The organism is Citrobacter sp. wls615 (genome assembly GCF_005281355.1).
GTDB classification, from domain to species: Bacteria; Pseudomonadota; Gammaproteobacteria; order Enterobacterales; family Enterobacteriaceae; genus Citrobacter; species Citrobacter werkmanii.
Genome location: NZ_SZXM01000060.1, coordinates 172,083 through 227,567, shown reverse-complemented (window position 1 = coordinate 227,567; position 55,485 = coordinate 172,083). Strand labels below are relative to the sequence as shown.

General features: G+C 52.8%; 64 protein-coding genes, 2 tRNA genes, 1 pseudogene and 1 riboswitch (1 of these 68 cut by a window edge). Of the genes and pseudogenes, 33 read left to right on the top strand and 34 right to left on the bottom strand.

Going from position 1 to position 55,485, the window contains the following annotated elements; all coding sequences use genetic code 11:
* Positions 1-233: 233 nt before the first annotated feature.
* The 4 genes from fliD (at position 234) to amyA (ending at position 3,996) form a co-directional block, all read left to right on the top strand.
* Entirely contained in the window at positions 234-1,646 is a 1,413-nt protein-coding gene (fliD, locus tag FDX04_RS16805) for a flagellar filament capping protein FliD (RefSeq protein WP_061382621.1), read from the top strand.
* A 15-nt stretch (positions 1,647-1,661) separates the two neighbouring features.
* A complete protein-coding gene (fliS, locus tag FDX04_RS16800) occupies positions 1,662-2,069 on the top strand; it encodes a flagellar export chaperone FliS (RefSeq protein WP_137371260.1) in 408 nt (135 codons plus the stop codon).
* Positions 2,069-2,440 carry a flagella biosynthesis regulatory protein FliT gene (fliT, locus tag FDX04_RS16795; RefSeq protein ID WP_003030458.1) on the top strand — a complete coding sequence of 124 codons (372 nt, stop codon included), beginning with the start codon at positions 2,069-2,071 and terminating at the stop codon, positions 2,438-2,440. The genes fliS and fliT overlap by 1 nt, the downstream gene beginning before the upstream one ends.
* Before the next feature lie 68 nt (positions 2,441-2,508).
* Positions 2,509-3,996, top strand: coding sequence for an alpha-amylase (amyA, locus tag FDX04_RS16790; RefSeq protein ID WP_137360891.1), 1,488 nt, complete (start codon positions 2,509-2,511; stop codon positions 3,994-3,996).
* A 40-nt stretch (positions 3,997-4,036) separates the two neighbouring features.
* Here amyA and yedD read toward each other — a convergent pair whose 3' ends face one another.
* A complete protein-coding gene (yedD, locus tag FDX04_RS16785) occupies positions 4,037-4,450 on the bottom strand; it encodes a lipoprotein YedD (protein ID WP_042307689.1) in 414 nt (137 codons plus the stop codon).
* A 164-nt stretch (positions 4,451-4,614) separates the two neighbouring features.
* Between yedD and yedE the strand changes: the two genes are divergently transcribed.
* Entirely contained in the window at positions 4,615-5,841 is a 1,227-nt protein-coding gene (gene yedE / locus FDX04_RS16780) for a selenium metabolism membrane protein YedE/FdhT (protein WP_371415444.1), read from the top strand.
* Positions 5,838-6,071 carry a sulfurtransferase-like selenium metabolism protein YedF gene (yedF, locus tag FDX04_RS16775; RefSeq protein ID WP_000790504.1) on the top strand — a complete coding sequence of 78 codons (234 nt, stop codon included), beginning with the start codon at positions 5,838-5,840 and terminating at the stop codon, positions 6,069-6,071. The genes yedE and yedF overlap by 4 nt, the downstream gene beginning before the upstream one ends.
* Positions 6,072-6,125: 54 nt before the next feature.
* Here the strand turns inward: yedF and fliE are convergent, their stop codons facing one another.
* Entirely contained in the window at positions 6,126-6,440 is a 315-nt protein-coding gene (gene fliE, locus FDX04_RS16770; protein WP_016153486.1) for a flagellar hook-basal body complex protein FliE, read from the bottom strand.
* A 216-nt stretch (positions 6,441-6,656) separates the two neighbouring features.
* On the opposite strand from fliE, the gene fliF reads away from it, so the two are divergent.
* The 14 genes from fliF (at position 6,657) to rcsA (ending at position 18,156) form a co-directional block, all read left to right on the top strand.
* A complete protein-coding gene (gene fliF / locus FDX04_RS16765) occupies positions 6,657-8,330 on the top strand; it encodes a flagellar basal-body MS-ring/collar protein FliF (protein WP_137371259.1) in 1,674 nt (557 codons plus the stop codon).
* Positions 8,323-9,321, top strand: coding sequence for a flagellar motor switch protein FliG (gene fliG / locus FDX04_RS16760; RefSeq protein ID WP_003030443.1), 999 nt, complete (start codon positions 8,323-8,325; stop codon positions 9,319-9,321). The genes fliF and fliG overlap by 8 nt, the downstream gene beginning before the upstream one ends.
* Positions 9,314-10,021 (top strand): flagellar assembly protein FliH, encoded by a 708-nt coding sequence (gene fliH, locus FDX04_RS16755; protein ID WP_061382616.1) that lies wholly within the window; start codon positions 9,314-9,316, stop codon positions 10,019-10,021. Before fliG ends, fliH begins: the two co-directional genes overlap by 8 nt.
* Complete coding sequence (fliI, locus tag FDX04_RS16750) at positions 10,021-11,391, top strand: flagellar protein export ATPase FliI (protein ID WP_042307679.1); 1,371 nt, start codon at positions 10,021-10,023, stop codon at positions 11,389-11,391. Before fliH ends, fliI begins: the two co-directional genes overlap by 1 nt.
* Before the next feature lie 21 nt (positions 11,392-11,412).
* Complete coding sequence (gene fliJ / locus FDX04_RS16745) at positions 11,413-11,856, top strand: flagellar export protein FliJ (RefSeq protein ID WP_038641574.1); 444 nt, start codon at positions 11,413-11,415, stop codon at positions 11,854-11,856.
* On the top strand, positions 11,853-13,067 hold the full coding sequence (gene fliK / locus FDX04_RS16740) for a flagellar hook length control protein FliK (RefSeq protein WP_042307674.1): 1,215 nt from the start codon (positions 11,853-11,855) through the stop codon (positions 13,065-13,067). The genes fliJ and fliK overlap by 4 nt, the downstream gene beginning before the upstream one ends.
* 104 nt (positions 13,068-13,171) lie before the next feature.
* Positions 13,172-13,639: a flagellar basal body-associated protein FliL gene (gene fliL, locus FDX04_RS16735; RefSeq protein ID WP_038641578.1), complete on the top strand. Its 468-nt coding sequence runs from the start codon at positions 13,172-13,174 to the stop codon at positions 13,637-13,639.
* Between the two features lie 4 nt (positions 13,640-13,643).
* Entirely contained in the window at positions 13,644-14,648 is a 1,005-nt protein-coding gene (gene fliM / locus FDX04_RS16730) for a flagellar motor switch protein FliM (protein WP_038641580.1), read from the top strand.
* Positions 14,645-15,058, top strand: a complete 414-nt coding sequence (fliN, locus tag FDX04_RS16725; protein WP_005127761.1) for a flagellar motor switch protein FliN — start codon at positions 14,645-14,647, stop codon at positions 15,056-15,058. The genes fliM and fliN overlap by 4 nt, the downstream gene beginning before the upstream one ends.
* Positions 15,058-15,435, top strand: coding sequence for a flagellar biosynthetic protein FliO (gene fliO, locus FDX04_RS16720; protein WP_094301050.1), 378 nt, complete (start codon positions 15,058-15,060; stop codon positions 15,433-15,435). The genes fliN and fliO overlap by 1 nt, the downstream gene beginning before the upstream one ends.
* The gene (fliP, locus tag FDX04_RS16715; RefSeq protein WP_038641584.1) at positions 15,435-16,172 is read left to right on the top strand and encodes a flagellar type III secretion system pore protein FliP; all 738 of its coding nucleotides are present in this window, start codon (positions 15,435-15,437) and stop codon (positions 16,170-16,172) included. Before fliO ends, fliP begins: the two co-directional genes overlap by 1 nt.
* 9 nt (positions 16,173-16,181) lie before the next feature.
* Positions 16,182-16,451, top strand: a complete 270-nt coding sequence (fliQ, locus tag FDX04_RS16710; RefSeq protein ID WP_032939600.1) for a flagellar biosynthesis protein FliQ — start codon at positions 16,182-16,184, stop codon at positions 16,449-16,451.
* Positions 16,452-16,459: 8 nt separating this feature from the next.
* Positions 16,460-17,245 carry a flagellar biosynthetic protein FliR gene (fliR, locus tag FDX04_RS16705; RefSeq protein ID WP_137371258.1) on the top strand — a complete coding sequence of 262 codons (786 nt, stop codon included), beginning with the start codon at positions 16,460-16,462 and terminating at the stop codon, positions 17,243-17,245.
* Between the two features lie 287 nt (positions 17,246-17,532).
* A complete protein-coding gene (rcsA, locus tag FDX04_RS16700; protein WP_137349992.1) occupies positions 17,533-18,156 on the top strand; it encodes a transcriptional regulator RcsA in 624 nt (207 codons plus the stop codon).
* A gap of 54 nt (positions 18,157-18,210) precedes the next feature.
* Here rcsA and dsrB read toward each other — a convergent pair whose 3' ends face one another.
* On the bottom strand, positions 18,211-18,399 hold the full coding sequence (gene dsrB / locus FDX04_RS16695) for a protein DsrB (protein WP_038641589.1): 189 nt from the start codon (positions 18,397-18,399) through the stop codon (positions 18,211-18,213).
* A 163-nt stretch (positions 18,400-18,562) separates the two neighbouring features.
* Here dsrB and yodD point away from each other — a divergent pair, with 163 nt between their 5' ends.
* Complete coding sequence (gene yodD, locus FDX04_RS16690) at positions 18,563-18,790, top strand: YodD family peroxide/acid resistance protein (RefSeq protein ID WP_042307665.1); 228 nt, start codon at positions 18,563-18,565, stop codon at positions 18,788-18,790.
* Positions 18,791-18,995: 205 nt separating this feature from the next.
* Here the strand turns inward: yodD and FDX04_RS16680 are convergent, their stop codons facing one another.
* Positions 18,996-19,178: a YodC family protein gene (locus tag FDX04_RS16680; RefSeq protein ID WP_042307663.1), complete on the bottom strand. Its 183-nt coding sequence runs from the start codon at positions 19,176-19,178 to the stop codon at positions 18,996-18,998.
* Positions 19,179-19,255: 77 nt separating this feature from the next.
* The gene (locus tag FDX04_RS16675) at positions 19,256-20,170 is read right to left on the bottom strand and encodes a DUF808 domain-containing protein (protein WP_170975170.1); all 915 of its coding nucleotides are present in this window, start codon (positions 20,168-20,170) and stop codon (positions 19,256-19,258) included.
* A 175-nt stretch (positions 20,171-20,345) separates the two neighbouring features.
* Between FDX04_RS16675 and yedA the strand changes: the two genes are divergently transcribed.
* Positions 20,346-21,266 carry a drug/metabolite exporter YedA gene (yedA, locus tag FDX04_RS16670; RefSeq protein WP_137360886.1) on the top strand — a complete coding sequence of 307 codons (921 nt, stop codon included), beginning with the start codon at positions 20,346-20,348 and terminating at the stop codon, positions 21,264-21,266.
* Here the strand turns inward: yedA and FDX04_RS16665 are convergent.
* The 3 genes from FDX04_RS16665 to FDX04_RS16655 all read right to left on the bottom strand — a co-directional run bounded on the left by FDX04_RS16665 (position 21,258) and on the right by FDX04_RS16655 (position 23,905).
* On the bottom strand, positions 21,258-21,725 hold the full coding sequence (locus tag FDX04_RS16665) for a very short patch repair endonuclease (protein ID WP_061382611.1): 468 nt from the start codon (positions 21,723-21,725) through the stop codon (positions 21,258-21,260). The genes yedA and FDX04_RS16665 overlap by 9 nt on opposite strands.
* Positions 21,706-23,136 carry a DNA cytosine methyltransferase gene (locus tag FDX04_RS16660; protein WP_137360885.1) on the bottom strand — a complete coding sequence of 477 codons (1,431 nt, stop codon included), beginning with the start codon at positions 23,134-23,136 and terminating at the stop codon, positions 21,706-21,708. The genes FDX04_RS16665 and FDX04_RS16660 overlap by 20 nt, the downstream gene beginning before the upstream one ends.
* A gap of 76 nt (positions 23,137-23,212) precedes the next feature.
* Positions 23,213-23,905: a phosphohydrolase gene (locus tag FDX04_RS16655; protein WP_137360884.1), complete on the bottom strand. Its 693-nt coding sequence runs from the start codon at positions 23,903-23,905 to the stop codon at positions 23,213-23,215.
* 439 nt (positions 23,906-24,344) lie between these two features.
* Between FDX04_RS16655 and ompC the strand changes: the two genes are divergently transcribed.
* Complete coding sequence (gene ompC, locus FDX04_RS16650; protein WP_137360883.1) at positions 24,345-25,520, top strand: porin OmpC; 1,176 nt, start codon at positions 24,345-24,347, stop codon at positions 25,518-25,520.
* Positions 25,521-25,625: 105 nt separating this feature from the next.
* Here the strand turns inward: ompC and FDX04_RS16645 are convergent, their stop codons facing one another.
* Both FDX04_RS16645 and FDX04_RS16640 read right to left on the bottom strand, forming a co-directional pair.
* Positions 25,626-25,958 carry an EmrE family multidrug efflux SMR transporter gene (locus FDX04_RS16645; protein ID WP_064507035.1) on the bottom strand — a complete coding sequence of 111 codons (333 nt, stop codon included), beginning with the start codon at positions 25,956-25,958 and terminating at the stop codon, positions 25,626-25,628.
* A gap of 79 nt (positions 25,959-26,037) precedes the next feature.
* Positions 26,038-26,397: a hypothetical protein gene (locus tag FDX04_RS16640; protein WP_137360882.1), complete on the bottom strand. Its 360-nt coding sequence runs from the start codon at positions 26,395-26,397 to the stop codon at positions 26,038-26,040.
* A gap of 283 nt (positions 26,398-26,680) precedes the next feature.
* Between FDX04_RS16640 and FDX04_RS16635 the strand changes: the two genes are divergently transcribed.
* The gene (locus FDX04_RS16635) at positions 26,681-27,067 is read left to right on the top strand and encodes a VOC family protein (RefSeq protein ID WP_079223651.1); all 387 of its coding nucleotides are present in this window, start codon (positions 26,681-26,683) and stop codon (positions 27,065-27,067) included.
* 12 nt (positions 27,068-27,079) lie between these two features.
* A pseudogene (locus FDX04_RS16630) lies at positions 27,080-27,318 on the top strand (hypothetical protein); the annotation flags it as partial.
* Between the two features lie 27 nt (positions 27,319-27,345).
* On the opposite strand, the gene FDX04_RS16625 reads toward FDX04_RS16630, so the two are convergent.
* Positions 27,346-27,435: transfer RNA gene (locus FDX04_RS16625), tRNA-Ser, on the bottom strand.
* Between the two features lie 93 nt (positions 27,436-27,528).
* On the opposite strand from FDX04_RS16625, the gene mtfA reads away from it, so the two are divergent.
* From mtfA to FDX04_RS16600, 5 genes are all read left to right on the top strand, one after another.
* A complete protein-coding gene (gene mtfA, locus FDX04_RS16620; RefSeq protein WP_137349984.1) occupies positions 27,529-28,326 on the top strand; it encodes a DgsA anti-repressor MtfA in 798 nt (265 codons plus the stop codon).
* A gap of 99 nt (positions 28,327-28,425) precedes the next feature.
* Positions 28,426-28,501, top strand: a tRNA-Asn gene (locus FDX04_RS16615).
* Between the two features lie 249 nt (positions 28,502-28,750).
* On the top strand, positions 28,751-29,788 hold the full coding sequence (locus tag FDX04_RS16610) for an extracellular solute-binding protein (protein ID WP_137371256.1): 1,038 nt from the start codon (positions 28,751-28,753) through the stop codon (positions 29,786-29,788).
* A complete protein-coding gene (locus FDX04_RS16605) occupies positions 29,772-31,460 on the top strand; it encodes an iron ABC transporter permease (protein WP_079223641.1) in 1,689 nt (562 codons plus the stop codon). Before FDX04_RS16610 ends, FDX04_RS16605 begins: the two co-directional genes overlap by 17 nt.
* Positions 31,461-31,470: 10 nt before the next feature.
* Positions 31,471-32,154, top strand: coding sequence for an ABC transporter ATP-binding protein (locus FDX04_RS16600; protein WP_079223639.1), 684 nt, complete (start codon positions 31,471-31,473; stop codon positions 32,152-32,154).
* Positions 32,155-32,178: 24 nt separating this feature from the next.
* Here the strand turns inward: FDX04_RS16600 and ldtA are convergent, their stop codons facing one another.
* The 23 genes from ldtA to pduF form a co-directional block, all read right to left on the bottom strand.
* Positions 32,179-33,108, bottom strand: a complete 930-nt coding sequence (gene ldtA / locus FDX04_RS16595) for a L,D-transpeptidase (protein ID WP_137360879.1) — start codon at positions 33,106-33,108, stop codon at positions 32,179-32,181.
* A 125-nt stretch (positions 33,109-33,233) separates the two neighbouring features.
* Positions 33,234-34,298, bottom strand: a complete 1,065-nt coding sequence (gene cobT / locus FDX04_RS16590) for a nicotinate-nucleotide--dimethylbenzimidazole phosphoribosyltransferase (RefSeq protein ID WP_137360878.1) — start codon at positions 34,296-34,298, stop codon at positions 33,234-33,236.
* A 24-nt stretch (positions 34,299-34,322) separates the two neighbouring features.
* Entirely contained in the window at positions 34,323-35,066 is a 744-nt protein-coding gene (gene cobS, locus FDX04_RS16585) for an adenosylcobinamide-GDP ribazoletransferase (protein WP_137371255.1), read from the bottom strand.
* Positions 35,063-35,608 carry a bifunctional adenosylcobinamide kinase/adenosylcobinamide-phosphate guanylyltransferase gene (cobU, locus tag FDX04_RS16580; RefSeq protein WP_042307622.1) on the bottom strand — a complete coding sequence of 182 codons (546 nt, stop codon included), beginning with the start codon at positions 35,606-35,608 and terminating at the stop codon, positions 35,063-35,065. Before cobU ends, cobS begins: the two co-directional genes overlap by 4 nt.
* On the bottom strand, positions 35,605-37,125 hold the full coding sequence (locus FDX04_RS16575; RefSeq protein ID WP_137371254.1) for a cobyric acid synthase: 1,521 nt from the start codon (positions 37,123-37,125) through the stop codon (positions 35,605-35,607). Before FDX04_RS16575 ends, cobU begins: the two co-directional genes overlap by 4 nt.
* Positions 37,122-37,937, bottom strand: a complete 816-nt coding sequence (locus tag FDX04_RS16570) for an energy-coupling factor ABC transporter ATP-binding protein (protein WP_038641638.1) — start codon at positions 37,935-37,937, stop codon at positions 37,122-37,124. The genes FDX04_RS16575 and FDX04_RS16570 overlap by 4 nt, the downstream gene beginning before the upstream one ends.
* An 8-nt stretch (positions 37,938-37,945) precedes the next feature.
* Positions 37,946-38,623 carry an energy-coupling factor ABC transporter transmembrane protein gene (locus FDX04_RS16565; protein ID WP_137360896.1) on the bottom strand — a complete coding sequence of 226 codons (678 nt, stop codon included), beginning with the start codon at positions 38,621-38,623 and terminating at the stop codon, positions 37,946-37,948.
* A complete protein-coding gene (locus FDX04_RS16560) occupies positions 38,610-38,891 on the bottom strand; it encodes an energy-coupling factor ABC transporter substrate-binding protein (RefSeq protein ID WP_006683999.1) in 282 nt (93 codons plus the stop codon). The genes FDX04_RS16565 and FDX04_RS16560 overlap by 14 nt, the downstream gene beginning before the upstream one ends.
* Before the next feature lie 2 nt (positions 38,892-38,893).
* A complete protein-coding gene (gene cbiM / locus FDX04_RS16555) occupies positions 38,894-39,631 on the bottom strand; it encodes a cobalt ECF transporter S component CbiM (RefSeq protein WP_061381969.1) in 738 nt (245 codons plus the stop codon).
* The gene (locus FDX04_RS16550; protein ID WP_038641643.1) at positions 39,628-40,341 is read right to left on the bottom strand and encodes a cobalt-factor II C(20)-methyltransferase; all 714 of its coding nucleotides are present in this window, start codon (positions 40,339-40,341) and stop codon (positions 39,628-39,630) included. The genes cbiM and FDX04_RS16550 overlap by 4 nt, the downstream gene beginning before the upstream one ends.
* On the bottom strand, positions 40,338-41,132 hold the full coding sequence (locus FDX04_RS16545; protein WP_042307607.1) for a sirohydrochlorin cobaltochelatase: 795 nt from the start codon (positions 41,130-41,132) through the stop codon (positions 40,338-40,340). The genes FDX04_RS16550 and FDX04_RS16545 overlap by 4 nt, the downstream gene beginning before the upstream one ends.
* 10 nt (positions 41,133-41,142) lie before the next feature.
* Positions 41,143-41,928, bottom strand: a complete 786-nt coding sequence (locus tag FDX04_RS16540; protein WP_137360874.1) for a cobalt-precorrin-6A reductase — start codon at positions 41,926-41,928, stop codon at positions 41,143-41,145.
* A complete protein-coding gene (locus FDX04_RS16535; protein ID WP_003030278.1) occupies positions 41,925-42,650 on the bottom strand; it encodes a precorrin-3B C(17)-methyltransferase in 726 nt (241 codons plus the stop codon). Before FDX04_RS16535 ends, FDX04_RS16540 begins: the two co-directional genes overlap by 4 nt.
* The gene (gene cbiG / locus FDX04_RS16530; RefSeq protein WP_042307600.1) at positions 42,650-43,705 is read right to left on the bottom strand and encodes a cobalt-precorrin 5A hydrolase; all 1,056 of its coding nucleotides are present in this window, start codon (positions 43,703-43,705) and stop codon (positions 42,650-42,652) included. The genes FDX04_RS16535 and cbiG overlap by 1 nt, the downstream gene beginning before the upstream one ends.
* Positions 43,686-44,459, bottom strand: coding sequence for a cobalt-precorrin-4 methyltransferase (locus FDX04_RS16525; RefSeq protein ID WP_042307599.1), 774 nt, complete (start codon positions 44,457-44,459; stop codon positions 43,686-43,688). The genes cbiG and FDX04_RS16525 overlap by 20 nt, the downstream gene beginning before the upstream one ends.
* Entirely contained in the window at positions 44,452-45,021 is a 570-nt protein-coding gene (locus tag FDX04_RS16520; RefSeq protein WP_042307594.1) for a decarboxylating cobalt-precorrin-6B (C(15))-methyltransferase, read from the bottom strand. The genes FDX04_RS16525 and FDX04_RS16520 overlap by 8 nt, the downstream gene beginning before the upstream one ends.
* Positions 45,011-45,616, bottom strand: a complete 606-nt coding sequence (locus tag FDX04_RS16515) for a cobalt-precorrin-7 (C(5))-methyltransferase (protein ID WP_137360872.1) — start codon at positions 45,614-45,616, stop codon at positions 45,011-45,013. The genes FDX04_RS16520 and FDX04_RS16515 overlap by 11 nt, the downstream gene beginning before the upstream one ends.
* Entirely contained in the window at positions 45,610-46,746 is a 1,137-nt protein-coding gene (gene cbiD, locus FDX04_RS16510) for a cobalt-precorrin-5B (C(1))-methyltransferase CbiD (RefSeq protein ID WP_137360871.1), read from the bottom strand. Before cbiD ends, FDX04_RS16515 begins: the two co-directional genes overlap by 7 nt.
* Entirely contained in the window at positions 46,743-47,375 is a 633-nt protein-coding gene (locus FDX04_RS16505; protein ID WP_008785140.1) for a cobalt-precorrin-8 methylmutase, read from the bottom strand. The genes cbiD and FDX04_RS16505 overlap by 4 nt, the downstream gene beginning before the upstream one ends.
* Positions 47,376-47,385: 10 nt before the next feature.
* The gene (gene cbiB / locus FDX04_RS16500) at positions 47,386-48,345 is read right to left on the bottom strand and encodes an adenosylcobinamide-phosphate synthase CbiB (RefSeq protein WP_137360870.1); all 960 of its coding nucleotides are present in this window, start codon (positions 48,343-48,345) and stop codon (positions 47,386-47,388) included.
* A complete protein-coding gene (locus tag FDX04_RS16495; protein ID WP_085047977.1) occupies positions 48,342-49,721 on the bottom strand; it encodes a cobyrinate a,c-diamide synthase in 1,380 nt (459 codons plus the stop codon). Before FDX04_RS16495 ends, cbiB begins: the two co-directional genes overlap by 4 nt.
* An 87-nt stretch (positions 49,722-49,808) precedes the next feature.
* A riboswitch (cobalamin riboswitch) is annotated at positions 49,809-49,984 on the bottom strand.
* Between the two features lie 329 nt (positions 49,985-50,313).
* The gene (gene pocR, locus FDX04_RS16490; protein WP_006683984.1) at positions 50,314-51,225 is read right to left on the bottom strand and encodes a regulatory protein PocR; all 912 of its coding nucleotides are present in this window, start codon (positions 51,223-51,225) and stop codon (positions 50,314-50,316) included.
* 203 nt (positions 51,226-51,428) lie between these two features.
* Positions 51,429-52,238 (bottom strand): propanediol diffusion facilitator PduF, encoded by an 810-nt coding sequence (pduF, locus tag FDX04_RS16485; RefSeq protein ID WP_087855993.1) that lies wholly within the window; start codon positions 52,236-52,238, stop codon positions 51,429-51,431.
* Between the two features lie 524 nt (positions 52,239-52,762).
* Here pduF and pduA point away from each other — a divergent pair.
* The 3 genes in view from pduA to pduC are tightly spaced (at most 18 nt apart) and all read left to right on the top strand, a layout consistent with a single transcriptional unit that may run on beyond the window.
* On the top strand, positions 52,763-53,044 hold the full coding sequence (gene pduA, locus FDX04_RS16480) for a propanediol utilization microcompartment protein PduA (protein WP_003030255.1): 282 nt from the start codon (positions 52,763-52,765) through the stop codon (positions 53,042-53,044).
* Complete coding sequence (gene pduB, locus FDX04_RS16475) at positions 53,044-53,856, top strand: propanediol utilization microcompartment protein PduB (RefSeq protein WP_003030252.1); 813 nt, start codon at positions 53,044-53,046, stop codon at positions 53,854-53,856. The genes pduA and pduB overlap by 1 nt, the downstream gene beginning before the upstream one ends.
* An 18-nt stretch (positions 53,857-53,874) precedes the next feature.
* Positions 53,875-55,485: the 5' portion of a propanediol dehydratase large subunit PduC gene (gene pduC, locus FDX04_RS16470; protein ID WP_042307581.1), read on the top strand. Its footprint extends 54 nt past the window's final position; only the first 1,611 of its 1,665 coding nucleotides appear in the window; the start codon lies at positions 53,875-53,877; the stop codon falls past the right edge of the window.

The window sequence follows — 55,485 nt, the reverse complement described above, 5'->3', positions numbered from 1 at the left end:
ACTTGATGTTATTGGGCTGTTGCCCACGGTTTCTCACCGTAACCCATGTATCGGCACCTTAAATTCGAACTTTAGAAAATTTTTTCTTTCCACCCTCTTTTTTCTTAGCCCCAGAAATACCCGCAATATGCCCCACTATTCTGCGCATTATTTTTACAAAACTATCATTAAACTTTGCGCGCAGATTGCCGATAACCCGCTTAACTACTGTTTGCAATCAAAAGGAATTAGGCATGGCTTCATTTACTTCTCTTGGCGTCGGGTCAAATCTGCCGCTGGATACATTGCTGAACAACCTGACTATCGCGGAAAAAAAACGCTTAAACCCAATAACTCAACAACAAAGCGATAATACCGCGCGTCTGACCGCCTACGGCACATTAAAAAGTGCACTGGAAAAATTTCAGACTGCGAACACAGCGTTAAATAAAGCCGATCTGTTCAAAAGCACAACAGTTACCAGCAGCAGCGAAGATCTGAAAGTGACCACCGAAGCGGGGGCGGCACCGGGTATCTATACCATTAGCGTCACCCAACTGGCACAAGCGCAATCTTTAAGAACCAATTCAGCGACTAAGATTGCGTCAACAAAAGACGCGCTGGGTGACAGTTCAGCAGAAACACGCACCATAAAAATTACGCAGGAAGGCCGTAAAGAGCCACTGGAAATTAAGCTTAATAAAGATCAGACCTCACTGGATGAGATCAGCAAAGCAATAAACGATGCCGATAGCGGTATTTCAGCCAGCATCGTTAAGGTCAAAGATGGCGACTATCAATTGGTACTGACTGCCAGTGAAGGCGAAGCCAATAAAATGACTATCTCCGTTGAGGGAGACAGCAAGCTAAATGACCTGCTGGCGTATGACAGCGAAACCGGGACCGGGAATATGAAAGAACTGGTTAATGCGCAAAATGCGCAATTGACCATGAATGGTATTCCTATTGAGCGTTCCAGTAATAAAATTACCGATGCCCCTCAAGGTGTAGTGCTCGACCTGACCAAAAAAGTCACTGACGTTCGGGTCACGGTGACCAAGAATAACGACAAAGCAACCGAAGCCATTAAAGGCTGGGTCGATTCATATAATTCCCTTATCGACACCTTTAATACGCTGACCAAATATAAAGAAGTTGATCCGGGTGCTGAAGCGCAAGATAAAAACAACGGAGCGCTGCTTGGTGACAGTGTCGTTCGTACGATTCAAAGTGGAATTCGTGCACAATTTGCCAACGGTGCCAGTGATGGCGCTTTTAAAACATTAAATGAAATTGGTATTAAGCAGGACGGCGCAACCGGCAAGCTGAAAATTGACGATGATAAGCTGAAAAAAGTCCTGAACGAAAATACAGCCTCCGTACGTGAACTGCTGGTTGGCGACGGTAAAGAAACCGGTATCACCACCAAAATTGCTACCGAAGTAAAAAGCTACCTGGCTGATGACGGTATTATCGACAGCGCACAAGACAGTATTAATTCAACGCTGAAAAAACTGACCAAACAGTATCTATCGGTCAGCGCCAGCATTGATGACACAGTTGCACGTTACACGGCGCAGTTTACGCAGTTAGATACCATGATGAGCAAGCTCAACAACACCAGCAACTATCTGAGCCAACAATTTACGGCAATGAATAAATCCTGATAACACGAGGTAAGCATGTATACCGCGAGCGGTACCAAAGCCTATGCACAGGTCAGCATAGAGAGTGGCGTGATGAGCGCCAATCCGCATCAGTTGATCGAAATGTTGTTTGATGGTGCGAACAGCGCCCTGGTGCGCTCTCGCCTGTTTATGCAACAGGGCGATATCGTCGCCAAAGGCGAGGCGTTAAGTAAAGCCATTAATATTATCGACAATGGTCTGAAAGCAGGTCTGGATCAGGAAAATGGCGGTGAAATCGCCACCAACCTGTCTGCGCTCTATGACTATATGATTCGCCGTTTACTGCAAGCCAACTTGCGTAATGATTGTCAGGCTATTGAAGAAGTCGAAGGGTTGCTCGGCAACATTGCGGAAGCCTGGAAACAGATCTCACCGAAAGCGTCGTCCCAGGAGTCTCGTTAATGACCTCAGCCGTGGAGTTTATCAACCGTTGGCAGCGCATCGCGCTACTCAGTCACTCGCTGCTGGAACTGGCGCAGCGGGGTGAATGGGACCTTTTACTGGAACAGGAAGTTACCTATCTGCAAAGTATTGAAGTGGTCATGGAAGAGCAAACTCCACCAGGCATTACACGAAGTATTCAGGACTTAGTGGCCGGGTATATTAAACAGACGCTGGATAACGAACAGTTACTGAAAACACTGTTACAACAGCGGCTGGATGAACTCAGCAATCTTATCGGCCAGTCGACGCGCCAGAAGACGCTCAATAACGCCTATGGCCGTCTTTCCGGCATGCTGTTAGTACCCGACGCCCCCACCGCCCCGCAATAATTTTCTGTTAAATCTGAATAATCTTCCATACTCCAGAGGTCGGCCAAACGACTTCTGGAGCACGGAAGATGAAAAATCCCACGTTATTGCAGTATTTTCACTGGTATTACCCCGATGGGGGGCAACTCTGGCCCGAGCTTGCCGAACGCGCAGGCGGACTCAATGATATCGGCATCAATATGGTGTGGCTGCCCCCCGCCTATAAAGGCGCATCCGGCGGTTATTCCGTTGGCTACGACTCGTACGATCTGTTTGACCTGGGCGAGTTTGACCAGAGGGGAACCATCCCCACCAAATATGGCGATAAAAACCAGCTGCTGGCGGCAATTGACGCGCTGAAACACAACGACATCGCCGTACTGCTCGACGTGGTGGTTAACCACAAAATGGGCGCAGATGAGAAAGAAAAGATTCGCGTCCAGCGGGTTAACGCCGACGATCGCACGCAAATAGAGGATGAAATCATCGAATGTGAGGCCTGGACGCGCTATACCTTCCCCGCCCGCGCAGGCCAGTATTCACAATTCATTTGGGATTTTAAATGCTTCAGCGGCATTGACCATATCGAGAACCCCACCGAAGACGGCATTTTCAAAATCGTTAACGATTACACCGGTGAAGGCTGGAACGATCAGGTGGACGATGAACTGGGTAATTTTGATTATCTGATGGGCGAAAACATCGATTTTCGTAATCACGCCGTGACCGAGGAGATCAAATACTGGGCGCGCTGGGTGATGGAGCAAACCCAGTGCGACGGCTTTCGTTTAGATGCGGTGAAACATATTCCGGCATGGTTTTATAAAGAGTGGATTGAACACGTACAGGAAGTCGCCCCCAAGCCATTGTTTATTGTCGCGGAATACTGGTCCCACGAGGTCGACAAGCTGCAAACCTACATTAACCAGGTGGAGGGGAAAACCATGCTGTTCGACGCCCCTTTGCAGATGAAATTCCACGAGGCCTCCCGTCAGGGCCGCGATTACGACATGAGCCAGATTTTCACCGACACGTTAGTCGAGGCCGATCCGTTTCATGCCGTCACGCTGGTTGCCAATCATGACACCCAGCCATTGCAGGCGCTGGAAGCCCCTGTCGAGGCGTGGTTTAAGCCGCTGGCCTATGCGTTGATCCTGCTGCGGGAAAACGGCGTACCGTCGGTGTTTTATCCTGACCTCTACGGAGCGCATTACGAAGACACCGGCGGCGATGGCGAAACCTATCCTATCGACATGCCAATTATCGAACAGCTTGCCGAACTGATCCTCGCCCGCCAGCGCTTCGCCCACGGCGTACAGACGCTCTTTTTCGATCATCCTAACTGTATCGCTTTTAGCCGCAGCGGAACGGACGAAGATCCCGGCTGTGTGGTGGTGCTGTCTAACGGCGATGACGGGGAAAAAACCATCAATCTGGGGGCGAATTACGGTAATAAAACCTGGCGCGATTATTTGGGAAATCGCGAAGAAAGCGTGGTGACCGATGAAAACGGGGAAGCGACGTTTTTCTGCAACGGCGGTAGCGTCAGCGTGTGGGTGATTGAAGACGTGTTGTAATACTCAACCCCGGTGGCTACTGGCTACCGGGGCGTGCTGCTTATGGCAGCGGTGTGGCCAGCGGCGTTTTCGTTAACGCGTCAGCGCACTCCTGCGTCGGGCGATCCACTCGTTGCAGCGTCATGCCATCATACTCCAGCGTATTGCCTTCGCGCTCAATCTCATACAGCTCACGTTTCACCGTCACGTTGGTGAGATCGCCGGAAATCATCGTCAGTTTCCCCGGCAGGGCAATGACCCGCTGCCACTGGCGACAATCCAGCGTGTCACCCTCTTTCGTCACTACCAGGCTGGCAATGGCTTCCGGGCTGACCAGGCTACGTTGCGGTCCTTTTGACTGCCAGTAACCTTCCAGACCGGCTGGCGCGGGCGTTTTCACCACGTCGTTATAATTCTCTACTTCGGCGCATCCGCTCAACGCCAGAAATACCCCAACGATTGCTAATTTTTTCATCATTCATCCTGCATGCGAAGAAAATGGGATTGTGGCATTAAAGGCCTGATGCCGCCAGCCTTTCGGTGGCATTGAGAAAGATTGATCCAGACGGTGTTACCTCTTATTACTCATAGTCAAAAATTCTGATCGGTGTAGTATCCACACTTCTTGTTACATACCTTCTGAGTTCAGAGGCAAAACGCATGTCATGGCAACACTTCAAACAGGCCTGGTTAATTAAATTTTGGGCCCCTGCCCCTGCGGTCATCGCAGCGGGTATTCTCTCTACTTACTATTTCGGCATTACGGGAACCTTCTGGGCCGTGACCGGTGAATTCACCCGTTGGGGTGGTCAAATCCTGCAATTATTTGGCGTTCACGCCGAAGAGTGGGGTTACTACAAGCTGATCCATCTTGAAGGCTCCCCCCTGACCCGCATCGACGGTATGATGATCCTCGGTATGTTCGGCGGCTGTTTTGCTGCCGCACTCTGGGCCAACAACGTCAAACTTCGCATGCCGCGCAGTCGGATACGCATCATGCAGGCGATAGTCGGCGGGATTATTGCCGGATTCGGCGCCCGTCTGGCGATGGGGTGTAACCTGGCCGCGTTCTTCACCGGCATTCCACAGTTCTCGCTACACGCCTGGTTTTTTGCGCTGGCAACAGCCATTGGCTCGTGGTTTGGCGCACGTTTTACCCTGCTGCCGATATTCCGTATTCCGGTCAAAATGCAGAAAGTCTCCGCCGCTTCCCCGCTGACGCAAAAACCGGATCAGGCGCGTCGCCGTTTTCGCCTCGGCATGCTGGTGTTTATCGCCATGATCGGCTGGGCGCTACTCACCGCAATGGATAAACCCAAGCTCGGTCTGGCGATGCTGTTTGGCGTCGGGTTTGGTCTGCTGATTGAACGGGCGCAGATCTGCTTCACCTCTGCCTTCCGCGACCTGTGGATTTCCGGTCGCACCCATATGGCAAAAGCGATCATCTTCGGGATGGCGGTCAGCGCCATCGGTATTTTTAGTTATGTGCAGTTAGGCGTCGAGCCGAAGATTATGTGGGCGGGTCCGAATGCAGTGATCGGCGGCTTGTTGTTTGGCTTCGGTATTGTTTTAGCGGGCGGGTGTGAAACCGGCTGGATGTACCGCGCCGTTGAAGGTCAGGTACATTACTGGTGGGTTGGTCTGGGCAATGTAATTGGCTCGACCATTCTGGCCTACTACTGGGATGATTTTGCTCCCGCGCTTGCCACCAACTGGGACAAAGTGAATCTGCTCAACACCTTTGGTCCGCTCGGTGGCTTGCTGGTGACCTATCTGCTGTTATTTACCGCGCTGATGCTCATCATTGGCTGGGAAAAACGTTTCTTCCGCCGTGCAGGGCTGACGCCTGCCAAGGAGTCTGTATGAAAAATATCGTGCCTGATTATCGCCTGGATATGGTCGGCGAACCATGTCCGTACCCGGCAGTTGCCACGCTGGAAGCGATGCCGCAATTGAAGAAAGGGGAAATTCTGGAAGTGGTGAGCGACTGCCCGCAGTCAATCAATAATATTCCACTGGATGCGCGCAATCACGGCTATACGGTGCTGGATATTCAGCAGGATGGCCCAACGATTCGCTATTTGATTCAGAAGTAACTGTTTGCCGGATGGCGCTGCGCTCATCCGGCCGACATTATCTGCACGTTGTCCCTACACCTGCATGGACATCACTTCCTGATACGCCGATACCAGTTTATTACGTACCTGAATCCCCATCTGCATCGACACCGACGCTTTTTGCATATCGGTCATCACATCATTCAGCGCAATACCCGGTTCACCGAGGGTAAATTTCTCAGCCTGGACACGGGACGCGGTCTGCACATCGCTGATTCTGTCTAACGCCGCATGCAACTGACCGGCAAAACTCACGGTCGGTTGTGGCTGCATATCCTGCATTTTTGCTGACATCGCCGTGGTTTGTAACTGGCTGATGACCCCTTCAATCCCCTGTATTGCCGACATTCTGATCCCCTGGATGAATTTTCACATAGCTGAGATTACCAGTTAGTCAATAAGATAAAGGCGTTAAATAACGATAAAAAACCACGGTTTTTAACCCATAGAAAAATTCGAAACCGCAAATAATGAGACCGTCAATTTTTCGAGTTTGCTGACCCGGGAGTGAGTCTTGTTCCACTTTGCAAAAAACGCCGTCCACGATAAGCCACGAGGTGCGAGATGAGTGCGACAGCATCGACTGCAACCCAGCTTAAACCTCTCGAGTGGTTAAATCGCCTGCGCGCGAATCCCAGAATTCCTCTGATTGTTGCAGGAGCCGCTGCCGTCGCTATCGTCGTGGCGATGGTTCTATGGGCCAAAGCGCCCGACTACCGCACCTTGTTCAGCAATCTTTCCGATCAGGATGGTGGCGCGATTGTCACCCAACTGACGCAGATGAACGTTCCCTATCGTTTTACTGAGGGAAGCGGCGCTATTGAAGTTCCGGCCGATAAAGTCCACGAGCTGCGCTTGCGTCTGGCGCAGCAAGGCCTACCGAAAGGTGGAGCCGTTGGCTTTGAGCTGCTGGATCAGGAAAAGTTTGGTATCAGCCAGTTTAGTGAGCAGGTCAACTACCAGCGCGCGCTGGAAGGTGAATTAGCCCGCACTATTGAAACCCTGGGCCCGGTAAAACGTGCCCGCGTGCATCTGGCGATGCCTAAACCTTCGCTGTTTGTACGTGAGCAAAAAGCGCCTTCGGCCTCCGTCACCGTTAATCTGGAACCGGGTCGAGCGCTGGATGAAGGTCAAATCAGCGCGGTCACGCATTTGGTCTCCAGCGCTGTTGCAGGCTTACCGCCGGGCAACGTGACGCTGGTCGACCAGGCGGGTCATCTGTTAACCCAGTCGAACACCAGCAGCCGCGATCTCAACGATGCGCAGTTGAAATACGCCAGCGACGTCGAAAGCCGCGTGCAGCGCCGGATCGAATCGATCCTGTCGCCAATTGTCGGCAACGGTAATGTCCATGCACAAGTCACCGCGCAACTGGATTTTGCCAATAAAGAGCAAACCGAAGAGCAATACCGTCCAAACGGTGATGAGTCCCAGGCCGTGCTGCGCTCGCGCCAGTTAAACGTCAGTGAGCAAATTGGTAGCGGAGCGCCTGGCGGTGTACCGGGAGCATTGTCTAATCAGCCAGCGCCGGCTAATACCGCGCCAATCGCCAATCCCCCGGCGAATCAGCAAAATGCGCAAACCACGCAGACAACGAATAACAGTAACAATGCCGGTCCGCGCAGTACGCAGCGCAATGAAACCAGCAACTATGAAGTCGACCGTACCATTCGCCACACCAAAATGAACGTTGGCGATGTGCAGCGTCTCTCAGTTGCCGTCGTGGTCAACTATAAAACGCTGCCAGACGGCAAACCGCTGCCGTTAACTGCCGAACAGATGAAACAGATTGAAGATCTGACCCGCGAGGCGATGGGTTTCTCCGACAAACGTGGCGATACCCTGAACGTGGTGAACTCTCCGTTCACAGCGACCGACGATTCCATGGGTGAGCTTCCGTTCTGGAAACAGCCGTTCTTTATTGATCAGTTAATGTCCGCAGGTCGTTGGTTGCTGGTTCTGCTGGTCGCCTGGCTCCTGTGGCGCAAAGCCGTTCGCCCGCAATTGGTCCGTCGCAGCGAGGAAGCCAAAGCCGCACAAGAACAAACGCGAATCCGTCAGGAAACCGAAGAAGCGGTAGAAGTTCGCCTCAGCAAAGACGAACAGACCCAGCAACGTCGCACGAACCAGCGCCTGGGCGCAGAAGTCATGAGCCAGCGTATTCGTGAAATGTCAGATAACGATCCGCGCGTCGTGGCGCTGGTCATTCGTCAGTGGATGAGTAACGATCATGAGTAATGCCCTTACCGGTACCGATAAAAGCGTCATCCTGCTGATGACCATTGGCGAAGATCGCGCGGCGGAGGTGTTTAAGCACCTTTCCACGCGCGAAGTTCAGGCGCTCAGTACGGCGATGGCCAACGTACGCCAGATCTCCAACAAACAGTTGACGGAAGTGCTGGCGGAGTTTGAACAAGAAGCCGAACAATTTGCCGCGCTAAACATTAACGCTAACGAATATCTGCGCTCGGTGCTGGTGAAAGCGCTGGGTGAAGAACGCGCGTCCAGCCTGCTGGAAGATATTCTGGAAACCCGCGATACCACCAGCGGCATTGAAACGCTCAACTTTATGGAGCCGCAAAGCGCCGCCGATCTTATCCGCGACGAACATCCACAGATTATCGCCACCATTCTGGTGCACCTCAAACGGGGCCAGGCTGCCGATATTCTGGCGCTGTTCGACGAACGTTTACGTCACGACGTCATGCTGCGTATCGCCACTTTCGGCGGCGTACAGCCTGCCGCGCTGGCGGAATTAACCGAAGTATTGAATGGCCTGCTCGACGGCCAGAACCTCAAGCGCAGCAAAATGGGCGGCGTGAGAACGGCGGCGGAAATCATCAACCTGATGAAAACCCAGCAGGAAGAAGCCGTTATTACCGCCGTGCGCGAATTCGACGGCGAACTGGCGCAGAAAATTATCGACGAGATGTTCCTGTTCGAAAACCTGGTGGACGTCGACGATCGCAGTATCCAGCGTCTGCTGCAGGAAGTGGATTCCGAATCGCTGCTGATTGCCCTGAAAGGCGCCGAACAGCCGCTACGCGAGAAGTTCCTGCGCAACATGTCGCAACGTGCTGCCGATATTCTACGCGACGACCTCGCCAACCGTGGTCCGGTGCGTTTGTCGCAGGTAGAAAACGAACAGAAAGCGATTCTGCTTATTGTGCGTCGTCTGGCGGAAACCGGCGAGATGGTGATCGGCAGCGGCGAGGATACCTATGTCTAACGAACTGCCGTGGAAAGTCTGGACCCCGGACGATCTCGCCCCACCGATGGCGGAGTTCGTGCTGGCCGACCACAGTGAAACACCGCTGTCAGAAGAGACCGCCGAGCCGGAACTCTCTGCAGAGCAACAGCTTGAGCAGCAGCTCGCGCAGTTGCAAATGCAGGCCCATGAGCAAGGTTATAACGCCGGTCTGGCGGAAGGTCGACAAAAAGGCCACGAACAAGGCTATCAGGAAGGACTGAATCAGGGCCTGGAGCAAGGCCAGAACCAGGCGCGCGCACAGCATGCGCCAATCACTGCCCGTATGCAGCAACTGGTGAGCGAATTTCAGAATACGCTGGACGCACTGGACAGCGTTATCGCCTCGCGCCTGATGCAAATGGCGCTGGAGGCGGCGCGTCAGGTGATAGGTCAGACGCCTGTCGTGGATAACGCGGCGCTGATTAAACAAATTCAACAGCTGTTACAGCAGGAACCGCTGTTCAGCGGTAAACCGCAGCTGCGCGTACATCCGGACGATCTCCAGCGGGTGGAAGAGATGCTCGGTGCGACCCTCAGTCTGCACGGCTGGCGGCTGCGCGGCGATCCCACGTTGCATCACGGCGGCTGTAAAGTCTCTGCCGACGAAGGCGATCTGGATGCCAGCGTCGCTACACGCTGGCAAGAGCTCTGCCGTCTGGCCGCGCCAGGAGTCGTGTAATGACCACTCGTCTGACTCGCTGGCTCAATACGCTGGACAACTTCGAAGAGAAAATGTCGCTGCTGCCTGCGGTGCGTCGCTACGGGCGTCTGACCCGCGCCACCGGACTGGTGCTGGAAGCCACCGGATTACAGCTGCCGCTGGGCGCCACCTGCGTCATTGAACGCCAGGACGGCAACGAAACTCAGGAAGTTGAAAGTGAAGTCGTGGGCTTTAACGGTCAGCGACTGTTTCTGATGCCGCTCGAGGAGGTCGAAGGCGTTCTACCCGGCGCGCGCGTGTACGCGAAGAATATTGCCGGAGAAGGTCTGCAAAGCGGGAAACAATTACCGCTGGGTCCTGCTCTGCTGGGCCGGGTGCTCGACGGCAGCGGCAAACCGCTCGACGGTCTGCCCGCGCCGGACACCACCGAAACCGGGGCGCTGATGACGCCGCCGTTTAACCCGCTGCAGCGTACACCTATTGAACACGTACTGGATACCGGCGTGCGCCCCATTAACGCGTTGTTAACCGTCGGGCGCGGTCAGCGTATGGGACTTTTCGCGGGTTCGGGCGTCGGTAAAAGCGTCCTGCTTGGCATGATGGCGCGTTATACCCAGGCAGATGTCATCGTCGTCGGGCTGATTGGCGAACGTGGCCGCGAAGTTAAAGATTTTATTGAAAATATTCTCGGCGCTGACGGTCGCGCACGCTCGGTGGTGATTGCCGCTCCGGCAGACGTTTCACCGCTGTTACGTATGCAAGGCGCGGCCTACGCCACGCGCATCGCCGAAGATTTCCGCGATCGTGGACAGCACGTATTGCTGATTATGGATTCCCTCACCCGCTATGCGATGGCGCAACGTGAGATCGCGCTGGCGATCGGCGAGCCGCCAGCAACCAAAGGCTATCCACCGTCAGTATTCGCCAAATTACCGGCGCTGGTGGAACGTGCCGGAAACGGTATTCACGGCGGCGGTTCAGTTACCGCGTTTTACACCGTCCTGACCGAGGGTGACGATCAGCAGGACCCGATTGCCGATTCGGCACGCGCAATTCTGGACGGCCACATTGTGCTGTCCCGCCATCTGGCCGAGGCTGGTCATTACCCGGCCATCGATATAGAAGCCTCGATCAGCCGCGCCATGACTGCGCTCATTAGTGAACAGCACTATGCGCGGGTGCGTAATTTTAAACAGTTGCTATCCAGCTTCCAGCGTAACCGCGACCTGGTCAGCGTGGGGGCGTATGCCAAAGGCAGCGATCCGATGTTGGATAAAGCCATCGCCTTATGGCCACAACTGGAAGCATTTTTACAGCAAGGCATTTTTGAACGGGCTGACTGGGAAGATTCCCTGCACGCTTTAGAACTGATTTTCCCTGGTGTGTGATTGAGCAGGAGAGCATAGGTCATGGCACAACATGGTGCATTAGCAACGCTGAAAGACCTGGCTGAGAAAGAGGTAGAAGACGCCGCTGTCTTATTGGGAGAGATGCGTCGTGGCTGTCAGCAGGCGGAAGAACAGTTGAAAATGCTGATCGATTATCAGCATGAGTACCGTAACAATCTGAATAACGATATGGGTCAGGGTATTACCAGTAATCGCTGGATTAACTATCAGCAGTTTATTCAGACCCTGGAAAAAGCGATTGAGCAACATCGCCAGCAGCTCAATCAATGGACACAGAAAGTGGACCAGGCGCTGAACAGTTGGCGCGATAAAAAACAACGGTTGCAGGCGTGGCAGACTCTGCAGGACAGACAAACCTCGGCGGCGTTACTCGCCGAAAACCGTCTGGATCAGAAAAAAATGGATGAATTTGCTCAGCGTGCAGCTATGAGGAAACCCGAATGATTACTTTACCCCAACTGATTACCACCGACACCGACGTAGCCGCAGGTCTTCAGTCAGGCAAAGCGGTAGATTCACCCGAGGATTTTTTAGCGCTGCTGGCTGGCGCATTAGGTGCGGACGACGCGCAGGGTAAAGGCGCGCCATTGACGCTTGCCGACTTGCAGGCGGCGGGCAGTAAACTGCAAAAAGGGTTGCTGCAAAAAAATGGTGATGTCACCCAGGCGGTCAAGTTAACCGATCTGCTGGCGCAAAAAGAGATGCAAACCGATGCTTCTCTTGCCGACATGACAGACGCGCAGCAACTGTTGTCAGCGCTGACGCCGTCGCTGAAAGTGAATGCCCTGACAACACTGGGCAAAGTTGCTCCGCAGGATGAAAAAAACACCACGCTCAGCGATGACGATCTCGCCAACCTGAGTGCGCTGTTCGCCATGCTGCCGGGACAACCACTGGCTACGCCTGCCGTCGACAGCCCCCCTGCCCCCGTTGATGCCACGCTTTCGGTGTTGTCTCGAGGCACGGCACACGGCGCTATCCCCGATAACGCGGCCGAGCTGCTGCCCGGTGACGCCAAAAAAGGTAAAGCGGATATTGCCTCTCCTGGCAGCAGCCTGGATCAGACAAACAATCCGCCGCTAACCCCCCTGACGGCAGCGGCGGCGACCAGAGCAGAAATTGACAGCGCCCCCTCGCCGACCAGCATTGGCGTGACGGCTGCTCCGTTAAGTGGCCCACAGACACATGCTCAGCCGTTACCCACCGCCGCGCCGGTGCTAAGCGCTCCGTTGGGTAGTCAGGAATGGCAGCAATCATTGAGTCAGCACGTCACACTATTCACGCGTCAGGGCCAGCAGAGCGCAGAGCTGCGCCTGCATCCACAGGATCTGGGTCAGGTGCACATTTCCATTAAGCTGGATGACAACCTCGCACAGCTGCAAATGGTATCACCACACAGTCACGTGCGCGCCGCGCTGGAAGCCGCGTTACCGATGCTGCGTACGCAGTTGGCTGACAGTGGGATCCAGTTGGGACAAAGCAACATCAGCAGTGAGAGCTTTGCCGGACAACAGCAGTCTTCCGGGCAGCAACAGCAGGCGGGTCGTGCTCAGGGACAAGATATTTTTGCCGCTGAAGATGACACCATCCTGGCAACGCCAGCCTCACTGCAAGCCGCTGCCCGCGGTGATGGCGCAGTAGACATCTTCGCCTAACGCCAGAGGTAGCATGATTATCCGCGTCTTTTCCACGCTTTGTCGTGGACAGGACACGGGATAATCAGCCCATAAGCTGTACCGAAACAGGAAGCCCGTATCTGATGACTGACTCCGCGATTAACAAAAAAAGTAAACGCGCTATTTGGATCCCTCTGCTGGTATTAATTACCCTCGCCGCCTGCGCAACTGCGGGATATAGCTACTGGCGCATGCAGCAGCAGCCGTCCGCCAGCGTCAAAGCGGAACCGGCTCCACCGCCTGCCCCGGTATTCTTTGCGCTGGATACCTTTACCGTCAATCTGGGCGATGCGGACCGCGTGCTGTATATCGGTATCACGTTGCGCATGAAAGACGAGGCGACACGTGCGCGTCTGAATGAATATTTGCCGGAAGTACGCAGCCGCTTGCTGCTGCTGTTTTCTCGTCAAAATGCGGCTACGCTCGCCACCGAGGAAGGTAAACAACAGCTGATTACCGCCATCAAAGAGACGCTCGCGACTCCGCTCGTTGTCGGGCAGCCAAAACAGGTTGTCACCGACGTTCTTTATACAGCTTTTATTCTGCGGTAAAGACATGGGCGACAGTATTCTTTCTCAGGCTGAAATCGACGCATTGCTGAATGGCGATAGCGAAACCAAAGACGAACCCATTACCGGTATCGCAAAAGAGAGCGATATTCGTCCTTATGATCCCAACACCCAACGCCGCGTGGTGCGTGAGCGTTTACAGGCGCTGGAGATCATTAACGAACGCTTCGCGCGCCAGTTCCGTATGGGATTATTTAACCTGTTGCGCCGTAGCCCGGATATTACCGTGGGGGCGATTCGTATCCAGCCGTATCACGAATTTGCGCGTAACTTACCGGTGCCGACCAACCTGAACTTAATCCACCTCAAGCCGCTGCGCGGTACGGGTCTGGTGGTGTTCTCACCAAGTCTGGTATTTATCGCTGTTGATAACCTGTTCGGCGGCGATGGACGCTTTCCGACGAAAGTGGAAGGTCGCGAATTTACGCATACTGAACAGCGCGTGATCAACCGCATGCTGAAGCTGGCGCTTGAAAGCTACAGCGACGCGTGGAAGGCCATCAATCCGCTGGAAGTGGAATACGTTCGTTCCGAGATGCAGGTGAAATTTACCAATATCACCACCTCGCCTAACGACATTGTGGTGAACACCCCGTTCCACGTTGAAATTGGCAACCTGACCGGTGAATTTAACATTTGTCTGCCATTCAGCATGATTGAACCATTGCGCGAGCTGCTGGTGAATCCACCGCTGGAAAACTCACGTAATGAAGATCAGAACTGGCGCAATAATCTGGTGCGTCAGGTTCAGCATTCTGAGCTGGAGCTGGTGGCAAACTTTGCCGACATTCCGCTGCGGCTTTCCCAGATTTTAAAGCTGAAACCCGGCGATGTACTGCCGATTGAAAAACCTGACCGCATTATTGCTCATGTGGACGGCGTGCCTGTACTGACCAGCCAGTATGGCACCGTGAACGGTCAGTATGCGTTACGCGTAGAACATCTGATAAACCCGATTTTGAATTCGCTGAATGAGGAACAGCCCAAATGAGTGATATGAATAATCCGTCCGATGAGAACACTGGCGCATTGGACGATCTGTGGGCTGACGCGTTAAACGAGCAAAAAACCACGACCACCAAAAGTGCGGCCGATGCGGTATTCCAGCAGTTAGGCGGCGGCGACGTCAGTGGTGCTTTGCAGGACATCGACCTGATCATGGACATTCCGGTCAAACTGACCGTTGAACTGGGCCGTACCCGCATGACCATCAAAGAGCTGCTGCGTCTGACGCAGGGTTCCGTTGTCGCGCTGGATGGTCTGGCGGGCGAACCGCTGGATATCCTGATCAACGGTTATCTGATCGCCCAGGGTGAAGTGGTGGTGGTCGCGGATAAATACGGCGTGCGTATCACCGACATTATCACTCCATCAGAACGTATGCGTCGTCTGAGCCGTTAATCATGAACACCCAGGCAACAGTTTCTCAGCCAGCCGCCGTCCCCGGCTCACCACTGGTGCAGGTAAGCGGTGCGCTGCTTGGGATCATCGTGTTGATCCTGGCGGCAGCCTGGGTCATTAAACGCCTGGGCTTTGCCCCCAAAAGCAACGGTACGCGAGGGCTGAAGGTTGCGGCAAGTACCTCACTGGGCCCACGTGAGCGCGTGGTGATTGTTGAGGTTGAAGATGCGCGCCTGGTGCTGGGCGTCACGGCCTCGCAAATTAACATATTGCACACCCTGCCCCCGGCACCTGCCGATGCAGAAGAAAAACCGGCCTCCCCTGCGGATTTCCAGGCCATGATGAAGAGTTTGCTCAAGCGTCCCGGGAGATCCTGATGCGCCGTTTGTTTTCCATCACGCTGGCAGGCTTATGGCTTTTCAGTCCAGTCGCCCTCGCCCAACTGCCGGGTCTGGTCAGTCAACCGCTGCCAGGCGGCGGACAAAGCTGGTCATTGCCTGTACAGACGCTGGTGTTTATCACCTCACTGACGTTCCTGCCTGCCATTTTATTGATGATGACCAGCTTCACCCGCATCATCATCGTTTTCGGTTTGTTGCGAAATGCGTTGGGAACGCCATCTGCGCCCCCCAACCAGGTGCTACTGGGCCTGGCGCTATTTTTGACTTTTTTCATCATGTCGCCAGTAATCGATAAAATCTACGTTGACGCGTACCAGCCGTTCAGCGAAGAGAAGATCTCCATGCAGGAAGCCATGGAGAAAGGCGCCCAACCGTTGCGCGAGTTTATGTTGCGCCAAACCCGTGAAGCCGATCTGGCGCTGTTCGCCCGTCTGGCAAACAGCGGTCCCTTACAGGGGCCCGAAGCCGTACCGATGCGAATTTTGCTTCCGGCTTATGTCACCAGTGAATTGAAAACCGCCTTCCAGATAGGCTTTACCATTTTTATCCCGTTTCTGATTATCGATCTGGTTATCGCCAGCGTGCTGATGGCGCTCGGGATGATGATGGTGCCGCCCGCCACGATCGCGTTACCGTTTAAGCTGATGCTGTTTGTGTTGGTGGACGGTTGGCAGTTGCTTGTCGGCTCGCTGGCACAAAGCTTTTACAGTTAGAGGCGCGAAATGACACCTGAATCGGTCATGATGATGGGGACAGAAGCGATGAAGGTCGCTCTGGCCCTTGCTGCACCTTTGCTGTTGGTGGCCCTCGTCACAGGTCTTATCATCAGCATTTTGCAGGCGGCGACCCAGATTAACGAAATGACGCTGTCCTTCATTCCCAAAATTGTTGCGGTGTTTATTGCCATCATTGTTGCCGGCCCGTGGATGCTTAACCTGCTGCTCGACTATGTGCGTACGCTGTTCAGCAATTTACCGTATATCATCGGGTAGACAACGTTATGTTGCAGGTGACCAGCGTTGAGTGGATGCAGTGGCTAAATCTTTACTTCTGGCCGTTGCTGCGCATTCTGGCGCTCATCTCCACGGCCCCCATTCTCAGCGAACGCGCCATCCCCAAGCGGGTAAAACTGGGGCTGGGATTGATGATAACCATCGTTATCGCCCCATCGATTCCCCCTGCAGACGTCCCCATCTTTTCCATCGGTGCGTTGTGGCAGGCCATGCAACAAATTTTGATCGGCATCGCCTTAGGCTTCACCATGCAGTTTGCATTTGCCGCCGTGCGTACCGCCGGGGAACTGATTGGCCTGCAAATGGGGCTTTCCTTTGCGACATTTTTTGACCCGGGCAGCCGCCTGAATATGCCGGTCCTGGCACGACTGATCGACATGCTCGCCATGCTGTTATTCCTTACCTTTAATGGCCATCTGTGGCTGATTTCGCTACTGGTGGATACGTTTCATACTTTGCCCATTGGCGGCAATCCGGTTAACAGCAATGCATTTCTCGCGCTGGCACGGGCGGGTAGCCTGATTTTCCTCAACGGACTCATGCTGGCCCTACCGGTTATGACGCTGCTGCTGACGCTGAACCTTGCGCTTGGTTTGTTAAACCGCATGGCGCCACAGCTGTCGATTTTTGTCATTGGCTTTCCTCTCACCCTGACCGTGGGTATTTCATTAATGGCGGCGCTGATGCCATTAATTGCGCCATTCTGCGAGCGCTTGTTCAGCGAAATTTTTAATTTGTTGGCGGATATCGTCACCGAAATGCCCGGAAAATAATAACCCTTAATTTTTATCCTGTTTTACTAAGGATTGTCCTAAATTTAAAAACCGACAACATCCACCAGGATATCGCTGTCGCGGTTTATTTGTTTTTGCCTCACTCACATAACGCAACATTTACTTTACTTTAAGATGTTTCCTGGCAAATTATACGCAACTTTACGGGATAGTAAATTCGCCTGAAAACAGCGAAAGCGTCATCTTGGGTCGTTATTATTCCGTTTAGTTGTGATGCAATAATCAGGTAAGGGGAATTATCGTTACGCATTGAGTGAGGGTATGCCATGTCAACGATTATTATGGATTTATGCAGTTACACCCGGCTAGGGTTGACCGGATATCTGGTCAGTCGGGGGGTGAAAAAAAGGGAAATCAACAATATTTCCAGCGTTGGTGAACTCAGTCTCGCCTGTGTTTCTCTGCAACCCGCTGTGGTATTTATTAATGAGGACTGTTTTATCCACGATCCAGCTAACAGTCAGCAAATCAAGCAAATCATTAATCAGCATCCCAGCACATTATTTATTGTATTTATGGCAATTGCCAATGTGCATTTTGATGAGTATCTTTTAGTCAGAAAAAATTTATTGATCAGTTCTAAATCAATTAAGCCTGATTCACTGGATGAACTTCTTGGCGATATTCTGAAAAAGGAAGTGAATATTGCTATCGATGTTAATCTGCCGACGTTGTCATTAAGCCGTACCGAATCCAGCATGCTACGCATGTGGATGGAGGGACAGGGAACAATACAGATCTCAGACCAAATGAATATCAAGGCCAAGACCGTCTCATCCCATAAGGGAAATATAAAACGAAAGATTAAGACGCATAATAAGCAAGTTATCTATCACGTGGTTCGACTCACGGATAACGTCACCAATGGTATCTTTGTAAATACGCGCTAAGACGTTCTGACTGGTGGCGGAACCACCAGTCAGCATCAAGCAGAAGAACTCACCTCACTCTATTTTTTCCACAAAGATACCATCCTGATGACCTGATTCATTAAAGAACCAGATACCGAGCGGGTAGTCTTCCAGCGAAACCAGGTACATGGTGCCTTCACTAAACTCTTCGATTGCCAGTACCACGCCCGGCCGACGTGGACCGCCGTCCGTTTTGACTGTAACCCGATCATTCACCTTCATCGTTTTCCTCCTGTGGCTTTGTGCCAGTGTAGAACAAATTCCTTTATGTGGCAGCGTCCGGCGCATGCGATTGCGGGTTTTCTCGACGGTCTATACTTAAGTGGTGCGCATCTGAGGTTTTGATGCGCTCCCCCGGTATCCTTAACGGTTGAGAGGTATGAGGATGAAAACCGCGAAAGAGTACAGCGATACGGCCAAACGTGAAGTGAGCGTCGATGTAGACGCTCTGCTGAAGGCAATCAACGAAATCTGCGAGAGTGAAATTCATCGCAGTCAGGACGATCCGGAACGCGTCAGCATCGACGGGCGTGATTTCCATACATGGCATGAACTGGCCGACGCGTTCGAGCTTGATATCCATGATTTTAGCGTGTCGGAAATCAATCGCTGACTGAGGGCGAAAAAAATCCCGGCCCTCATCGGGCCGGGATCAAGCTTGCTTATGCAAGAAGCACTTGAAAATTCGTTACACCAGGAAATCTGATGTGAAACAAACCTTATCTGCAATTTTTTTGCCTGACAAGTAAATAATTCTCACCAAAATGATAAATATAACTAATGGTTGAGAGCTCGCCGGGTTACGATCATGCTCAATGTCAGGCGTCCTGGCAGAGCGATCTTTGCTCGCCGGGCACCAGTTCATCTTCACGGAATGCTTCCCGTTTAACGCCAAACCCGTCGTACCAGCGACACTCCACCATTCCGCTGGCATACCCGGTAACGATCATGCGTGGGCCACCCTCTTTCGAGGTGACTTCCTCACTGACAGAAAAGACCATACCTGCCTCCTGTATCAAGAGAAACCTTTACACCTTAGACGACAAAGAGGCTTTTTGCGTAATTAATCCGACGACAATTAGTGCGAAACTCCACGCAGTCTGGCAACGGTTTTTACCAGCAGAACGACTATTCCACCAATAATAAAGCCGAGCACCAGATTAAGCAGGGTTGGAAGCATTAGCGCAATCAATGAGCTTTGCTGCTGGGCAAAATGTTCTATCGCATGATGCAGCGGTGATATTCCATGTACAACAATCCCGCCCCCCACTAAAAACATCGCCAGCGTGCCAACCATCGAAAGTGTTTTCATCAGCCAGGGAGCAACAACCAGCAGTCCTTTACCCAGAGATTGAGCAAGCATGCTGCGCTTTTCTGCCAGCCAGTAGCCGATATCATCAAGCTTAACGATAATCCCCACCAGGCCATACACGCCCACGGTCACCACTAACGCGATGCCTGATAACACCAGCACCTGATTCAACAACGGCGCATCCGCCACAATGCCGAGGGTGATCGCGACAATCTCAGCAGATAAAATGAAGTCGGTACGTATCGCTCCTTTGATTTTATCTTTCTCAAAGGTCAGTGGATCCTGCGCCGCCAGAGATGCCAGACGCTGCTGGCGTTCTTCCGGGGTCTCTTTGTGTTTACGCGCTTCCAGGGTGTGAAGAACTTTTTCCACCCCTTCAAAACAGAGAAACGCCCCGCCTACCATTAATAAGGGGGTGATCGCCCAGGGAATGAAGGCGCTAATCAATAGCGCCAACGGCACAAGAATAACTTTGTTAACAAACGACCCTTTAGCCACGCTCCAGACCGCCGGGAGTTCGCGGTTTGCCCGCACGCCCGACACCTGTTGCGCGTTAAGCGATAAGTCATCTCCCAAGACGCCCGCGGTTTTTTTCGCGGCCAGTTTTCCCATGACCGAGATATCGTCCAATAAGGTTGCGATATCATCGAGTAAGGTCAGTAAGCTACTTCCTGCCAAAATGTTAACCCTCAATATTATTTTTTTGCAGTATTAAGTATGAAGTAAAACACGCCATGCGGAAACTGGCCTTTCTGGTCAACAAATATTTAACAATGGCATGCAATTATAAATCTCGCCAGCACGATAGTTTTGACGTTTACTATGTTGCACCTTTTTATTTCTACCGTGAGGGATTATGCGTTTCAGGCAATTGCTACCGCTTTTCAGTGCGCTTTTCGCGCTGTACATCATTTGGGGTTCCACCTACTTCGTTATTCGCATTGGCGTTGAAAGCTGGCCGCCGTTGATGATGGCTGGCGTGCGTTTTCTCTCCGCGGGCATTTTGTTAACCGCATTCTTACTAATTCGCGGGCATAAACTGCCGCCTCTGCGCCAGCTCCTGAACGCAGCGTTAATTGGTATCCTGCTGCTGGCTGTGGGTAATGGGCTGGTCACCGTCGCAGAGCATCAAAATGTGCCTTCTGGTATCGCCGCCGTGGTGGTTGCTACCGTTCCGCTGTTTACGCTGTGCTTTAGCCACTTTTTTGGTATTAAAACGCGTAAGCTGGAGTGGATGGGAATAGCCATTGGGTTGGCAGGTATCATCATGCTGAACAGCGGCGGTAATTTAAGCGGTAATCCTTGGGGTGCTGTTTTAATCCTGATAGGTTCGATGAGTTGGGCGTTTGGCTCGGTGTACGGCTCACGCATAACGTTACCCGTTGGCATGATGGCCGGAGCCATTGAAATGTTAGCCGCCGGAGTCGTGCTGATGTGCGCTTCACTGATCTCCGGGGAAAAACTGACCACTATGCCGACATTTTCAGGATTTATGGCGGTGGCGTACCTGGCCCTGTTTGGCTCTATTATTGCCATTAACGCGTATATGTACCTGATCCGCAACGTCAGTCCGGCGCTCGCCACCAGCTATGCCTACGTTAATCCAGTTGTCGCCGTGCTGCTAGGTACCGGTCTGGGAGGAGAAAGTCTGGCGCTCATCGAATGGCTGGCGCTCGGCGTGATCGTATTTGCGGTAGTATTGGTCACCCTGGGTAAATACTTATTCCCCATGAAAGCGGATGCCGTTGCGACCCCGTCGGAAAAGACGTTACAGTAAATGAATACCGAGAGTGTCGATCTGCGCGCTGGCGCCACCGCCGCAGATCCACTCGATAACACGTTCAGATAACGCGTCATCGCCGAGTTTTTCGCGCCCACGCAGGGCGCATTCCCAGACAATCAGTATACGCCAGCCCAGCGCCTGCAACATTTCACAGTCCCGCACGTCACGCTGGACATTTTTGCCAATTTTTTCCAGCCAGAATTCCGTCCGTGTTGCGGGGACTTTAAACAAGTAGCAGTTGTGATGATGCCAGAAACAGCCATGGGTAAAGATCACACAACGGTAATCATCGACCACGAAATCGGGGCGACCAGGTAACGTCGCATCCTGCACGCGAAACGTTACGCCCTGCTCTGTCAGTACGCTGGCAAGGCGTTTTTCAATGGCGGTATCACGGGTGGCTATCGCCCGCATATTTTTACTACGCGTTGCTTTATCGTGAACGTCTGCCATGCAGGTTCTCTTTCTCGCGAATAGCAACCGCCTGTTTGATTTTCGGCTCCAGCAGTCTGGCAACCGCCGCGAATGCCGGAACGACCACCGAATTACCAAACTGGCGATAAGCCTGAGTATCTGACACCGGGATCCTGAACTGATAGCCCTGCGGTGATTCAAATCCCATCAGGCGCGCACACTCCCGTGGTGTAAGCCGGCGCGGACGGTGCTGCTGGTTCAACGGATCGTCAAAATTCTTTTCACCCAGCGCCATATCCCAGCCGCGGTCGATAAGGATCTCGGCGCCATCTTTATAATAGCGTGCCGATAATGTGCGGGTTACGCTATCGGGATTATCGGGGTATACCATGCCATAGCCAAACCCATTGCCCCGCGCCTGGTGCTTTTTCGCATAGCGATAGAGATATTTCCACAACACCGGCGTCAGCACATATTTCGCCTCGACGGTCGGCTCAAGCAACTCCGCCAGCGTCGTACGCCGCTGCGGATAGCGAGTGACAATATTGCGCAGCGTGAAGTCTGATTTCAATTGCAGATCGCGTCGAAATCCGACGAGCACAATACGTTCGCGATGCTGCGGCAAAAAATGTTGTCCATCGATAATTTTCGGATCGTCTGGTCCATTATCCGCCGCATCCGCGACGTCATAACCCAGTTCATCCAGCGTCTGCATAATGATACGAAACGTTTTACCCTGGTCGTGACTTTTCAGGTTTTTAACGTTTTCGAGCACAAATATGGCTGGTCGACGCGCGTCGATAATGCGCACCACGTCAAAAAAGAGTGTGCCTTGTGTATCACAGGCAAAGCCGTGGGCCCGCCCTAACGCATTTTTCTTTGATACCCCAGCCAGGGAGAAGGGCTGACAAGGAAATCCCGCCAGCAGCACATCATGTTCTGGAATGTGCTGACGAATATGTTCCGCCGCCTGCTGGTCGCTCACCCCATCATGATGACTCAGCGTGACATCGCGAATATCTTCATTAAAGTGATGCTGGAGTGGATCGCAATAATTGTTCGCTTTGTAGGTACGCACCGCATGCTTGTTCCATTCGCTGGTAAACACGCACTGCCCACCAATCGCCTCAAAGCCGCGACGAATCCCGCCAATGCCGGCAAACAGATCGATAAATCGAAAGGCATAATGCGGATGATGCGCAGGTGGCGTCGGCAGCAAGGAATTCAGATGAGTAAGCTCATTGTCGCTGAGGCGATGCCATGTTTCGTTCGCCATCACTCGCTTAAAGATGGCCGGACTCCAGCGGTTCTCGCCAACACCATTCAGATGAGCAACCAGGGTTTTCACGTCATATATTTCAAGCAACTTAGCCAAAATCACCTGCGCGGCGGCCTTGTTATCATCTGTCATCGGGTTCATGGAGCCTGCTACTGAAAAATTATCCTGCATACTTTTAACCGGCCGAAATGGATAACCGACAGATTAACATAAAATCGCGCGGTTGACGTTGCGGCTGTACTGGCGGCTAACCTGCTTTAAAGGGTTGAATCGCGTCAAGATCCAGCATTTCATACTCCCCTTTTAACTCCGCACTCAGCTTCGCCATGTACGTCAGTAAGAAGTCAGCATTATGCTGCGCTAAATGTCGACCTTGTTCAGTTTGCATTGTCATCGGCAGCGTCAATAATTTAGTCTGAAAGTGATCGAGCGCGTACTGTTTATCGTCAAGACCACGCTGACGGGCAAACGGATCTTCGGCATCAAATAGCGCCACGCCTAACGCACCAGACACGGCAAACACGCGCGCTAACCCAATGGCACCCAACGCCTCAAGCCTGTCAGCATCCTGCACGATTTTAGCTTCAATGGTTTCCGGTGCGATCTTCGCGCTGAAACTGTGCGCCTCAATGGCATGGCACACGGCCGGTATACTGTGTTGCGGAAAATCTGGGAAGTCGCGCCTCAACATGCGACGTGTTTCCTGCGCCGCCAATACTGACGAGCGATGACGATCCGGATGGTTTTTCGGTAAGCTAACAAGATCATGGAAGTAGCACGCCGTCAGCACCACCAACCAGTCTACGCTCGCATCTGGACTTAGCTTTTGCGAGGTCTTCCACACGCGACGAAAATGAGAGATATCATGGGCAGCATCCTGTCCGGAGTGGTTATCACGTAGCCAGGCTTCAAATTTTGACTGCCAGTCCTGTAGTTCCATACGGTCTCTCTTTGCAGAAAGAAAACCCCTTAACAACAATTTCCATTTCAGACTACTGCCAGCGCTGCGATTTATATCTATATATTATTATTTTTACACTTGTATAACCCCAAGAAATTTATAAGCTTGTGGCCAGAATATTTCCCGATGGTCACCCGCAATTGAGCAACAAATAATCAGCAGTAATAAAATAAACAATGCAAATAGAAAATTAAAAATCATAAGTTATTGATAAATACTAATTTATAAAATTAATAGCTTTATCTAAAACATACACACATAGTTATAAAAAGACAAAATTGAAACAATTTGAAATATTTTAAATATATTTGTTACATGTTATATTTTAAATTAAATGAACTTCATAGATAGTATTTCAATGTAGTCTTTCGGATAGTACTACATATTCATATTAATTATTATCATAAGGGAATACATAATGAAAAGAAAAGTACTGGCACTTCTCCTCCCTGCTTTATTAGCTGCAGGCGCAGCGAATGCCGCTGAAATTTATAATAAGAACGGCAATAAACTGGATCTGTACGGCAAAGTCGATGGTCTGCATTATTTCTCTGACGATGCGGGTAGCGACGGCGATCAGACCTATGTACGTGTGGGCTTTAAAGGCGAAACCCAGATCAACGACATGCTGACTGGCTATGGTCAGTGGGAATATAACGTCCAGGCCAACGGCACCGAAGGTGAGGGTGCAGATTCATGGACCCGCCTGGCTTTCGCTGGCTTAGGTTTTGGTCAGAACGGTACCTTTGACTACGGTCGTAACTATGGCGTTGTCTACGACGTAGAAGCCTGGACCGATATGCTGCCGGAATTCGGCGGCGATACCTACACCCAGACCGACGTGTATATGACCGGTCGTACCAACGGCGTTGCCACCTACCGTAATAAAGGTTTCTTCGGTGAGGTTGATGGTCTGAACTTCGCTCTGCAGTACCAGGGCAATAACGAAGATGGTGGTTCAGGCGAAGGTACTGGTAATGGTGATGGACGTAGACTGTCTCGTGAAAATGGCGACGGTTTCGGTATGTCTACCTCCTATGACTTCGACTTCGGTTTAAGCCTCGGTGCGGCATACTCCAGCTCTGACCGTACTAATAATCAGGTTGCTAAAGGTCGCAACGATCATAGCTACGCCAATAAATACGCAGGCGGTGAAACTGCGGATGCCTGGACCGTTGGTGCAAAATATGACGCTAACAACGTGTACCTGGCAGCCATGTATGCTGAAACACGCAATATGACCGCATATGGTAAAGGGGATGGAGTTGAAGGCGGTATTGCTAACAAAACGCAAAACTTCGAAGTTGTTGCACAATACCAGTTTGACTTTGGTTTGCGCCCGTCCGTTGCATTCCTGCAGTCTAAAGGCGTTGATTTAGGCGGCTGGGATCACCATAGCAATGGCACCCCACGCTACACCGACAAAGATCTGGTCAAATATGTTGATGTGGGCATGACCTACTACTTCAACAAAAACATGTCTACCTACGTTGATTACAAAATCAACCTGCTGGACGAAGACGACAGCTTCTATGAAAGCAATGGTATCGCGACTGACGACATCGTTGCCGTTGGTTTAGTCTACCAGTTCTAATTACCCACAAAATACGCAAGCCCGCTTCATTTGAAGCGGGCTTTTTTAGCGCACGGGGATAAGATCTGCTAACAGCGCCAGATATCCGACACTCTTTCAATAGAATTAATGTGGGGAAGACTTTGAAAAAATATTAATAACCAGAACCCCAGCGCAAATCAGGAACATGCCTGCGATCGCCGGGAAATCCAGCTTTTGCCCACTTACTAACCAGCCCAAAAGGCTGATTAATACGATTCCAGCACCTGACCAAATTGCATACGCAATGCCCGTTGGAATGGTCGACAGCGTCTGAGAGAGAAGATAAAAAGCAGTGCAGTAACACACAATGGTTGCTACAGATGGCCATAGGCGTGTAAATCCGTCAGAGAACTTCATCAGGGTTGTACCTATTACTTCAGCTATAATGGCCCCGGCAAGGAAAATGTATGAATTCAAAATCTGGCCCCATGTGACGATCTAAGACAATCATCGTATCACAAAGGGTTAGGTGAGTTTGAACACAGCCAAAACTACTTTAGCTCAGTACAAAAAGGCCGTCTGAAGCGCCGCGAGGCGTGCCATGCGCAGACGTTGTGGTTAATTTTAACGTCACCATAGAATGGACATCGGTCTGTGGTTTGCCAGCTTCGAATGCCCATCTTTCCATTTCCCTGGTAATTTTTTGCTTAGTATCAGCATCAACGACTCCATCAGGAAATCTGATATTTATAACTTTTCCTTTATCATCAATATCATATACAACTTTGAATTTATTGTTTTCATCCACCAACGTTCTTACCTCGGTTTTGCTGATTGTTTCACTTGCATGAGTACTAAAAGCTAAACCAGCAGACAAAGTAGTAATTAAAGCCACACCAAAAATCTTGTTATTCATAGTGTTATCCCCCTCTCAAAAAAATAATGATAAATAGAAATAATTATCATTTCCACGGTTTGTTTTACAGCTACACAGGGTGTGGCAATACTGAAGGAGCAGAACTGGCACTGTCAGGGCACAGAGCCAAACCGAATCTGACAGTCCACTCAGTGTCGGCGGCAGACCGTTAGCAAGGTGAAGCATGATATTTCGGAGGCTCTTATGGACAAATGGAAAAGATAATCACATGTAAACTCAGCGCGATTGCAATGTTAAACGGTATTTCCCCTGGAGACCCCGGATGTTTACTCATATGCGTATTGCCAAACCCGTCAACAATCTCGAAAGATCTTTTCTGATGTACAGCCAGGGATTGGGACTACATAAAATTGCTGAATTTAACGATCATGAGGGGTTCAATGGAATAATGTTAGGGCGGGAAGACTTAGACTGGCACATAGAATTCACCTTTTGCCAAAACCATCCCGTTCAACCTTTGCACACTGAAGAAGATTTACTCGTTCTTTATTACCCTGATGCAAATGAATGGTCGCATGTCTGCGAAAGAATGAACGATGCTGGTTTCAGAATGACAGCGTCATTCAATCCCTACTGGGACGTGAACGGAAGGACATTTGTTGACCTCGACGGATATAGGGTGGTTATCCAAAACAAGTCGTGGGCATAACCTCAATAAATATTGCCATGTATCTTTCATGAACTCAAAGCCAGGGGGATATCAGATTACCAAGGCTCGAGAAAGGACAAACAACTATTCTCAGGTCACAAAACTGAATGCAAGTTGTGGTTTATGACAGAAAAGTGAAAATTTTCCCCACACTGGATCTTCCGGTATTGAACAAATCAGAAGATGATGATGGCGAGCTTTATACTAAGCGAATATACCGACACTATACCAAGTGTGACATGAGTCGTTGAAAGGGATTGAGCTAAGTGTTTGAATAGTGGCGGAGAGAGGGGGATTTGAACCCCCGGTGGAGTTGCCCCCACTCCGGTTTTCGAGACCGGTCCATTCAGCCGCTCTGGCATCTCTCCGTTTTGGCGGTTGCCATGATGCCAGGTAATTTGGCATTTTAACAGACCCAGTTCCGTCAATTTCGTTCAAGTGACGAGTTTGCGAGCAAAACGATGATTAAGTGGCCCTGGAAAGAGCAAGAAACAGCCCGAAATGACGACTGGCCGTGGGATAACGCCCTGGCTATTCCGCTTCTGGTGAATCTCACCGAGCAAGAACAAGCCAGACTTATCGCCCTGGCCGAGCGCTTTTTACAGCAAAAAAGATTGGTAGCACTTCAGGGGTTTGAACTGGACCCGCTGAAAAGTGCGCGCATTGCTCTGCTCTTCTGTTTACCTGTTCTGGAATTAGGGATCGAGTGGCTGGATGGGTTTCATGAAGTTCTCATCTACCCTGCCCCATTTGTTGTAGACGACGAATGGGAAGACGAAATTGGTCTGGTGCACAATCAACGTGTCGTTCAGTCCGGGCAGAGCTGGCAGCAAGGTCCGATAATCCTCAACTGGCTTGATATTCAGGATTCCTTTGATGCCTCAGGCTTTAATCTGATCATTCATGAAGTCGCGCACAAGCTGGATATGCGTAATGGCGATCGCGCCAGCGGTATTCCGGCGATTCCTCTGCGAGATATTGCCGGCTGGGAGCACGACCTGCATGCCGCAATGAACAACATTCAGGATGAAATCGATCTGGTAGGGGAAACCGCATGCAGTATAGATGCTTACGCTGCAACCGATCCGGCCGAATGCTTTGCCGTATTATCCGAGTATTTTTTCAGTGCTCCTGAATTATTTGCTCCACGTTTCCCGGCTTTATGGCAGCGTTTCATCCTGTTTTATCGCCAAAATCCAATGCAACGGTTACGAGATAACCCCGAAGATGGCCATTATCGCTCATCAAACGTGCATTAACACTGAATTTGAAGATTAATTAACCAATTGAAATGACGTGCTAATTTTACTGTTGACACCTCAGGGTGAGGTCAGTAATATGCGCCTCGTTCACACGATTCCTCTGTAGTTCAGTCGGTAGAACGGCGGACTGTTAATCCGTATGTCACTGGTTCGAGTCCAGTCAGAGGAGCCAAATTTAAGAAGCCTGCTTAAGGAAACTTGAGCGGGCTTTTTGCTTTTCAGGCTTTCATAAAAGCATTCTGCTTGTTGTACCACCCCTATTCCATGTCTCTTCACACCATTGATTAAAGTTATGTAAATGTAAATCGTTTAAACTTTGCAATTATTGTAACTGCTAGTGATTATCATTTATTGTACGCGAGCCAAAAGAACGAGCCCTGCTCGGTTCACTGTACATTCCAATTACTCTGGGATATAAACGATGAATGCTCTGCCTCGCACCGGACTGCACCGTATCACGCTTGCCTCTGCCCTGGTCTTCGCTGTTAGCCTGCCGGCTTTCGCCCAGGAAACATTAACGCTTTACACTACCCGCGAACCCGGCCTAATCCAGCCTTTACTCGATAGCTGGACAAAAACCAGCGGTATCAATGTAAGTACGGTCTATATCAAGGATGGCATGCTTGAGCGTGTCAAAGCAGAAGGGAAAAATTCACCTGCCGACCTGCTGATGACCGTAGATGCAGGCAATCTCCTCGATTTAGTTGAAGCGGGTGTGACCCAACCGGTAGAGTCAGAAGCGCTGAAAGCCGCCATTCCTGCTAACCTTCGCGGTGCGGATAATCAGTGGTTTGCGCTTTCTATGCGCGCCCGCGTGCTGTATGCCGAGAAGTCACTGCCAATCGATAACTGGCATTACGAACAACTCGCCAGCCCGGAGTATAAAGGAAAAGTCTGTATCCGCTCTGGACAACATCCGTATAACACGGCGCTGATTGCCGCGATGATTGCCCATCACGGAGAAGCTAAAACCGAAGACTGGTTGCGCGGCGTGAAAGCTAACCTGGCCCGTAAAGCTACCGGCGGTGACCGCGATGTTGCCCGCGATATCCTCGGTGGAATTTGTGATATCGGTCTGGCTAACTCCTATTACGTCGGCCATATGAAAAATGCCAAAGAAGGCAGCGATGCTCGTCAATGGGGCGATGCCATCAAAGTCGTAAAACCAACCTTTGAGAATGGTGGTACACACGTCAATATCAGCGGCGCTGCCGTTGCCCGCTATGCGCCAAATAAAGCCGATGCCGTTAAGCTGATGGAGTATCTGGTTTCCGCGCCTGCCCAGCAGCAGTATGCGAAAGCGAACTTCGAATATCCGGTACTGAAAGGCGTAACGCTTGATCCGGTTATCAGCGCCACCATCGGTGAAATTGATGTCGATAAGACACCGTTAACCGAAATCGTGAAATATCGTAAACAAGCTAGCCTGCTGGTAGATAAAGTTGGATTCGATCAATAAACCTTTGCAGTTTCCAGCGTTACGCGGCCTGGTTTCCGGGCCGCAGTCATTATTAACGCCGTTGCATCTTGGCGCGCTGTGCGTGGCGCTTGGCGTCCTGACACCCATCATTGCGCTGATCTGGCAGGCTACCCAGGCCGATTTATCTCACTGGGATAATCTCCTGACGTGGGTGTTGCCTGCCGCGTTAAAAAACACCGTACTGTTGTTAGCGGGGGTCGCCGTGATGGTCGGCGTCATTGGTGTAGGTAGCGCATGGGCGGTGACGGCATGGGATTTTCCTGGCCGCAAAATTCTCAGTTGGGCGCTACTATTGCCGCTGGCGATGCCGACCTACATCGTCGCCTTTGCCTGGCTCGATCTGCTGCATCCGATTGGTCCCCTGCAAACCTTTATTCGTTTCTTACTGGGCTTTGACAGCCCACGACAGTTCCGCCTGCCAGATTTACGCTCTCTTTCTGGTGCAATAATTCTGCTCGGCTTAGTACTTTATCCTTATGTGTACCTGACCACACGCGCCATGTTTATCAGCCAGCCGGCTCATTTGCTGGAAGCCGCACGTACGCTGGGATGCAGCGCGACCGGAACTTTTTTTCGTGTTGCCCTCCCCATGGCACGTCCGGCCCTGGCCGTTGGCATCAGTCTGGCATTGCTGGAAACGCTTAACGACATCGGCGCGTCGGAATTCCTTGGGGTACAGACGTTAACTGTTACCGTGTACACCACGTGGATCTCGCGCTCCGATTTATCTTCAGCTGCGCAAATCGCCAGCATGATGCTGATGTTTATCTTCTTTATTCTGACGCTGGAATTTTATGGCCGCAGAAAACAGGGGTTCAGCAGCCGCAGTCTGCGGGAAATTCAACCCACGCGCGTGCAGGGTTGGCGCGGCTGGCTGCTTGGTGCCGTTATTTCGCTGCCGGTTGTGCTGGGTTTTCTGGCCCCGGTGCTGTTTTTAATGTGGGAAAGCGCCAAACGTATCGGCGATGACAACCTCCTTTCACCCTCGTTACTGTCAGCATTACAAAATACGCTCTTGCTCGCGGCGGGAACCACGCTGGTGGTGGTTTGTGTCAGTCTGTTGGTAGCCTGGAGCGCTCGCCATAGCGCTGCAGACAACGCGATGCCGGGGTTTCGCCGTGGCGTGATGCGTCTGGCCTCTTTAGGCTACGCGGTTCCCGGCACAATCCTGGCGATTGGTTTTTTAACGCCCGCCATGGCGGTTGACCGTTGGCTGGCTGACTTGCTGGATGTGCGTGGCCTACCGCTGATGTCAGCCGGGATCCTGCTGGTTATTTGCTGTGCTATGCGTTTCCAGGCGATTGCCATCGGCGCGCTGGATTCCGGTCTGGGACGCATTCCACCTTCGCTGGAGCAGGCTTCCCGGCTGTTGGGCGAGAATGGTGCGGGCACGTTTGCACGGGTTCATTTCCCTTTACTGCGCCCGGCCCTGGTGAGCAGCGCTCTGCTGGTTTTTGCCGACGCGATGAAAGAGCTACCCACAACATTACTTTTGCGTCCGGTTAACTTCGAAACGCTGGCAACATTGCTGTATGCGGAAGCCGCTCGTGGAACTTATGAAGAAGGTGCAATCGCCGCGCTAATGATTGTTTTAGCTGGCACGCTACCGGTTATTTTATTGGTGCGTCACCAAATGACTCGCCGGGGTTAAGAGAGTAACAATGTCAGAAATTGCATTACGCCTCCAGGATGTGCACGTTGCCTATGGCAACAGCCAGCAATCGGTACTGAATGGATTTTCAATGTCGGTACGCAAAGGGGAAATCGCCTGTCTGTTGGGTGCTTCAGGCTGCGGGAAAACCACGGTTCTACGCGCCGTTGCGGGGTTTGAACGACTGCGAAGCGGAGAGATCTATGTGTCCCAGCATCGTGTTGCCGCTCCCGGTGTTCATCTCCCGCCTGAAAAACGCCATGTCGGCATGGTTTTTCAGGAATATGCGCTATTTCCACATCTGACCGCGCACCAAAATGTCGCCTTTGGATTACGCCGCATGCCGCGTGAAGAGCAGCAGACAAGGGTGGCGGAACTGTTAAAAATGGTGGAGTTACATAGCCATGCCAGCCGCTATCCCCATGAACTTTCCGGCGGTCAACAGCAGCGCATCGCCCTTGCGCGTGCGCTGGCACCACATCCGGAAATCCTGTTACTGGATGAACCCTTTTCCAGCCTTGATAAGCGCACACGTGAGCGCCTTGGCAACGAGGTACGGGATATTTTGCGCGCTGCCGGGCAAACGGCACTGCTGGTTACCCACAGCGAGCATGAAGCGCAGCTAATGGCAGACCATATCGGCGTGGTAAAAATGGGCCAGTATCAAATTAAAAAAGCGCCCCATCTTACCTGACGATAAACCTGGGCCGCTTTGATATTAAAAATGCTGCTGAACCTGGCTGATGTTTACTGGCATGCCCGAGCGTCTTTCCAGCGCCTGATTCCCGCGGCTCACGTCCACGCCACTCCCGCTGATAAAAGTGCGCAAAGCGGGAGTGATCGGCAAGGGAACCTTTCTGTCAGACTCGTACTCCGAACGATTTCGTGACAGCGGCTCATGCACTTCTACCCAGCGACTGCCGTCTGGCTCCACGCTGTATTTCACCGGTCGGTCAATCAGTTGCACACGCGTTCCAACCGGCACCGTGTCAAACAGGTACTTAATATCGTCATTACGCAAACGGATGCAGCCCTGGCTCACCCGCAGACCAATACCAAAGTTAGCATTGGTACCGTGAATGGCATAAAGCCTGCCGATATAAATTGCATACAGACCCATCGGATTATCTGGTCCGGCAGGGACAAACGCCGGTAAGGTTTCCCCACGTGCGGCGTATTCACGGCGGGTATTCGGCGTCGGGGTCCAGCTCGGCGCTTCCTGCTTACGCTCAACCGCGGTCACCCAGTTACGCGGGGTTTCTCTCCCTGCCTGACCAATACCAATGGGTAAAACCTCTACCGTATTGCTGCCCGCGGGATAATAGTAAAGACGCATTTCGGCGACATTGATAACAATGCCTTCACGCACGGTATCCGGCAATATCAGTTGCTGCGGCACCACCAGCGTTGAGCCAGACTTAGGCAGAAAAACATCTACGCCGGGATTAGCCTCGAGCATATTGCTCAATCCCTGCCCGTACTGCGCGGCAAATGCCTCCAGCGGCTGGGTGTTTCCGGGCGGGACCGTTATCGTCAGCGGGGTACCTACCAGACGACTACCTTCTGGCGGCAGCGGATAACTCACCGCGTGTGCTACCTGACTTGCAAACAGCATGATGAGTGAACAAAGCAGTTTTACACGACGCATCTTTTACCTTTCCGTTGCTGCAGCCGATATCCAGTAATTATAGCTTTTATTATCACTTTTAGTGGGTTACAACTTCAATGCGCATAAAAAACCTCGCCAAGCGGCGAGGTTCATAGCTCACGTAACTATGCTTCTTTACCATCCGGTAGCACAATGTTGCTGGCGGCTAACTGCCCCATGTTGTGGTACATCGCGCAGGCTGCCTCAATAATCGGCATCGCCAGCGCGGCCCCGCTGCCTTCACCTAAACGCATCCCCATATTGAGGTACGGATCCAGCTCCAGATGCGCCAACGCAGTGCGAGCCCCCTTCTCAGCAGAGAAATGTGACGGAATCAGATAGGGTTTAATCTGCGGTGCGATCTGGCAGGCCGCCAGCGCAGCAGAGTATGAAAGAAAACCATCCAGCACGACCGGCAGCCCACAGGAGGCCGCGCCAAGCATCACCCCCGCCATGCCCACCAGATCAAACCCGCCCACTTTAGCCAGTACATCGATACCGTCATTACGATCCGGTTGATTGACGGCAATGGCTCGCCGCACAACCTCAACTTTATTGCCTACTCTTGAAAGCGGCAGGTTAGCGCCAATGCCTACCACATCCTCGGCATCGCTGCCGGTCAGCACGCTGACGATAGCCGCCGCAGGCGTGGTATTTGCCATACCGAGTTCACCCACGCCAAACAGCGTTACGCCCTCTTTCGCCAGTTCATGGGTATAGCGGATAACTTCCAGCAGCAGTTCCTCGGCCTGCGAACGGCTCATTGCCGGGCCCTGGGCAATATTGCCGCAGCCGCGCGCGACGCGCATATTCACCACGCCGGGGATAAGCTCCGCATCAATCCCGACGTCAATGACATGCACCTTTGCTCCAGCCTGAGCGGCCAGAACGCAAACGCCGGTCGTGCCACGCGTCATATTGGCGGCCTGAATAGCCGTAACCACTTTAGGCGAAACGGCAACCCCTTCATCCCAGACGCCGTGATCGGCGCACATCACCAGCATCGCTTTGCCGTTCACATACGGTGCGCCTTTCAGGCCAGGCATACCAGCCAGTTGCACGGCGAGCGATTCGAGCCGACCAAGACTGCCCGGCGGCTTTAGTAAGCCATCAATATGCTGCTGAGCACGCAGCATCGCGGCACTGTCAGGTGAAGGAATCGCGTGGAGTAAAGAGGTTAAAGTCTGCATAAGGGTTCCAGTATGTTGGCTGACTCAAAGCAGAGCCAGCAAGAATATTAACTCGCCAAGTTCAATGGCTGCGCCCAGCGTATCGCCGGTTTGCCCACCCAACGTGCGTTTTAATAACTGCCCAAGAATAAAAATCGCCACTATTGTGACAACCAGCGCTGCCACGCCGCGCATGCCGGGAAGCAGCACGGCGGCAAGGATCGCTGCTAATCCCAACGTAACGCAGGTTTGACGCCCGGTAATTTTGCCGATGAAGACATTACCCAGCCCTTCTTCACGGGCATAGCGATGCCGATACATCAGCAACACCGCCGTTCCTCGCCCGGCGACACATGCCGCAGCCAGCGCCGCCAGCATTGGCGTGCCACGTAAAGCCAGTTCGCTCACCACCAGCACTTTGGCCAGCAAAACGAAAATTAACGCCAGCCCGCCATGGGTTCCCAGACGGCTGTCGCGCATGATTTCCAGCATCCGTTCGCGTCGACGGGCAGAAAAAATACCGTCACAGGTATCCGCCAGGCCGTCCAGATGAAAACCGCCGGTCAATAACGCCAGCGTCAATACGGCAAACAAGGCTGCCAGTGGAATACCACACCAGGGCTGCAGCGCCATAAAGACCAGCCCCGTTAACCCGCCCAGCACCACGCCTATCAGGGGGAACATCACGATACCGCGCGAATAGTGCTCGAAATCCAGTCCTTGCGACCAGCGAGCAGGAACGGGCAAGCGGCTGATGAAAGACAGCATTGCCCAGAACAACTTACTCATTTAATTTTGACTCCAATTCCTGATACCACCAGCCACACCTCATCAGCTGCCGTCGCCAGTCGCTGGTTCACGCGTCCTGCAATATCGCGAAAATGACGGGCCAGACGGTTTTCCGGAACAATCCCCATTCCGACTTCGTTAGTCACCAGTACGACCGTTGCCGGACAGCGCTGACAGGCAGCAATTAGCGAACGGATCTCATCCTCGATGGACTGCTCCATCGCCGCGTAATCCCAGCTATCCGGGTCGCTGTCACCACCCAGCGCAAACAGCAGATTGGTTACCATGGTGGTGATACACTCCAGCAAAATGGCTTCCTGAGGATCGTTTGCTGCCGTTATCAGTTCATCAAGATGTTGCCAGCGCTCGGCAGTACGCCAGTGCGCGGGGCGTCCATCACGATGGTGCTGAATTCGCGCCGCCATCTCCTCATCAAAAATCTGCGAAGTCGCGATATACAGAACGTTTGGGGAATCAGCGATCAGCGCTTCCGCATGCCGACTCTTGCCGCTTCGTGCGCCGCCCGTAACCAGAATCATCATACGGGCTCCTGATGTTGCTGCATGATGGTATAAATTTTCTCAATATCGATGTGTTGTCGCATCGCATCCGCCAGTAGATCAAACTGCTGCGATTTATATTGCGCGTAATGGAAGGTGGAATCCAGCGGTGCTAACCCTTTGCGTACACGCAGGCCATTCACCAACGCACGGGTAAATGCATCGCTGTCGAACAGTCCGTGAAGATAGGTACCGAACGCCAGGCCATCCGGCGTTACCGCGCCGTCAGCGACATTGCCATCTTCTTTGCGCAGTGTCATTACCGACTGGCATGCTTCGGATAATGCCGTTTCGCCCATATGGATTTCATAACCGCGAACGGATAACCCCGCCGCGCCCGCCAGCCAGTCAGGCAGCGCAGAAGACATTTGCCCCTCAACCAGGGTCGTGGTTTTATGCTGGGCAAAATGGGTCACCGTATTAAGCAAGCCCAGACCCGGCAGCGTACCGAGGCCCGACTCTACTTCATCAATGATGGTGTCGCCGAGCATTTGATAGCCGCCGCAAATCCCCACCACCGGAACGTTATTACGATGCAATTGCACGACGCCATGCGCCATTCCGCTTTCACGCAGCCAGACCAAATCGCCAAGGGTATTTTTGCTACCCGGCAAAATCACCAGATCGGCCCCCGCCAGCTCTTCAGGCTGACGAACATAGCGCACGCGCACGTCCGGCTGTGCCGCAAGCGCATTGAAATCAGTGAAGTTTGAAATGTGCGGAAGTTGAACAACGGCGATATCGATATCGCGTTTATCAGTACGCAGATACTTGCCCTTTTGCAGCGCCACGCCATCTTCATCTTCCAGATCAACATCCAGCCATGGCATGACGCCCAGCACCGGAACACCGGTCAGCGCTTCAATTTGCTCGATACCGGAGTACAGCAGCGCCACATCACCGCGAAACTTATTGATGATCACCCCTTTTACCCTGGCGCGTTCATGGTCATGCAGTAGCGCCAGCGTGCCGTAAATAGAGGCAAACACGCCGCCACGATCGATATCTGCCACCAGAACAACCGGGCATTGCGCCATCTCAGCCATGCCCATATTGACGATATCGCGATCGCGCAGATTAATCTCAGCGGGGCTTCCCGCGCCTTCCAGCACCAGCACATCGAACTCCTGCGCCAGGCTGTTATACACTGACAGGATCTGCTCCCGCAGGCGCGGCTTATACTCGTGATAACTCACCGCATCCATATCGGTCGCTACTTTACCCATCAGCACAACCTGCGCTTTACGATCGCTGGTCGGCTTAAGCAGCACCGGGTTCATACGCACATCCGGCGTAATGCCGGCAGCTTCCGCCTGAAAAATTTGCGCCCGGCCCATCTCTTTACCCTCTGGCGTAATACCCGAGTTCAGCGCCATATTCTGCGATTTAAACGGCGCGGTACGCAGTCCGTCCTGGTAAAAAATTCGACACAGCCCGGCGACCAATACGCTTTTACCCACATCAGATGCCGTTCCCTGCAACATTATTGCCTGCGTCATGACGCCTCCTTCAGTGCGTTCTCTCGCATACGACTAAAAAATTCAGCCTCTGTTTTACACAGCGGGAAACCCAGCTCAGTATGCAGCTTCACCAGCCAGGGCTGAGTCAATCCAGCTTGTTCAATAAGATCCGTCCGGGCGAAAACCTCACCCGGCGTGCCGTGCGTCAGCACTTCGCCCCGGCGTAAAACGTAAACTGCATCGCTGACCTCATAGATAAGATCGATATCATGGCTGGAGATCACCACATGGTTTCCTTGCGCTACGATGCGTTTGATTATCTCAATCATCTGCGTGCGGCCTGATGGGTCAAGGCCTGCAGTGGGTTCATCCAGTAGCAGATATTGCGCCTGCAACACCAGCGCACCAGCAATCGCCACGCGTTTTTTTTGCCCGTGGCTTAAACACTGAATCGGCTGATGGCGAAAATGCTGGGCATCAACCAGCGTGAGCGCATCCTCCACCCGGCGTGAGATTTCAGCTTCATCCACCCCAAGGTTGCGCAGGCTGAACGCAATATCGCTGTCGATATCGGTATAAAAGATTTGCTGATCGGGATCCTGAAATACGGTTGCCACCTGCTGGCGCAGCGCCAGCAGGCCGCGCTTGCTGTAATCCAGCGGTTTGCCCTGCCACATCACCGCGCCTTGCTGCGGTCGCAATAACCCGCTCAGATTCATAAACAGCGTGGATTTCCCGCAGCCATTGGCCCCTACCAGCCCGGTGACGGCATGCGTAGAAAAGTCCAGCGTTAGCCCTTTGAGGATCGGGTCATCCTGATAGCGAAACCAAAGCGCTGAAGTGGCAAGCATACTTTTCCTTACAGGTGAAAATCACCTTGATACAGTTTGATATCCAGGGTGGTGGTCATTTGCTGGTAGCGGATCAACACACGGGTAAATAACAGTCCCACCAGCATTGCCAGCGAACGGTAGCCCAACGGTAAGCTACGATAACCAAAACGCAGCGTTTGCGCGCGATGAATAGCCAGCGCCTCATCTAACAGGATAAAAATAAACCGCCAGGTCAGCAGGATCTGTTCAGTCAGCAGGCGAGGAACGTGTGCGCGTTTGAGTAAAATAATCAACTGCGGAAACGGCAGATTCAGCACTAACCAGAAGGTTGCCGCCAGCGCTGCAAGGCTGCGCCAGAAGGTTTCATTGGCAGTGACCAGGCCTGGCGCGCTCACGCCTAACCAATAGCTTCCTACGGGGATACTGGCCAGCAGGGTTTGCGGATCGCGGCTAAAACTAAACAGGATGGTCACAACACCAACCGTCAGAAAACCAAACGGCAATGCCATCCAGCGGCACCAACGCCAGAAGGAAATGCGCAGCAGCCAGCAGCTCAGCGCGGCAATCAGTAACAGCTCAATACCCTGCCCCAGCGGGGGCAGGGTGAACGCCAGAATCATCATCAGCAGCCAGAGCAGAAATTTCCGCACCGGTGAGACATGAAACCAGCGGCTTTGATAGCTAAGCCTGTCAAGCCCGGTCATCACGGCGTTGTCTGCCCTTGGTGTAACCCAGAATGTAGAAAATTACGGCTGCGCCCAGCGACCCCTGGAGCGTAAACAGCAGGCTTTCAATTTCGCCACTTGCCGGTTCGTACAACGGCTGGAACCACGGCTCATAATGCGGGGCGATAGCCTGAATCTGGCTTTCCGCCTCACCGTCTGAACCACCGTACTCTCCACCGTGGTTGATAAAGAACGGCAGGATCACCAGCGCCACCACCATTCCTAACAAAATCAGCGTCTTTTTCATCGTTAATGTCCTTGTGCGGTTATCAACTGTCGTTTGGTTAGCTGGTCATAAATCATTACGGTGAGGAGACCTTCCGCAATCGCGATTGGGATCTGCGTCAGGCAGAAAATGCCCATGAATTTCACAATCGACCCCACTGCGCCAGCGGACGGATCCGGGAACGCAACGCCCAACTGAACAGAAGTAACAAAATAGGTGACGAGATCCGCCAACATGGCACACAGGAAGACGCAGACATCCCGGCGTAGCCCCGCTCGGCAGGCCATTTTCCACACCATGTAACCCACTACCGGGCCAATCACCGCCATCGACATGCCGTTGGCCCCGAGCGTCGTTAAACCGCCGTGCGCCAGCAGCAAGGCCTGGAACAGCAGGACTATCGCACCGAGAATAGCGACCACACCCGGTCCGAACAGGATAACCGCCAGGCCGACACCGGTCGGATGCGAGCAGCTTCCGGTAACGGAAGGAATTTTCAGCGCCGACAGCACAAAAATAAACGCGCCGCACAGGGCCAATAACACTTTTTGGTGGCTGTCTTCCTGGACGATTTGACGCAAGCGCACTAATCCGTACCACAGGCAAGGTAAAAACAGCAGCCACCAGGCCAGCGCCCACATTGGCGGCAAGAAGCCTTCCATAATGTGCATGGCGAACGCTTGCTCAGGGACAATCATCAGTAATAGCGCCGCAGCCAACCCGCTGAAAGACAGCTGTTTTAGCTGTTGTTCAAGCTTCATTGTGCATACTCCCACTGTTTATTAACCAGAATGGTCGAGAAATAAGGCAGCGGCTGGTCGTCGCTGACTTCGTTGAGATGACGCCAGCACTGCTCACCAGGCAGCGTGGCTTCAGACATCATCAATGCGCAATTCAACAAGCCCTCTTGTTGCAGCAATGCTTTGATGCGCGCAAAACGACCGTACACCTTCATTAGTACCAGGCTGTCATGCTGCTTTAGCGCCTGCTGGATTTCCGCTTCCGGCGCGGTACAGGAGACCACCGCCAGCGACTGTTGCTCCATAGCGAGCGGCGTTTTTGAGCGCGCGGCAATCGCGGCGAAAGAGGTCACGCCCGGAACGATTTCCAACCAGTCAGGACAGCCAATACGCTGGAGTAAAAAGACCCAGGTACTGAACAGCATGGCATCACCAAGGGTAATAAAACCAACCTGTTTACCGGCCTCCACTTCCTGAACCAGCGCGGCAGCAACCTCATCCCAGACTGCCTCTTTTTCAGCACTGTCGGCACTCATAGGAAAATGGCAGCAGCGGACTTCGGTCTGCTCGCCGATATACTCCCGCACGATTGACAGCGCCAGGCTATCGCCGCCTTTCCGCCCGGCAGGCGCATAGAGAATATCGAGCTGACCCAGCGTGCGTGCGGCACGCACGGTGATGAGATCGGAAGCGCCTGGCCCGGTGCTTAACGCGTACAGTTTGCCGCTCATGCCGCTTCCTCCAGCGCCACATTCAGCGCCTGCTGCAAATGCGCCACAAACATGGCGCGCACCGCCGGATTCTCACCCAACCCACTGAGCCACGGCGTAGCCCGTATCCCGGCCGCATTAAACAATGTCTTCCACGAATCGTCTTCGTCGGAGGCCATATCATTGATGGCATGGTCGCCAGCAACTAACATCAGCGGCATCAGATGCACCGCCGTCACCCCTTCCTGAGACAAACTCTCAATTAACACATCTACTTCCGGGTAGCTTTCCACCGCGCCGACCCGCGCCGGGTAGCGCTGCGCCGTCATCATATGGTCGAGACAGGCATAAGCGGCAAAGGCATGATGGCTGGCGCCGTGCCCCATAAACACCACTTTTTCCTTTTCGCCAAGCGGCGGCATCTGCTGTTGCAGCGCCAGCATCAGCTGGGCGTAATCTTCATGGCTGCTCAGCAGCGGTACGCCGAGCGTCAGGCGAGAAAACAGCGGACGCATACTTTGCACTTCGCGGACAATTTTTTCGTATTCATCGCCGTTGATGATGTGCAGTGACTGAATAGCCACATCCTGATACCCCTGCTCCGCCAGCTTTTGCAGCGCCTGCAGCGGCGTGTCGATATCAATGCCATCACGCTGCTTGAGCTTGCGGATAATCATCCCAGAGGTAAACGCCCGGAACAGGTCACGATCCGGGCAACTGGCCGCGAGATCGCGCTCACAGGCCACAATATTTTTCTCACAAGTGTCGTGATAGCTGGTGCCAAAGCTGACCACCAGAAGCGCCTTTTTCATCTCTAACTCCTTAAGCAGCGGCCAGCCAGCGCGTTAAACGCGCCCCAAATGCGGCCTGACTTTCCAGTAACTCTTCTCCCGTCACCAACGGTGCCGGACGTGTAATCACGATGCAGGGGATACCGGCATCCAGACAGGGTTGAACTTTTTCCTGATAACCACCTTCCGCACCGGATGCTTTGGTGATCACCACATCAGCCTGACACTGACGATAAAACGCGGCGTTGAACTCGGCGCTAAACGGTCCGCACAAGGCGAAGATCTCACCGACGCCAAAGCCCAGATCAGCGCATTGCTGAATGACCTCAGGTACAGGCAGAACGCGCGCCAGCAGCGTTTTTTCAGGCAACCCTTCGCGCCAGATGGCCAGATCTTTACTGCCGGTGGTGAGCAACACGCGTTTACCGAAGCGTCGCGCCACCTCGCAGGCTTGCTGAATACTCTGCACGGTATGCAGATGCGGGTGGGTTAAACCACTCAACTGTTCAGGACGCTGATAGCGGCTCAGCAGTACGCCCGCGGCTTCACAAGCGCTCATGATGTTGCGGCTCACCACCTCGGCATACGGATGCGAGGCGTCGATCACCCAGCGCGTCCGATTTTCCTGCAGCCAGGCTATCATTTGCTCGCGTTCCAGACGTCCGCAGCGCACCTGACCTTTGATGTCTCCCGCCAGCTGCTTCCCCGTCGGGGTCGCAACTGACAGGGTGTAGGCCACGTTTGCCGCATCCAGTTGCTGGCACAGCATGCGCGCATCGCTGGTACCGCCCATGACCAACACGTCACCGTAATTCACAGCACATAACCTCGTGGCGTGATCATCAGGCCGTCCTGCACGTAGGTTGTTTTGTTGCCAACGATCACCAGACTGGTCATATCAACCGGCTCAAAGTCCATTTCACCCAAGGTGGTCAGCCATTTTTCCTGCTTTTTACGTCCGGCTGACTTCACAATACCGACCGGCGTTTGCGCGCTCTTGCTGGCTGAAAGCAGCTCAAATGCGCGCGCCAGGTGTCCTTCGCGACCCCGACTGCGTGGGTTGTAGAAACAGATAACAAAGTCGGCTTCACCAGCGGCAACAATGCGTTTTTCGATAACCGGCCATGGCGTTAGCAGATCGCTTAAGCTGATGTGGCAGAAGTCGTGCATCAACGGTGCGCCCAGCAAAGAGGCGGCGGCAATGCTGGCAGTCATGCCTGGGATCAGTCTGACCTCAACATCCAGCTTTTGCTTACTGACCAGCTCCAGCACCAGCCCGGCCATACCGTAAATCCCCGCATCACCGCTGCTGATGAGTGCCACATTGTGACCCGCCTGCGCCAGTTCGATTGCCGCCTGACAGCGTTCAATCTCTTTGCACATTCCGGTTTTGATCACCTGCTTATCGCCCGTGAAAGCCTTTACCAGATGGGTGTAGGTTTTATAGCCAACGATAATTTCCGCTGCCTGCAAAGCTTCAACGGCTTCCATGGTCATCATTGCCTGCGAGCCAGGGCCAATTCCAATTACGCTTAACATCAGTGTGAAACTCCCAAAGTGATAGTGACGCCCTGTTCTCGCAGGGTCTCGCCTAACAGTTGTCCGTGGCTCAGCAGCCAGGCTGCAGGACCAGAAACGCTTCCTGTCCCCACCGTTTTGCGAACAAACGATGAGGCCGGAAAACGGTGTTCATGCTCACGCAGCGCGTCAGCGGTAAAGGTTTCGAAAGGCACGCGGCAGCACGAGGCCAGTTGGATGAGTCCCTGCTCATCTTTTTTCAGCGTGATACTGCCAATGGCTTTTAGTGCCAACGGATCGAGCTGCTGGGCTTCAAGTTGGCGGGCAAGCAGCGCAGCAAGCAGCGGGAACGGTGTGTCGCGGCGACAACCAATTCCAGCCACAACCCGCTGCGGCACCAGCTTCCAGTGCGGAACAGGCAGATCGGGTAAATTGGTGCGTAAGGTGATACACACCAGCGCATCCAGTTCGGGAAGCTGATTGAGATCGGTTACCGTGATAAAACCACGGCGATCACAATGGCTGACATCCTGGGTCAGTTCATCATCCCACCACAGGCCAACCCGTTTGTTGCTGACCAGCATCTGATTAACGATCTTCACCGCCGAACGGAAATCGCTCATCCGCGCATTCAACTGGAATGCCAGTGTATCCAGGGCCGCCATATCGTTGACATCCGTCGCCGTGGTGATTACCGGGTCGGCCCCCAACATGCCTGCCAGATAACGCGCCAGCGCATTCGCGCCCCCCGCGTGACCGGAAAGCAGGCTGATGACATGCTGGGCACGTTCATCAATGACCACCACCGCCGGATCGCAAAATTTATCGTTGACCAGCGGAGCCAGCACGCGAACCGCAATGCCGGTCGCCCCGATAAAAATCAGCGCCGAGTAGTTCATAAACGCATCACGGGCGGTATTGGCAAAGCCGTTTTCAAAGGGAATAAACCCCTCCTCCAGCAGCTTTTCACTGGTAAAACAGGTGACCGGCAGCATAGCCGCCAGACGTTTCGCCAGCACAACGCCACCTGGCGTCAGGCAAAAAAGCGCAATTGACTCAGGCTTTACGGTATTCATGGCTAAAGTCCGCCGCATAGAGTTTGGAGTAGTGATACTCCGAGCCCAGGAAATTACCGACCAGAATCAGGGCCGTTTTGCGGATGCCCGCATCGCGCACCTTGTCGCCAATATCCGCCAGGGTACCGCGCACGGTCTGGCTTTCCGGCCAGGTCGCTTTGTAGATCACCGCCACTGGCGTGGTCGCCGGATAACCGCCTTCAATTAAACGCTCGGCCACCCGATGAATACGCTGGACGGACAGATAAATCGCCATAGATGTCTGGTGACTGGCAAACGACTCCAGCTGTTCGCGCTCGGGGACCGGCGTACGCCCTTCCAGACGGGTAATGATCAGGCTTTGTGAGACTTCAGGCACGGTGTACTCCACGCCGAGTTCTGCCGCCGCACCGAGGAAGGCGCTGACGCCGGGCACCACCTGCCAGTCGATCCCGCGTTTGGTCAGTTCCTCGCCCTGCTCGCGGACGGAACCGTACAGTGAGACATCGCCAGTTTGCAGACGCACCACGGTCTTGCCAGCCTTCACGCCAGCTTCCATCAGATCGAGGATCTGCTCCAGATGCAGTTCAGCGCTGTCGTGGCATTCAGCATCGGCGGGACAATATTCCAGCAGTTCGGTGTTAATCAGCGATCCAGCGTAGATAACCACCTGCGCCTGTTGTAGCAAACGGTAACCTTTGAGGGTAATCAGCTCGCGATCGCCAGGACCTGCGCCAACGAACCACACGCTACGGGGATCAAAAATCTCAGACATGGTTTCCTTCCTTCTGACAGGCGATAACAAATACGGGGTTATTCGGTTTGAAATAATGACCACTGCCAAGCGTGGTAAGCGAGGAAACCTGTAGCTGCAGGCAATCCACTCCCTGTACGCCCAGATGGTCCAGATGAACCAACGCGGTGTTGAGGTTTTCCTGGAGGATAAACGTCATGACCAGCCGCCCGGCGGGATGCAGTTGACGCATCGACCAGTCAATGAGATCGGTCAGATGCCCACCGCTGCCACCCATAAAAATGGCATCGGCTTTTTCGGCGATGGTCATTGGCGCAACGCCGGGAAAAATGTCGATATTTGCGCAGGCAAAATGCTGGCGATTTTCATCCAGCAGCCTGAGCGCCGCCGGGTTACGTTCGATTGCCGTCACGCGCAATCCGGGATATTGCAGCGCCGCTTCTATCGACACGCTGCCAGTTCCCGCCCCAATATCAATCAGATGACTGGCACGGTGTAATTCAAGTTTTGAGAGGGCAAGTGCACGTACCGCTTCTTTGGTCATCGGCACCTTTTCTCCACGCAGAAACAGCTCATCTTTCATCAAGGATCACCACTGCATTCATGTCATAGTCGGCGTTAATTTCACTCACAGGCAGGACATGGATCCGCTCGTTTTCCATCGCCAGGTTTTCGCCAATAACCATCCAGCGATGCCCCTTGCCTCGAGTGATTAGCTGCTGTGCGATTTCACGTGGGCCGCACAACGCATCTGTTACCATCCCCACCTTGTTATGTAGGGCCAGCTCATCGAAACAGACGCTGCGCCCGTGGCTACTGGTCAGCCACATATCGTTCATATCGATACCGGACTGCGCGCACAGATACTGCACCGCGCTAATACCGGGAATAATGCGTACCTGCCCGATGCCAAAATGCGCCACCATGCGCGTCCCAATGCCGTAGAACAACGGATCGCCAGACGCCAGCACGACGACATGCTTATCCTGGTGCGCAGTTACCCAGTTCAGGAGCTCCGCAATATTGGCGCCAAGAGCAAACCGCTCACCGGTAAAATCCGGGAATTGCTGCAAATGCCGCTTTCCGCCGACCAGCACATCAGCCGTTGCGACCGCTTCACGCGCCGCAGGCGTCATCAAATGCAAACCCGCGGGTCCCATTCCCACAACGGTTAACATTGCATCTCCTCAGCAATTTCAGCGATCGGGCGATTACTGCCAAGCACCTGATTGTCAAACGAGAACATGATGGCGTCGCAGGTCGGGGGATTTTTGGTAAAGCGCAACGTTTGCAGAACGCGCATACAGATACGCTTCGCCAGATGGTTATAAATATGCTGAAAGCCGTACGCGTCGATGTGTTCCATCGCCGCTTCGGTAGTATCGCAGTCGCTGACCAGCCTCAGCAGTTCCAGCGGTGCGCCAAGCAACGCGAGATGGGCCACCAGCGTTTCCATGCGCGCATCGGCAATATGGCTGTGGGTATGGAAGATCCCCGCCGCGATTTTGATAAGTTTCCCGGGATGTCCCACCAGCACGATTTGCCGAAATCCCAGACGGACGGCTTCTTCAATCATGTAGCCGACAAAGTTGCTCATAGTGACCACAACCTGCGTGTCGATGCCCATCTGCTCGCGCACAAAACGTTCACCGTGGTTTCCCGGCACCAGTACCACGCGATCCAGACCCGCCGCACGTTTAATTTCCAGCTCCAGCGACAGCGAACGTTTCCAGCTCTCTTCCGACATTGGCGTGACGATACCCGTGGTGCCAATAATCGAAATACCGCCCAGAATGCCGAGGCGCGAGTTGTAGGTTTTTTGCGCCCGCTCTTCGCCTTCCGGCGCGAAGATCTCAATCTGCGCCCCACGATTTGGACCAATCGCCTCACGTACCGCAGACTCAATGGTCTGGCGAGGTGTGCGGTTAATCGCCGAACTCCCCACCGGTAGACCGATCCCTTTGCGGGTTACCGTACCGACTCCTTCTCCGCCCTGTAAGGCGATCACGCCACTATCATCTAACGTCACGCGGGCAAAAATCAGCATCCCATGCGTGGCATCGACATCATCGCCACCGTCTTTACGGATCGCGGCTATCGCCTGCTGCCCTTCGATATGCGGCGATTCGACGTTCAGGCACAGCGTCACCCCGGAAGGCGTCACGATGGAAACCTGATGGATCAGGTGCTGGCGCAATACCATCAGCGCCGCCACTTTTGCAGCCGCCGTCGCGCACGATCCCGTGGTATATCCTTTACGCAGCGCTTTACCGTTGTGCCACACCGGCGTATCGAAGGCCTCGCTCATCGCGCCCCCTGCATGTGATAAAGCATGGCGTTGACGATAGCAGCGGCGACGTTACTTCCCCCTTTACGTCCTAACGCAGCAATGGCCGGGAGGTTGCTTTGGGTCAGCGCATCTTTCGACTCCTCAGCACCCACGAACCCGACCGGTACACCAACCACACCGCTGACGGCAACATCATGCTCAAGCAGACGGAACAGCGCTGTCGGCGCGTTGCCAAAAACAAACAGCTTTTCCCCCTCTTCTTTCACCGCAATATCGACAGCCGCCATTGAACGGGTGATCCCCTGCTCTTTTGCCGTTCGTACGACCCGTGGATCGCTGATATAGCAGCGGCACTCACCGCCAAATTTTGCCAACAGCGTTTTATTGATCCCGGAAAGGGCCATCGTGGTATCGGTATAAATTACGCTCGAACGGCTAAGCGCCGCGCAGAACTGCTCCAACACATCACTGGAAAACCACAGAATGTCCAGCCAGTCGAAATCCGCCGTGGTGTGAATGACCCGCTTGATAATGGCTTCATGCAACGGACTGGCAAACTGATAGTCCGGGCGGGTTTCACGGATAATCTCGCCAATAATGTCGAAACTTTTGGCCTCAATAGCCTGGGGTTGCTGGATATATTGCATAGTGTTGTCCTCAGGCTACACCGACCAGCAGCCACCGCAGCGCGATAAACAGCGCCAGTGCCAGCGTCGATGCCACCCACATCAATCGAATCGTATGGGAAATGTCGTCTACCGAAATGTCGCGTTGCGCATCACCGATCCACGGTTTCTCAACGCGCTCGCCAAAGTAGTCATTAGGGCCACCCAGACGAATGCCTAATGCCCCGGCAACTGAGGCCTCCGACCACGCACAGTTTGGGCTGCTGTGGTTGTAGCGATCGCGCCAGCCGATCTGCAAAGCACGCGAACCGTCCTGACGGCATAAAAATGCAGCCACGCCCAGCAGCAGCCAGCTCAGTCTCGCAGGAATATAATTTGCGACATCATCCAGACGCGCGCTGACCATACCGATAGCGCGGTATTTTTCATGTTTGTAACCCACCATGGAGTCAAGGGTATTTACCGCTTTGTAGGCCATCGCCAAAGGCGCGCCGCCGAGAAGAAGGAAAAACAGCGGCGCGATGATGCCATCAACGGTGTTTTCGGCCACGGTTTCCACCACGGCACGATTGATCTGCTGAGGTTGTAATTGCGAGGTATCGCGACCCACGATCCAAGATAACTTTTCCCGACTTGCGGCAAGGTTACCGGCACGCAACGGACGTTCGACATCCTGCGCGGCGTTCGCCAGACAGCGCCCAGCAAGCACGGTAAAGATCATCCAAACCTCCACCATCCATCCAAGCCAGGGATGAATAGAGTGCGCCAGCGCCAGTACGCCCCAGGAGACAGTCCAGGTCAGGCCAACCACCACTACCCACATCACCGCGCCACCAATGCGCAACGCACGATCGCTATGGCAGTAGCGCCGTACGACTCGCTGCATGGCAGAAATCAGATTGCCAATCCAGCGCACCGGATGCGACCAGTTCTGCGGATCGCCGATAATAAAATCAAGCAGCCAGGCAACACACCACGCAAGGATCGTCATAGCGCGCTCCTCGCGGCTGCCAACCAATGGTTAAGCATCTGCGGACGTTGAGCAAAATGAACGTGTAGATAGCTGGCGAAAGTGTTACCCACCTGCCAGCCGCCGGACCAGGTCTGCAACGTTTTGCCATCGCGCACTTTGCGACAGTGCATCACCGCGGGAGTTTCAGGAATAAAATCTGAGTAGTGAAATTCATGCCCGCGCAGCACTTCGCCTTCTGCAGCTAACAAGGTTTGCTGCGCGGCCTGCGCCTCGCAGTAGCCAAATCGGGTCAGACGTTTCCCCATTTTGCTGTGACCGGGAATGATATCCGCCATCAACCAGCTATCACCGTGGCTGTCCTCCAGCGAACTGCCGAGATACATCAGCCCACCGCACTCGGCGTAAATCGCCACGCCGCGGTGATGTGCGGCTCGCAATTGCTTAAGCATCGGGACATTGCGGGCCAGAGCCGCAGCATGTAACTCAGGGTATCCGCCACCCAGCCAGATCATCTGACAATCAGGTAAACAGGTGTCGTGCAACGGGCTAAAACGGACAATCTTCAGCCCCGTGCGTTCAAGCAAAGTAATATTGTCCGGGTAATAAAAGTTGAACGCTTCGTCATCAGCGATAGCAAGCGTTAGCCCTTCTCCGGCATCAGTATCGGGAAGCGTAGGCCATTCACCCGCAGGGAGGGTGTTTAGCTGGCTTAATTTCAGTAGAGCATCGATATCCAGCGTCTGCTCCAGCGTCGCGGCAAAGGCCTGCCACGGCTGCTGATTGATAACAGACTCACGCGCAGTAACCAGCCCCAGATGACGCTCCGGAAGCGCAACGCCTTCCATACGGGGAACGTAGCCTAATACAGGAACGGAACAGTAACGCTCAATCGCCACCTTCAGCAACTGATAATGCGTTTCGCTGTTGACCCGATTAACGATCACCCCGGCGATGTTCAGCGTGGGATCAAAATGCTGAAACCCCATTACCGTTGCGGCTATCGAGGTGGAAACAGCTTTACCATCAACCAGTAAGATGACCGGGCAACCTAACTGTTTGGCCATCGCGGCGGTACTGCAGTAGTTCGGGTCGGTACCATAACCGTCATACAACCCCATCACGCCTTCAATCACGGCGATATCGGCATGTTGCATCTGCTCGCGGAATAAAGCATTCAGAGTGGAAGCGGGAAGCATGAAGCTATCAAGATTGCGGGAAGCGGTACCGCATACCGCTGTATGCCAGCCGGTATCAAGGTAATCAGGCCCCACTTTGCAAGGCTGGACGCGTAAACCGCGTTTTTTCAACAAGCTCAACAAGCCCAGCGTCACCGTGGTTTTACCACAGCCGCTTCCGGTACCTGCAAGAACAAATGCGTGAAAATTGGCCGCCATACCCTGATCCTGTTCAGGGTGGTAGGGGTGTAGAGATACCCAGTCTCTCGACTGTATGCATCTGAACCACCCACTTCCCACCGAAGTTGTTGGTAGTCACTGACAGGCAGGTCTTCTGGCTTAGCGTCATCCTCACCCGTCCTTCCCAATCTTGCGATCAGTGGTCCATACGGGGTCGTCAGCATCACAGCAGCGGGGGCTGCGGGGGATTCTCACCCCCTTCCCTACCACAAATGTGGCAAACCTGTCAGTTCAGGAGCCGTAATTAAGCTCCCTGTTATGAGGTAAATTCACGACCTCATGACAATAATTCAATTTAATATCTTTCCGGGTTCATTCAGCCAATTATCTGGCATAAACCCACTTATTCACATGTTCACATTTTGAATGAAAGTGTCTGCAAAGAATAAAGAAAGTCAGGCATGCAGACACTGTATCTCATCACAAAAATAAAAACTGGTGCAGTTTATCCCTCTAATACTATTATTTTGTTGCGCTATGACAATTTATTGACTGCTGTTGTTACTTTTCATTTTATAATTACTGACATAGCGCCCGATATCAAAAATCGGCAATAGCAAAATATTGCTATTTAAGCGGACTCACCGCGTGAAATGACATTTATTTGCTGGCGAAATGCCTGCGGCGTAACCTGATACGTCTGGCGGAATACTTTGCAGAAATAGCTGGTTTGTGAAAAGCCTAAATTACGCGCAATGCTGGCTATGCTCCAGTCACTATGACAGAGCAACTCTTTGGCACTCGCCATTCGCTGTTGATTTACCCAGGCGTTAAACCCGATACCCTGATATTTTTTGAACAATTTACTGAAATAGTAAGGGCTAAGGTAAACATGAGACGCAACATCTTCCAGGCGTAACTCATCTGACAAATGCGCATCAATATAGCGCAGCGCTTTTTTCATTTTGCTGTCGTGAGGATTCGGCGTTCGGTTGGCGCGTACTGGCTCTGCCTGCTGCGGGTTGTCTTTGATAACCACAAAATTTAGTTGTTTTTTAAGGCAATTTTCCACGATGAGCTTTAGCAGATCCGCCGAGGCGATAACGCGCGAATAGTCCATCTCCGGCACATTACGAAATTCACTGAGCAGTTCGGGATCGGCTTGCCAGCGGTCATCGACGTTCAGGATATCCACCAGGCCGACATCGTTACTTAAACGCACCTGACCACACAATACGAACCCAACCAGGTGACCCGCAATTACCAGCGGAATTGAGAAGTCGGTAAGCCCCGCGTGGCAGCGATAGATGCAGGGTTGATCGGATTTTGAAGCTTCCAGCCCGCCACAGCGATCGCTCATACGACAACGGGTACTGTGCTGAGGATGCTGGCGCATCAACTGACAAAAAGGGGTGAAATTAAAAAGCTCAGAAATTTCATCACCGTGAATATTGACAACCACAACAGCCAGACTGGTGGCCTGCGCAAAATCCTGTGCGATTTTATTAATGAGTTCTGAGTTCAGGGCACTCGCAGAAATCATGATAAAACCTCTCAGTTAATTTATTGTTATAAATAAAACATACTATTTACACATCCAGTTTCATCTCGCTTTCCTGGGCGCTGATGAAAGTCATCATCGAACATAACAAAAGTCTCCCATTGTGGGGAGACTTTTTCAGCGGTTCAGGAAACCGGATCACGAAAACAGTTTTTACGCTTTAAAAATAAACATCTTCCGTGAAGCTAGCTCTCATTTTCCTCCAGTTTACACGTATTACACGGTAAATTTTTGCCAATAAAATAACGATAAATTGCTGCGCCTGCGCACGCACCGATGATGGGGGCCACAATCGGTACGATGAAATAAGGGATATCACGCCCGCCGGTCATCGCCACATCTCCCCACCCGGCCATCCATGCAAATAATTTTGGACCGAAATCACGTGCCGGGTTCATCGCAAATCCGGTGAGAGGCCCGGTAGATGCACCGAGAACAGCCACCAGAATGCCAATCAATAAAGGCGCCAATGGCCCTCTGGGGACGCCATTACCGTCATCGGTAAGTGCCATGATCATGCCCATCAGAATGGAAGTGATCACTACTTCAACCAGCGCAGCCTGCCAGACGCTGAGCGCCGCCGCTGGATAAGTACTAAAAATACTGGCCAGTTGCAGGCTTTCAAGGCTGCCACGCACCATTTGATGGGCAGACTCATACTCGGTAAATAGACTTCCGTACAGCAGATAGGCTAGCAACGCGCCGCCAAAGGCACCCGCAACCTGCGCTACGGTGTATGGCACAACTTTGCGCCCCGGAAAACAGGCAAATAACCACAGGGCGATGGTGATTGCAGGATTGAGATGCGCGCCAGAAATCCCCGCTGTCAGGTAAACGGCAAGCGAGATCCCCAACCCCCATATGATGCAGATCTCCCATAATCCCAAACTGGCGCCCGCGACTTTAAGTGCGCTCAGGCATCCGATGCCAAAAAACAAAAACAGCCCGGTACCCAAAAACTCAGCAATGCATTGCGCTTTTAGTGAATCGTTCATTGTGACACCTTCTAAGCAGAGTTCGTGTCTTTACCAGCGGACTCCTTGCTGGTACGTAGAATACTTCAAGGCTTACTATAAAAAGCCGTATCGGCAAAATGTTGGCAATCTGAAGGCGGCATGCCCCTCAAAATCGTGCTGAGATAGCAAATTCTTGCTATCACTTTTATTAAAACAGGCGAGAACACAGGAAAATCCACTATTAGTGGTACATTTGTGAAACGATAAAATATTGCTATTGGCAGAATTATGTTTTCAGACAATCATCACATTTTCATTTTTCCGCATAGCAAATGCCATTTTTAATGTCACTAACAAAAGTGTAAATATGGAATTAACATAACCAAATATTCATATTATTAAAATAAAAAATAACCATTAAAAACAAAAAGATAAAATAAAACATAGCAATTTTATATCACCATAACCTCACTATTTTTTCATTCATACTTTCAACTCAGCCATTCTTTTTCCTCGCTTCTTTTTATAGTCATGAATATCGGGACAACCCAGGCGAGGTCTTTATGCAACAAGAAGCGTTAGGAATGGTAGAAACCAAAGGCTTAACTGCAGCCATAGAGGCCGCAGATGCAATGGTGAAGTCAGCCAATGTAATGCTGGTCGGCTACGAAAAAATTGGTTCGGGGCTGGTAACCGTTATTGTCCGCGGCGATGTCGGCGCAGTCAAAGCAGCAACAGATGCCGGCGCCGCCGCAGCCCGTAATGTGGGAGAAGTGAAAGCCGTACACGTTATCCCGCGCCCTCATACCGATGTAGAAAAAATCTTACCGAAGGGAATTAGCTAATGAGCAGCAATGAGCTGGTTGAACAGATCATGGCGCAGGTGATTGCTCGCGTGGCAACCCCAGAACAGCAGGCTATCCCTGAAAATAATCACCCAACACGAGAAACGGCTATGGCAGAGAAAAGCTGCAGTTTAACGGAGTTTGTCGGTACCGCGATTGGCGACACCGTCGGTCTGGTAATCGCCAACGTAGACAGCGCCTTACTGGACGCGATGAAACTTGAAAAACGTTATCGCTCCATTGGCATCCTTGGCGCCCGTACTGGCGCGGGTCCGCACATTATGGCCGCCGATGAAGCGGTAAAAGCAACAAATACGGAAGTCGTCAGTATTGAATTACCACGAGATACCAAAGGCGGCGCGGGCCACGGCTCGCTGATTATCCTCGGCGGCAACGATGTTTCCGACGTGAAACGCGGAATTGAGGTTGCGCTGAAAGAGCTGGATCGCACCTTTGGCGATGTTTATGCCAACGAAGCCGGTCACATCGAGATGCAATACACCGCCCGCGCCAGCTACGCGCTGGAAAAAGCCTTTGGCGCGCCGATTGGCCGTGCCTGTGGCGTGATTGTCGGCGCACCAGCCTCCGTGGGTGTCCTGATGGCTGATACTGCGCTGAAATCCGCCAATGTAGAAGTTGTAGCCTACAGCTCCCCGGCCCATGGCACCAGCTTCAGCAACGAAGCCATTCTGGTCATCTCTGGTGATTCCGGCGCAGTTCGTCAGGCTGTTATCTCCGCCCGTGAAATCGGTAAAACCGTACTCGGGACCCTCGGCTCAGAGCCGAAAAACGATCGTCCGTCCTACATCTGATATCAGTGAGGCTGATTCATGAGATCGAAAAGATTTGAAGCACTGGCGAAACGCCCTGTGAATCAGGATGGTTTCGTTAAGGAGTGGATCGAAGAAGGCTTCATTGCGATGGAAAGCCCGAACGACCCTAAACCATCAATTAAAATCGTCAACGGTACTGTGACTGAACTGGACGGCAAATCCGCCAGTGAATTTGACTTAATTGACCATTTCATTGCCCGCTACGGCATTAACCTGGCGCGCGCTGAAGAAGTCATGGCAATGGACTCGGTCAAACTAGCCAATATGCTTTGCGACCCTAACGTGAAGCGCAAAGATATCGTGCCGCTGACCACCGCAATGACACCAGCTAAAATTGTCGAAGTGGTGTCCCATATGAACGTCGTCGAGATGATGATGGCCATGCAGAAAATGCGTGCTCGTCGTACTCCGTCTCAACAGGCACACGTCACTAACGTTAAAGATAACCCGGTACAGATTGCCGCAGACGCCGCAGAAGGCGCATGGCGCGGATTTGACGAGCAGGAAACGACCGTTGCCGTCGCACGCTACGCGCCATTTAACGCCATTGCCCTGTTAGTCGGTTCACAGGTTGGACGCCCTGGCGTGTTAACTCAGTGCTCGCTGGAAGAAGCGACCGAACTTAAGCTCGGCATGCTGGGCCACACATGCTACGCGGAAACTATCTCCGTCTATGGTACAGAACCCGTCTTTACCGACGGCGACGACACGCCATGGTCGAAAGGCTTCCTCGCCTCTTCCTACGCCTCTCGCGGCCTGAAAATGCGCTTTACCTCCGGCTCTGGCTCAGAAGTTCAGATGGGTTACGCCGAAGGTAAATCAATGCTTTATCTGGAAGCACGCTGCATTTACATCACCAAAGCCGCTGGCGTGCAGGGTTTGCAGAACGGCTCAGTAAGCTGCATCGGCGTGCCTTCCGCCGTACCGTCCGGTATTCGTGCGGTTCTGGCCGAAAACCTAATCTGTTCTTCTCTGGATCTGGAATGCGCCTCCAGCAACGACCAGACCTTTACCCACTCGGATATGCGTCGTACCGCGCGTCTGCTGATGCAGTTCCTGCCAGGTACTGACTTCATCTCTTCCGGTTATTCCGCGGTACCGAACTACGACAACATGTTCGCCGGTTCCAACGAAGATGCGGAAGACTTTGATGACTACAACGTTATCCAGCGCGACCTGAAAGTGGACGGCGGTCTGCGTCCGGTTCGAGAAGAAGATGTTATCGCCATTCGTAACAAAGCGGCGCGTGCGCTACAGGCAGTATTTGCCGGGATGGGATTACCACCAATCACGGATGAAGAAGTGGAGGCTGCGACCTACGCCCACGGTTCGAAAGATATGCCGGAGCGCAACATCGTGGAAGACATCAAGTTCGCACAAGAGATTATCAATAAAAACCGTAACGGCCTGGAAGTGGTAAAAGCGCTTGCTCAGGGCGGGTTTACCGATGTCGCTCAGGACATGCTCAACATCCAGAAAGCCAAGTTAACCGGGGATTATCTGCATACCTCCGCCATTATCGTTGGCGACGGACAGGTGCTATCCGCAGTAAATGACGTCAATGACTATGCCGGTCCGGCAACAGGTTATCGCCTGCAAGGCGAACGC

Coding starts and splice junctions, on each gene's coding strand:
- fliD (WP_061382621.1), top strand. CDS start 234: ATGGCTTCATTTACTTCTCTTGGCGTCGGGTCAAATCTGCCGCTGGAT.
- fliS (WP_137371260.1), top strand. CDS start 1,662: ATGTATACCGCGAGCGGTACCAAAGCCTATGCACAGGTCAGCATAGAG.
- fliT (WP_003030458.1), top strand. CDS start 2,069: ATGACCTCAGCCGTGGAGTTTATCAACCGTTGGCAGCGCATCGCGCTA.
- amyA (WP_137360891.1), top strand. CDS start 2,509: ATGAAAAATCCCACGTTATTGCAGTATTTTCACTGGTATTACCCCGAT.
- yedD (WP_042307689.1), bottom strand. CDS start 4,450: ATGAAAAAATTAGCAATCGTTGGGGTATTTCTGGCGTTGAGCGGATGC.
- yedF (WP_000790504.1), top strand. CDS start 5,838: ATGAAAAATATCGTGCCTGATTATCGCCTGGATATGGTCGGCGAACCA.
- fliE (WP_016153486.1), bottom strand. CDS start 6,440: ATGTCGGCAATACAGGGGATTGAAGGGGTCATCAGCCAGTTACAAACC.
- fliF (WP_137371259.1), top strand. CDS start 6,657: ATGAGTGCGACAGCATCGACTGCAACCCAGCTTAAACCTCTCGAGTGG.
- fliG (WP_003030443.1), top strand. CDS start 8,323: ATGAGTAATGCCCTTACCGGTACCGATAAAAGCGTCATCCTGCTGATG.
- fliH (WP_061382616.1), top strand. CDS start 9,314: ATGTCTAACGAACTGCCGTGGAAAGTCTGGACCCCGGACGATCTCGCC.
- fliI (WP_042307679.1), top strand. CDS start 10,021: ATGACCACTCGTCTGACTCGCTGGCTCAATACGCTGGACAACTTCGAA.
- fliJ (WP_038641574.1), top strand. CDS start 11,413: ATGGCACAACATGGTGCATTAGCAACGCTGAAAGACCTGGCTGAGAAA.
- fliK (WP_042307674.1), top strand. CDS start 11,853: ATGATTACTTTACCCCAACTGATTACCACCGACACCGACGTAGCCGCA.
- fliL (WP_038641578.1), top strand. CDS start 13,172: ATGACTGACTCCGCGATTAACAAAAAAAGTAAACGCGCTATTTGGATC.
- fliM (WP_038641580.1), top strand. CDS start 13,644: ATGGGCGACAGTATTCTTTCTCAGGCTGAAATCGACGCATTGCTGAAT.
- fliN (WP_005127761.1), top strand. CDS start 14,645: ATGAGTGATATGAATAATCCGTCCGATGAGAACACTGGCGCATTGGAC.
- fliP (WP_038641584.1), top strand. CDS start 15,435: ATGCGCCGTTTGTTTTCCATCACGCTGGCAGGCTTATGGCTTTTCAGT.
- fliQ (WP_032939600.1), top strand. CDS start 16,182: ATGACACCTGAATCGGTCATGATGATGGGGACAGAAGCGATGAAGGTC.
- fliR (WP_137371258.1), top strand. CDS start 16,460: ATGTTGCAGGTGACCAGCGTTGAGTGGATGCAGTGGCTAAATCTTTAC.
- rcsA (WP_137349992.1), top strand. CDS start 17,533: ATGTCAACGATTATTATGGATTTATGCAGTTACACCCGGCTAGGGTTG.
- dsrB (WP_038641589.1), bottom strand. CDS start 18,399: ATGAAGGTGAATGATCGGGTTACAGTCAAAACGGACGGCGGTCCACGT.
- yodD (WP_042307665.1), top strand. CDS start 18,563: ATGAAAACCGCGAAAGAGTACAGCGATACGGCCAAACGTGAAGTGAGC.
- FDX04_RS16680 (WP_042307663.1), bottom strand. CDS start 19,178: ATGGTCTTTTCTGTCAGTGAGGAAGTCACCTCGAAAGAGGGTGGCCCA.
- yedA (WP_137360886.1), top strand. CDS start 20,346: ATGCGTTTCAGGCAATTGCTACCGCTTTTCAGTGCGCTTTTCGCGCTG.
- FDX04_RS16665 (WP_061382611.1), bottom strand. CDS start 21,725: ATGGCAGACGTTCACGATAAAGCAACGCGTAGTAAAAATATGCGGGCG.
- FDX04_RS16660 (WP_137360885.1), bottom strand. CDS start 23,136: ATGCAGGATAATTTTTCAGTAGCAGGCTCCATGAACCCGATGACAGAT.
- FDX04_RS16655 (WP_137360884.1), bottom strand. CDS start 23,905: ATGGAACTACAGGACTGGCAGTCAAAATTTGAAGCCTGGCTACGTGAT.
- ompC (WP_137360883.1), top strand. CDS start 24,345: ATGAAAAGAAAAGTACTGGCACTTCTCCTCCCTGCTTTATTAGCTGCA.
- FDX04_RS16640 (WP_137360882.1), bottom strand. CDS start 26,397: ATGAATAACAAGATTTTTGGTGTGGCTTTAATTACTACTTTGTCTGCT.
- FDX04_RS16635 (WP_079223651.1), top strand. CDS start 26,681: ATGTTTACTCATATGCGTATTGCCAAACCCGTCAACAATCTCGAAAGA.
- mtfA (WP_137349984.1), top strand. CDS start 27,529: ATGATTAAGTGGCCCTGGAAAGAGCAAGAAACAGCCCGAAATGACGAC.
- FDX04_RS16610 (WP_137371256.1), top strand. CDS start 28,751: ATGAATGCTCTGCCTCGCACCGGACTGCACCGTATCACGCTTGCCTCT.
- FDX04_RS16600 (WP_079223639.1), top strand. CDS start 31,471: ATGTCAGAAATTGCATTACGCCTCCAGGATGTGCACGTTGCCTATGGC.
- ldtA (WP_137360879.1), bottom strand. CDS start 33,108: ATGCGTCGTGTAAAACTGCTTTGTTCACTCATCATGCTGTTTGCAAGT.
- cobT (WP_137360878.1), bottom strand. CDS start 34,298: ATGCAGACTTTAACCTCTTTACTCCACGCGATTCCTTCACCTGACAGT.
- cobS (WP_137371255.1), bottom strand. CDS start 35,066: ATGAGTAAGTTGTTCTGGGCAATGCTGTCTTTCATCAGCCGCTTGCCC.
- cobU (WP_042307622.1), bottom strand. CDS start 35,608: ATGATGATTCTGGTTACGGGCGGCGCACGAAGCGGCAAGAGTCGGCAT.
- FDX04_RS16575 (WP_137371254.1), bottom strand. CDS start 37,125: ATGACGCAGGCAATAATGTTGCAGGGAACGGCATCTGATGTGGGTAAA.
- FDX04_RS16570 (WP_038641638.1), bottom strand. CDS start 37,937: ATGCTTGCCACTTCAGCGCTTTGGTTTCGCTATCAGGATGACCCGATC.
- FDX04_RS16565 (WP_137360896.1), bottom strand. CDS start 38,623: ATGACCGGGCTTGACAGGCTTAGCTATCAAAGCCGCTGGTTTCATGTC.
- FDX04_RS16560 (WP_006683999.1), bottom strand. CDS start 38,891: ATGAAAAAGACGCTGATTTTGTTAGGAATGGTGGTGGCGCTGGTGATC.
- cbiM (WP_061381969.1), bottom strand. CDS start 39,631: ATGAAGCTTGAACAACAGCTAAAACAGCTGTCTTTCAGCGGGTTGGCT.
- FDX04_RS16550 (WP_038641643.1), bottom strand. CDS start 40,341: ATGAGCGGCAAACTGTACGCGTTAAGCACCGGGCCAGGCGCTTCCGAT.
- FDX04_RS16545 (WP_042307607.1), bottom strand. CDS start 41,132: ATGAAAAAGGCGCTTCTGGTGGTCAGCTTTGGCACCAGCTATCACGAC.
- FDX04_RS16535 (WP_003030278.1), bottom strand. CDS start 42,650: ATGTTAAGCGTAATTGGAATTGGCCCTGGCTCGCAGGCAATGATGACC.
- cbiG (WP_042307600.1), bottom strand. CDS start 43,705: ATGAATACCGTAAAGCCTGAGTCAATTGCGCTTTTTTGCCTGACGCCA.
- FDX04_RS16525 (WP_042307599.1), bottom strand. CDS start 44,459: ATGTCTGAGATTTTTGATCCCCGTAGCGTGTGGTTCGTTGGCGCAGGT.
- FDX04_RS16520 (WP_042307594.1), bottom strand. CDS start 45,021: ATGAAAGATGAGCTGTTTCTGCGTGGAGAAAAGGTGCCGATGACCAAA.
- FDX04_RS16515 (WP_137360872.1), bottom strand. CDS start 45,616: ATGTTAACCGTTGTGGGAATGGGACCCGCGGGTTTGCATTTGATGACG.
- cbiD (WP_137360871.1), bottom strand. CDS start 46,746: ATGAGCGAGGCCTTCGATACGCCGGTGTGGCACAACGGTAAAGCGCTG.
- FDX04_RS16505 (WP_008785140.1), bottom strand. CDS start 47,375: ATGCAATATATCCAGCAACCCCAGGCTATTGAGGCCAAAAGTTTCGAC.
- cbiB (WP_137360870.1), bottom strand. CDS start 48,345: ATGACGATCCTTGCGTGGTGTGTTGCCTGGCTGCTTGATTTTATTATC.
- FDX04_RS16495 (WP_085047977.1), bottom strand. CDS start 49,721: ATGGCGGCCAATTTTCACGCATTTGTTCTTGCAGGTACCGGAAGCGGC.
- pocR (WP_006683984.1), bottom strand. CDS start 51,225: ATGATTTCTGCGAGTGCCCTGAACTCAGAACTCATTAATAAAATCGCA.
- pduF (WP_087855993.1), bottom strand. CDS start 52,238: ATGAACGATTCACTAAAAGCGCAATGCATTGCTGAGTTTTTGGGTACC.
- pduA (WP_003030255.1), top strand. CDS start 52,763: ATGCAACAAGAAGCGTTAGGAATGGTAGAAACCAAAGGCTTAACTGCA.
- pduB (WP_003030252.1), top strand. CDS start 53,044: ATGAGCAGCAATGAGCTGGTTGAACAGATCATGGCGCAGGTGATTGCT.